Consider the following 56,638-nt stretch of genomic DNA (forward strand, 5'->3'; position numbering starts at 1 on the left):
TTCCCTTATCAAACGTAGATTCTGTGCAAGCTTATCCACATCAAAGGTTTCCGGCGCACCTTTGTATGCTCGCAGGTTATGAGCATCCAGCCAGGTGTTGTAGTGATGGAAGCCATCCATCGGCAGCGTCTGGATCTCCGGCAGGCCAGGATCCTGACGGGAGAGATATTCCCAGAAGGTGGTCAGCGTCGATTTACCCGTACCAGGCGGTGCGCTGAGAAAAACGATTGTTCGTCGCTGCGGGTGAGTGGCGTGTATTTTTGCCAGCTGTTGTAATAACGGTTTGTGGACGTTCTCTATCTCATCATCACGGTAATGTGCTTCAACCTGTAGCCCATTCACCGTTAGTTTGATTTTCACGGCGTTAATTCCTTTAAAATCGCCGTCACTGCCAGCGTCATTGCCGTCTTGACCATTGCGCTAAAGCGCACTTCGGACCACGCAGCAAAGTCGGCAAATTTCATCGACTCCAGCGCACCGTAGAGCGTTGCGTTACGGGTGATACTGTTCACGTTGCTGACAAAATCCCAGGTAATGTCATCGGCAAAACCGGGGATATTATCCTGCTCGTTCAGGTACTGATAAAACTGAGAGAAATGGGTGATGTCGGCATAAAGCCATTTATCCATTTTTCCCAACGCATAAATCAGACGTAACGCAACGTCGATATCGTCAAGCGGTCCACTTTGGGCGAGTAACGGCTTCACTGCATATTCCACGATCTCTTCATCGTTATTAACGAACAGCGACGGTAGAAAGCGCTTAATGCCCTGGAGCAAAATGTTATGTGCCGTCGTCATAAACGAGAGTAAATTATTTTGAGCATCCAGTTGCTCAAGCACATCGTCTTCTGTCAGCGTCGTCATTCGTTTCTCGATAAATCACCATGAATGCAGAGAGTCTATTATATTACACGTTCGATCCGCGCCGCCGATCAGTAAAGTTTGCGTGCGCACACCATTCGCAACCTGTTGGATCCCTTTCACAAGATCGCCGCCCGTGACCCCTGTCGCGCTGAAGAGGATCTTATTTCCCCCTACCAGTTCGTCCAGCGCGTAGATCCGGTTGATCGCAACGCCCATTTCCGCGCAGCGCTGATGTTCCTGTGCCGCAATCAGACGATTATCTGCGTTATTTCCTTTCGCTTCGCAAAAATCAATCAGTTCAGCCTGCATATCGCCCCCCAGCGCTTTAACCGCACAAGCTGAAATAACCCCTTCAGGCGCGCCGCCAATGGTATACATCAGATCATAAGGATTCTCCTGCATACAGGCCAGCACGCTGGCGGCCACGTCGCCGTCGGACAGAGCAAAGACCTTGACGCCAAGCCGTGTCGCCTCGGCAATCGCTGGTTGAAGGCGCGGCTTATCCAGCGTCACCATCCGCAGTCGCTCCAGCGGTTTACCCAACGCCTCTGCCACATTACGCAGATTATCTGCCAACGGCAGCGCCAGATTAATCGCCCCTTTCGCAAACCGATTAACAACCAGTTTTTTCATGTACATATCAGGAGCGTGTAACAAACTGCCGCGAGGGGCAAACGCCATGACGGCCAGCGCATTGCTTTGCCCCATAGCCACCATTCGGGTTCCTTCAATAGGATCAACGGCGATATCTACCTCAGGTCCGGTGCCGGTTCCCACTTCCTCACCAATCCACAGCATCGGGGCTTGATCAATCTCCCCTTCGCCAATAACGATGCGTCCGCGAATGGCAATACTGTTCAATGCTTCCCGCATTGCCGTCACAGCCAGACCATCAATCTTGTTTTTATCGCCGCACCCGGTTTGCGGCCAGGCTGCCAGTGCAGCCTGCTCCGTGATACGAAATAGCGGCCATGCCAGCGACATCATATCGCCGCCTCCCCGATATCAACGCCAAAGTGTGCCAAAAGGTATTTTTCTGCCTTTTCATTCCAGATACCGTGCGTCTCCTCCACCAGTAGCGCCAGTTCTTTGAATAATGGGTCAGTTTTCCCTTTCTCGGCAAAATCAGCAATGGCGGTTAGTGGCATGATAACGCCGTTATATATCAGCTTCTTACCGCCGGGGATCGCCGGTAAATTCAAAACAGTTTCCGGAACTGCATCAAGGCCGCCAATGTGCGTCACCATAAACGACGGTTGCAGTTGGCCAGTTGCACTGAGCGCAATGGCCTCTTTCATATCATCCGTTGAACCACCGGATGTCCCGACAACGTGAGTGCTGTTGTAGTGCACGTTATAAAAATTAAACGGCACTTTGAAGTTACTGTCCGTAGGACCGGCAAAAAAATTCAGGCAACCATCTTCCGCGAGTAAATCATCAGCCATCTCAACAACTGCAGGCACTGCCGCATACACAAAAACATCATCAAAACCTGCGTCATGAGTTAACGCTCGCAGCATCGCTGTCGGAGAATCCATGCCAGTAGTATTCACATAGATGAGCTCAATCCCCTTTTCTGCCGCCAGCTCAACGGGCAACAGTTTTTTAGCCTGAGCCAGTCGTGCTTCGTCAATGTCGACCACCACCACGCGCGACGGCTGAATATTCCCGTTAATGGCATAATCTATTGCACCAATACCCATCGGCCCGGCGCAGGCCAGAAGCGCAATGTTCCCCCCTGGCTTAATCCCCATGCGATGCTCATAAACGTAAGGCGTGGTGTGAAAATTCGCGTTATACGCGCCAATAATACAGCACATCGGTTCTGCCAATGAGGCGGCGGCAAAATAAGAGCCGTGGTAAGGCAAAACGCATCCCAGGTTAATCGCCACTTCCGGGATAATCATATATGTCGCATTGCCGCCAAAATATTCATAGCTGTATCCCGCTGAATATCCACTTGGCAATCCCATCGCGGGTTGCAACACAAAACGCTGACCTTTCTTATATTTATCCGTCAGGTTTTTTCCCACCTCAACAATAATACCTGCACATTCATGTCCGGTAATCACCGGATGGTTTTCCAGATCGTCCGGTACGCGTTTATGATCGCTCCCCAATGCTGCTGCTTTCCAGGTGGACAAACAAACGCTATCGGATATTACGCTTACTAACAATTCATTATCTGTAATTGCAGGCAGTTCAAACTCGCGGATACGAATATCCTGCTTGCCATATATGGCAGCAACTTTCGTTTTCATATTCACTCCAAAAATAGAAGAAGGCTAGTTCGCAGTAATGCGTTTAAATAAATCATCCAACAATGGGTCACCAATATAGTTCTTAATCAGCACTAATGGCTTTTCACTTACACGTTTAACACGACCTTCAAGACTGGCATGGGTGACAATAATATCGGCATCTTGCGGAACGTTTTCGATAGCATAATGCGTCACAGTAATATTCAATCCCGCTTTCTCCAGACGCTTACGAAACGTGGTTGCCCCCATAGCACTGGAACCCATTCCTGCATCACAGACAAAAGCGACGCGTTTAATGTTTTTATAAGAGAATTTCCCTTCCTGCTTCATCGCTTTGACGGTTCTGGCTGATTCAGCAAAGTCATCTTCACTTTCTGTTTCAACGTTCTTTTCCATTTTCAGGATGACAGAGGTAATAACAAAAGTAACAACGGTTCCCGCGGTAACTCCTGCAATGGTCGCGAGGAAAGAACCTTTCGGCGTTAATGCCAGATAGGCGAATATGGATCCTGGGCTTGGCCCCGCAACTAACCCACCGTCCAGCAGGTGGAATACCCACGTCCCGGTCATTCCCCCGGCAATCATCGCGATCAGGGTCAGAGGCTTCATCAGCACATACGGGAAATACAGTTCATGAATACCACCGAGGAAGTGGATAATCATGGCGCCTGGCGCAGACTTTTTACTCATCCCTTTGCCAAAGATAGCAAAGCCGAGTAACAAACCTAATCCCGGCCCTGGGTTAGATGCCACCATGAAGAAAATCGATTTTCCCGTTTCAGAAGCTTGCTGCATCCCCAGCGGATAATACACCCCCTGATCGATGGCATTGTTCAGAAAGAGGATTTTTGCCGGCTCATTGATTACGGATAGCAACGGCAGATAGCCCGCATGAACCAACGCTTCAATACACTCCTTCACGAAATTATTGGCAATGAGAACCGCCGGGCCGATAACTTCAAACCCCAGCAAGCATAAGAGCATTCCCGCAATACCAAGAGAGAAATTATTGATAACCATCTCGAAGCCTGCAGGAATGCGTTTTTCCAGCAGACGGTCGATATGCTTAATCACCCAACCGCCAAGCGGCCCCATTACCATCGCGCCAAGGAACATCGGGATATCCGCGCCCACAATAACGCCAATAGAACCAATGCCCCCCATTACCGCACCGCGTTTCCCGCCAACCAGATGTCCCCCTGTGGAGCCAATCATGACGGGCAGTAAATAGGTAATCATCGGACCGACAATTTTGGCGAAATGCTCATTCGGCATCCAACCAGTAGGAATAAATAATGCGGTAATAAAACCCCAGGCAATAAATGCGCCGATGTTAGGAATGACCATTGCAGTCAAAAACCCACCAAAAGCCTGGACTTTGGCACGAGCAGACTTGTTTTCCATAATAATATCCTGAAAGGAAACCGTTAATTATGCTTGAGCGATAATATCCGCCAATTGTTTTTCTGATTTAGCCGCTAACAAAGCGGTTAGTGCTTCCTCTTCACATAATAATTCGCTTAAGGCCTGAATAGCGCCAATGTGTGAATCAGCATTAGCCGCCGACAATCCGATTAATAATCTGATACCTTCATCATCTTCGGCAAATTTCACTTCCTGTTTGAGAAGCGTTAATGACATACCGGTTTTTAACGCGCCACACTCCGGTCGAGCGTGCGGCATGGCGACACCGGGTGCTAAAATATAATAAGGACCATTGTTAATCGTTGAGTCTTTAATGGCCTGAATATAATCTGAATTGACATAATGGTTGGCAAGTAAGGATGACATAGAAAAGTCAATTGCCTCCTGCCAGTTCTTTGCTGAATTTTTTATTGAGATAGATGATTCGGGAAAGTAATCAATCAGCCGCATACATTTTCCTTATTTTATTTTTAGGGTACGAGTTAGCGTTAAAAATAAAATACGCGCACGGCGAAATGAAATCAATCGAGGAGAAAACTACATACAGCGCAGAATGTTTTTTGGTGATGCCTTTAAAAACAATGAATTGAGAAAAGAAATATAAAAGTCAACAGAAATAATGTGATTCAAGTTGCAAATATAAAACATCGCTAAATATCATATTTGTGATGCAAATCTACATTTTCGGGTTGCACACGACCAAATAAATTTAATTACTTTAAAAAAACGGGCCGCATAAGCGACCCGTTTTCACCTGTAATCAAAATTACAGCAGTTCTTTTGCTTTCGCGACAACGTTGTCGACAGTGAAGCCAAACTCTTCAAACAGCAGCTCAGCCGGTGCAGACTCACCAAAGGTAGTCATACCAACGATAGCGCCGTTCAGGCCCACGTATTTGAACCAGTAGTCTGCGATACCCGCTTCCACTGCAACACGTGCGGAAACAGCTTTCGGCAGTACGGACTCGCGATAAGCGGCATCCTGTTTGTCGAACGCGTCGGTAGACGGCATGGAAACCACGCGCGCTTTAACGCCTTCAGCGGTCAGTTTGTCCCAGGCAGCCACAGCCAGCTCAACTTCAGAACCGGTAGCGATGAAGATCAGTTCCGGCTGACCGGCGCAATCTTTCAGCACGTAACCACCGCGCGCGATGTTCGCCAGCTGCTCTTCGGTACGTTCCTGCTGTGCCAGGTTCTGGCGGGAGAGGATCAGCGCGGTCGGACCGTCCTGACGCTCTACACCGTATTTCCATGCAACGGCAGATTCAACCTGGTCACACGGACGCCAGGTGCTCATGTTCGGGGTCACACGCAGCGAAGCTACCTGCTCTACCGGCTGGTGAGTCGGGCCATCTTCGCCCAGACCGATGGAGTCGTGGGTATAGACCATCACCTGACGCTGTTTCATCAGCGCAGCCATACGCACCGCGTTACGGGCATATTCCACAAACATCAGGAAGGTGGAGGTGTACGGTAGGAAACCACCGTGCAGAGAGATACCGTTAGCGATAGCGGTCATACCGAATTCACGTACACCGTAATGGATGTAGTTACCGGCAGTATCTTCGTTGATAGCTTTAGAACCAGACCACAGAGTCAGGTTACTTGGTGCCAGGTCAGCGGAGCCACCGAGGAATTCAGGCAGCAGAGGACCAAACGCTTCAATCGCGTTCTGAGACGCTTTACGGCTGGCGATTTTCGCCGGGTTAGCCTGCAGCTTAGCGATGAACTCGTTCGCTTTTGCGTCGAAGTCAGACGGCATTTCACCTTTCATACGACGGGTGAATTCAGCGGCTTCCTGCGGGAAGGCTTTCGCATAAGCAGCGAACTTCTCGTTCCATGCAGCTTCTTTTGCCTGGCCTGCTTCTTTCGCATCCCACTGCGCGTAGATTTCAGACGGAATTTCAAACGGCGCGTATTTCCAGCCCAGCTGTTCGCGGGTCAGTGCGATTTCTGCATCACCCAGCGGCGCACCGTGAGAGTCGTGGGTACCAGCTTTATTCGGGGAACCGAAACCGATGATGGTTTTGCACATCAGCAGGGACGGTTTGTCGGTCACAGCGCGAGCTTCTTCAACTGCGCGCTTAATCGCGTCAGCATCGTGACCATCAACGCCACGAACCACGTGCCAGCCGTAGGCTTCGAAACGCTTAGCGGTGTCATCGGTGAACCAGCCTTCAACGTGGCCATCGATAGAGATGCCGTTGTCATCGTAGAACGCTACCAGTTTACCCAGCTTCAGCGTACCGGCCAGGGAACATACCTCGTGAGAGATACCTTCCATCATGCAGCCGTCGCCCATGAAAGCATAGGTGAAGTGGTCAACGATGTCGTGACCAGGACGGTTAAACTGCGCCGCCAGCGTTTTTTCGGCGATAGCCATACCCACAGCATTCGCAATGCCCTGACCCAGAGGACCGGTAGTGGTTTCAACACCCGCGGTGTAACCCACTTCCGGATGACCCGGCGTTTTGGAATGCAGCTGACGGAAGTTCTGCAGCTCAGACATCGGCAGATCGTAGCCGGTGAGGTGCAGCAGGCTGTAAATCAGCATGGAGCCGTGGCCGTTGGACAGCACGAAGCGGTCACGGTCAGCCCAGGACGGGTTAGTCGGGTTGTGGTTCAGGAAATCACGCCACAGGACTTCGGCAATGTCAGCCATACCCATCGGGGCACCCGGGTGACCGGATTTGGCTTTCTGTACTGCGTCCATGCTCAGCGCACGAATAGCATTGGCAAGCTCTTTACGTGAGGACATTTTGACTCCAGATCGGATAATGAAGGCTGAGCCCTTAACGACTTGACGACAGCGCGTTTTGGGCTACGCCGGAAAAAAGTGCCAACAATGTAACCCAAGCCGCGTGTCATGTACATGGAGCATCCTTTTACCGCTTCAGAAATCTCTGGATTATGCGCGCAAGTTGCGCAATCTTCTCGCCCGCTGAATGTTCTTTTCTTTATACTAAGGCCGAGCGTCGGTTTACCTGCAAACGACGCATTTTTTAGAAAAATCCTGACTTTGTGCGGAAGAGAAAAAATGAAAATTCGCGCTTTACTGCTTGCTACGAGCATGGCGGCGGCATTGACCGGCTGCCAGAACATGGACTCAAACGGACTGCTTTCTTCTGGCGCAGAGGCTTTTCAGGCCTATAGTCTGAGCGATACTCAGGTAAAAGCGCTGAGCGATCAGGCCTGTAAAGATATGGACAGCAAGGCTACTATCGCCCCTGCCAGCAGCGAGTACACAACGCGTCTTGGCAAAATCGCCGCCGCGCTTGGCGACAACATTAACGGCCAGCCGGTGAACTACAAAGTCTATATGGCGAAAGATGTGAATGCCTTTGCCATGGCGAACGGTTGTATCCGCGTGTACAGCGGCCTGATGGACATGATGACCGATAACGAAGTCGAAGCGGTGATCGGCCACGAAATGGGCCACGTCGCGCTGGGTCACGTGAAAAAAGGCATGCAGGTCGCGCTGGGCACTAACGCCGTACGTGCAGCAGCGGCTTCCGCTGGCGGCATTGTCGGCAGCCTGTCACAGTCGCAATTGGGCGATCTTGGCGAGAAACTGGTGAACTCGCAGTTCTCCCAGCGTCAGGAATCCGAAGCAGATGATTACTCGTATGATTTGTTGCGCAAACGTGGGATCAATCCGGCAGGACTGGCCACCAGCTTTGAGAAACTGGCTAAACTGGAAGCAGGACGCCAAAGCTCAATGTTTGACGATCACCCGGCATCTGCAGAACGTGCGCAACACATTCGCGATCGCATGAGCGCAGACGGGATAAAATAATCCTCGAACAGTGCCGGATGGTGGCGTGAACGCCTTATCCGGCCTACAAATTCAGCAATAATGTAGGCCGGACTAGCGTCAGCGACATCCGGCAAAATAGTCCAAAACCCGTTATTCGCCTTTCTTCGCCGCCTGGATATACAGCATTTCCAGTGCCAGCGTAGCCGCCGCCAGCGCGGTGATCTCTGACTGATCGTAGGCCGGAGCTACTTCCACCACATCCATCCCGACGATATTCAGATCTTTCAGACCACGTACCAGCTTGATCGCGCGATCGGAAGTCAGACCGCCGATCACGGGCGTACCGGTTCCTGGAGCAAACGCCGGATCGAGGCAGTCGATATCAAAGGTCAGATACACCGGCATATCACCAACAATCTGCTTAACCTGGGCGATGATGTCATCTACGCCGCGATCGTTCACCTGGCAAGCATCCAGCACGGTAAAGCCGTTATCTTTGTCGAACTCGGTACGAATACCGATCTGCACAGAGTGATTCGGATCGATCAGACCTTCGTTCGGCGCAGTGTAGAACATGGTACCGTGGTCGAATTCACAGCCGTTAGCGTAGGTGTCGGTGTGGGCATCAAAGTGCACCAGCGCCATTTTACCAAAGTGTTTAGCGTGCGCGCGCAGGAGCGGCAGCGTGACGAAGTGGTCACCGCCGAAAGAGAGCATGCGCTTACCAGCAGAAAGCAACTTCTCAGCATGCGCCTGCAGTTTTTCACTCATTTCACGGGCATCACCGAACGCATAAACCAGATCGCCGCAGTCCACCACGTTCAGGCGCTCGCGCATATCGAAGTCCCACGGGAAGCGATTGTGTTCCCACGCCAGGTTAGTGGAAACCTGACGGATCGCAGCCGGACCATGACGACCGCCCGCGCGGCCAGACGTTGCCATATCAAACGGTACGCCGGTGATCACCCAATCGGCGTCGCTGTCGTACGGCATGAAGTTCATCGGCAGACGCAAAAAACCAAAGGCGTTAGAAACCAGGGAGTTGTCGTATTGATGACCTAAGGTGCTCATGTACTGACCTCTTTTAAAATCGGTGAAAAAAAATCCCCTCCGCGTCGTTAAGCCCGACGAGGAAGGGATTGATTTACGTGACTACTTGTATAGGCGAATTATCGCCGTTAATTTGCTCAGGTTCAAGCGAACCCCAACAGCATTACTCGTCTTCGAGATAGGTATATCCGTACAGACCTGCCTCAAACTCTTCGAGGAACTGCTGCTGCAACTCGGTATCCAGATCGGTGTTTTTCACCTGGTCACGGAACTGCGTTAGCAGGGTGTTCGGATCCAACTGCACGTATTGCAGCATATCCGCCACGGTATCCCCTTCGTCAGACAGCTCAACTTCCACGCTGCCGTCAGGGAAGACGAACACATCAACCGCTTCAGTATCACCGAACAGGTTGTGCATGTTGCCAAGGATCTCCTGGTACGCACCCACCATAAAGAAGCCCAGCATCGGCGGGTTCTCCGGGTCGTATTCCGGCATCGGCATGGTGGTCGCAATGCCGTCACCATCAACATAGTGGTCGATAGCGCCATCAGAGTCACAGGTGATATCCAGCAGCACCGCACGGCGCTCAGGAGCCTTGTTCAGCCCTTCCAGCGGCATCACCGGGAACAGCTGATCGATCCCCCACGCATCCGGCATCGACTGGAACAGCGAGAAGTTGACGTAAATCTTATCCGCCATACGCTCCTGCAACTCGTCGATAATCGGACGGTGCGCGCGGTTGCTCGGGTCGAGTTGTTTTTGCACATCGTGACACATGTTCAGATAGAGCTGTTCTGCCCACGCGCGTTCCTGCAGGCTAAAGGTGCCTGAAGAATACCCAACGTGAATATCGTGCAGATCCATCTGGCTGTCGTGCAGCCATTCACGCAGCGAACGACGGGTTCCCGGCTCATGCATCTCTTGCCAGGTTTCCCACATGCTTTGCAGGGCACGCGGCGCATCGTCAGCCGGAGGCGTTGCTTCGGTATGCTCGCTACGCTCAACGCCGATAATGTTAGACACCAGCACGGTATGATGCGCGGTAACAGCGCGACCGGATTCGGTAATTACCGTCGGGTGCGGCAGACCGTGCTCTTCACAGGCGTCGCCAATGGCCCAGATGATGTTGTTCGCGTATTCGTTCAGGCCGTAGTTTACGGAGCAGTCAGACTGCGAACGGGTACCTTCGTAGTCCACGCCCAGGCCACCGCCCACGTCGAAGCACTGGATATTTACGCCAAGCTTGTGCAGCTCAACGTAGAAACGCGCCGACTCACGTACGCCGGTGGCAATATCACGAATGTTCGCCATCTGTGAGCCGAGGTGGAAGTGCAGCAACTGAATACTGTCCAGACGACCGCGCTCGCGCAGCATTTCTACCAGTTGCAGCACCTGGTTTGCCGCCAGGCCGAATTTCGATTTCTCTCCGCCGGAGGACTGCCATTTGCCGGACCCTTGCGACGCCAGACGCGCACGCACGCCCAGACGCGGAACAACATTCAGTCGTTCAGCTTCATCCAGCACGATAGCGATTTCAGACATCTTCTCGATGACCAGATAGATCTTATGGCCCATCTTTTCGCCAATTAGCGCCAGGCGGATGTATTCGCGGTCTTTATAGCCGTTACACACGATCACGCTGCGGGTCATTCCGGCATGAGCCAGAACGGCCATCAGTTCAGCTTTAGAACCGGCTTCCAGCCCCAGCGGTTCGCCGGAGTGGATCAGCGATTCAATCACGCGACGGTGCTGGTTAACCTTGATCGGGTAAACGAGGAAATAGTCACCGTTGTAGCCGTAAGACTCACGGGCGCGCTTAAACGCGGCGTTAATCGAACGCAGACGGTGTTGCAGGATCTGCGGGAAGCAGAACAATGCAGGCAAACGCTGGCCCTGCGCTTCACGGGCTTTCACCAACTCAGCAAGGTCAACGCGCGCTTCTGGTACGTCGGGATCCGGGCACACGCTGATGTGGCCCAGTTCATTGACGTCATAGTAGTTATTACCCCACCAGGCAATATTGTAAGTACGCAGCATCTTGCTGGCTTCCTGGGAACTCATTGCAACCTCCTGCATGGAGCGTAGTACACCGTGTTCGCCTGCTGACGAAGGCGAACCCAAAGAAATGTCGTCAGACATAGCGAACCTCAAATTTTATTAACAAGTGTAAAACAGTTGACTACTATCGCAATCCGAAGACGCGATAACAACCCAAATACAGGCAGAATTTCCAGCAGATAGTGCTGACGCTCCGACTGTGCGACCGGTTTCTTTTTCATATCAATGTAAACACGTAACCGAACTTAATGCTGACGGTTCGGCGAAACCACGAGAAAACTCTTGTTTACCAAGAGCGCCCTTGTTCAGTTCTTAGTGACCGTTGCCGGCCCTGGAGTCCTGAGAAGCGCCGAGATGGGTATAACATCGGCAGGTATGCAAGATGCAGATTGCGGGGGACATATGTACACCAGAACGGTGCGACAGATTCAGCAGAATACAACGGTTCATTATCTCGTATCACCTCCACGGTTGCTCCTGACGGAACGAACCCACAAGCCAAAGCTAAAGTTTTAACCCGGCTGGAAGTGGCAACACGATGAAAACGTCGTGTGCTTTTTTGTCTATCCTCAATAAATCGAGTTGCGGGAAGGCGGCAACGCAGTGAATCCCCGGGCGCTTACAGGAGTAAGTGACTGGGCGAGTATTGCCAACGCACATGCAACTTGAAGTATGACGGATATGAGCCGCGCGCCGCGTTTTATACCGACAACAGTACGAAAAAGCAAAAGATAAATACGCGCATTGCCAGCACCGTCAGGAAAAATTTCCAGTTACATTTTCAGTACAATGCGAGCTCAATCAAAAAAAGCTGGAAATCAGGCGCAGAACCGCCTTAAAATAGCCGTCCAGATGTTAATCCATCTATACCGATTAACACTCAGACTGCCAGTGTCCGTCATCTGCAGACTCATGGTAGAATCTTCTACACATGGCTATTCCACTCGACAGTTTGAGCTAACTACATTCTCCTTAGGTGAAATTAAATATGGCAAAACACCTTTTTACGTCCGAGTCCGTATCAGAAGGGCATCCTGACAAAATCGCTGACCAAATCTCTGATGCCGTGCTGGATGCAATCCTGGAGCAGGATCCGAAAGCACGCGTTGCCTGCGAAACCTACGTCAAAACCGGTATGGTTTTAGTTGGCGGTGAGATCACCACCAGCGCATGGGTTGATATCGAAGAGATCACCCGTAACACGGTTCGCGAAATTGGCTATGTGCATTCCGACATGGGCTTTGATGCCAACTCTTGTGCGGTACTGAGCGCGATTGGTAAACAGTCTCCGGACATCAACCAGGGTGTTGACCGTGCGGATCCGCTGGAACAGGGCGCAGGCGACCAGGGTCTGATGTTTGGTTATGCAACCAACGAAACCGACGTGCTGATGCCAGCCCCGATTACCTATGCTCACCGTCTGGTGCAGCGTCAGGCTGAAGTGCGTAAAAACGGCACCTTATCCTGGCTGCGCCCGGATGCAAAAAGCCAGGTAACCTTCCAGTATGACGACGGTAAAATCGTCGGTATCGATGCGGTTGTTCTGTCGACTCAGCACTCTGAAGATATCGATCAGAAATCGCTGCAAGAAGCCGTTATGGAAGAGATCATCAAACCGGTACTGCCGACTGAATGGCTGACAGCTTCAACCAAGTTCTTCATCAACCCAACTGGTCGTTTCGTTATCGGCGGTCCAATGGGTGACTGCGGTCTGACGGGTCGTAAAATCATCGTTGATACCTACGGCGGCATGGCCCGTCACGGCGGCGGCGCATTCTCTGGTAAGGATCCGTCTAAAGTTGACCGTTCCGCAGCTTATGCAGCCCGCTACGTAGCGAAAAACATCGTTGCCGCTGGCCTGGCTGACCGTTGTGAGATTCAGGTTTCCTACGCAATCGGCGTGGCTGAACCGACCTCTATCATGGTGGAAACGTTCGGTACTGAAAAAGTGCCTTCAGAACAGCTGACCCTGCTGGTGCGTGAGTTCTTCGACCTGCGCCCGTATGGCCTGATTCAGATGCTGGATCTGCTGCACCCGATTTACAAAGAAACCGCCGCTTACGGTCACTTTGGTCGCGAACATTTCCCATGGGAAAAAACCGACAAAGCCGCCCTGCTGCGTGAAGCTGCCGGTCTGAAGTAATTCCCCGACGGCTCAACGCTTATGAAGACCAGCCTCGCGCTGGTCTTTTTTTATGTCATTTGCTCTCCCATCCCCCATCGCTATAACCACGCTAATTTCATTTGCTTCAATAACAAATGAAAGCGATTACATAGCACGGTATTTCTATCCACCTTGAATTCACATCTCTTCGTCACCAGCATTGCATCACTGTTACATCATATTTCAGCATTGTCTTAAAATCAGCCAATCAACTTTATTCTATAATAATAAATAATGTTAACTTTCAACCCATTAAACAATAATCCACATGAATGCCAGTGTAACCGATTACACTAATGTGATGTGATTCGCATTTTTTTACCCCGTACTCACCTACCCTTAACATCAACAAAACTAGCTACCCAACGGAGGGCATCATGCCTGACAATAAAAAAACGGGGCATTCCAACAAAGCCATGACATTTTTTGTCTGCTTCCTGGCAGCCCTGGCTGGATTACTTTTTGGCCTGGATATCGGTGTTATTGCCGGTGCTTTACCATTCATCACCGACGAGTTCCAAATTACCCCACACACTCAGGAATGGGTGGTGAGTTCCATGATGTTTGGTGCGGCAGTGGGCGCCGTCGGCAGCGGTTGGCTCTCCTTCAAGCTGGGGCGTAAAAAAAGCCTGATGATCGGCGCAATCCTGTTTGTTGCCGGTTCGCTGTTCTCCGCCGCAGCGCCAAACGTTGAAGTGCTGCTGGTTTCGCGCGTGCTGCTCGGCCTGGCAGTCGGCGTTGCGTCTTATACCGCACCGTTGTACTTGTCCGAAATCGCCCCGGAAAAAATTCGCGGCAGCATGATTTCTATGTATCAGTTAATGATCACCATCGGTATTTTAGGTGCGTATCTTTCCGATACGGCATTTAGCTACAGCGGCGCATGGCGCTGGATGCTGGGCGTGATCATCATCCCTGCCCTGTTACTGCTGGTTGGCGTCATCTTCCTGCCGGACAGCCCGCGTTGGTTTGCGGCTAAACGTCGTTTTGTCGATGCCGAACGCGTTCTGTTGCGTCTGCGTGACACCAGCGCTGAAGCCAAACGCGAGCTGGATGAAATTCGTGAAAGCCTGCAAGTGAAGCAGAGCGGCTGGGCGCTGTTTAAAGAAAACAGCAACTTCCGCCGCGCGGTATTCCTTGGCGTTCTGTTACAGGTGATGCAGCAGTTCACCGGGATGAACGTCATTATGTATTACGCGCCAAAAATCTTTGAGCTGGCGGGTTACACCAACACCACCGAACAGATGTGGGGGACCGTTATTGTCGGTCTGACCAACGTGCTGGCAACCTTTATCGCCATTGGCCTGGTTGACCGCTGGGGCCGAAAACCTACGCTAATCCTCGGCTTTATCGTCATGGCCGTCGGTATGGGCGTGCTGGGTACAATGATGCACGTGGGTATTCACTCGCCAGCCGCACAATACTTCGCTGTCCTGATGCTGCTAATGTTTATCGTTGGCTTTGCGATGAGCGCCGGTCCGCTGATTTGGGTACTGTGCTCTGAAATCCAGCCGCTGAAAGGTCGCGATTTCGGCATCACCTGCTCTACCGCAACTAACTGGATTGCCAACATGATTGTCGGCGCAACCTTCCTGACGATGCTGAACTCGCTGGGCAGCGCCAACACCTTCTGGGTCTACGGTGGCCTGAACGTACTGTTCATCTTCCTGACCCTGTGGCTGATCCCTGAAACTAAAAACGTCTCTCTGGAACACATTGAACGTAACCTGATGAAAGGTCGTAAACTGCGCGAAATTGGCGCACACGACTAATCTCGTTAGGCTTCCTCCCCCGTGGGAGGGAGCCTTCCTCTTGCAGTCCCTTCCCTGTCGCACTATCCTCTGGCGTTATGAAAACCTCCCGTCTCCCGATCGCCATCCAGCAAGCCGTTATGCGCAGCCTGCGGGAAAAACTCGCTCAGGCCAATCTCAAGCTCGAACGCCAATACCCGGAACCAAAGCTGGTTTACCAACAGCGCGGAACCGCCGCGGGTACCGCGTGGCTACAAACCTACGAAATTCGTCTTAATCCAGTTTTGCTGATGGAGAATGTTGACGCGTTCGTTAACGAAGTGGTGCCCCATGAACTGGCGCATCTACTGGTGTGGAAACACTTTGGCCGCGTACCGCCGCACGGGAAAGAGTGGAAATGGATGATGGAGAGCGTGCTGGGCGTACCGGCCCGGCGCACGCATCAGTTTGAGCTGCAATCCGTGCAGCGTAAGACCTTTACATACCGCTGTAAGTGTCAGGAACACCAACTGACCGTCCGCCGCCATAACCGCGTTGTACGCGGCGAAGCCACCTACCGCTGCGTCCACTGCGGTGAACCGTTGGTTGCAGAATAATCTTCAGAATTATCAGGAACTTTTCTGATCTAACTGATTGCATACAGGAATGACTTTCGCTACGTTGCGGGCTCGTTTTGACACGGAGTTCGTGATGTACCGTAATCTTTCTTTTGCTGCGGCCCTGTTAGCCGCTGCGTTTTCAGGCTCGGTTTTAGCCGAAGGCATCAACAGTTTTTCTCAGGCAAAAGCAGCGGGCGTTAAAGTTAACGCCGATGCGCCAGGCGATTTCTATTGCGGATGTAAAATTAACTGGCAAGGAAAAAAAGGGGTCGTTGACCTCGAATCCTGCGGCTATAAAGTGCGAAAAAATGAAAACCGCGCCAGTCGAATTGAATGGGAACACGTGGTCCCCGCCTGGCAATTTGGTCATCAGCGCCAGTGCTGGCAGGACGGAGGGCGTAAAAACTGCGCTAAAGATCCGGTCTATCGCAAAATGGAAAGCGATATGCATAACCTGCAGCCCGCGGTGGGGGAGGTCAATGGCGATCGCGCAAACTTTATGTACAGCCAGTGGAACGGTGGTGAAGGCCAATATGGACAATGCACCATGAAGGTTGACTTCAAAGAGAAAGTTGCCGAGCCGCCAGCCCGCGCCCGTGGCGCCATCGCGCGTACCTATTTTTACATGCGCGACCAATACAACCTGACGCTCTCCCGCCAGCAAACTCAGCTTTTTAATGCCTGGAATAAGCAGTATCCGGTCACCGATTGGGAGTGTGAGCGCGACGAACGCATTGCGAAGGTACAGGGGAACCATAACCCCTATGTGCAACGCGCTTGCCAGGCGCAAAAGAGCTAACCTACACTAGCAGCAATATTTTTTAACCATGCCCTGGCCTTTTGCAGCCCAGGGCCATGACGCGGATGTTTAACTATGCGCATTCCTCGCATTTATCACCCTGAGCCACTCACTTCCGGCAGCCAAATTTCACTGTGTGAAGATGCAGCCAACCATATCGGCCGCGTACTGCGTATGGGGCCAGGCCAGGCGCTACAGCTGTTTGATGGCAGCAATCAGGTATTCTACGCCGAAATCACCCACGCCAGTAAGAAAAGCGTGGACGTGAAGGTGCTTAACGCTGAACTCGACGATCGAGAATCGCCGCTGCACATCCACCTGGGCCAGGTGATGTCGCGGGGTGAAAAAATGGAATTTACTATCCAAAAATCGATTGAACTGGGTGTAAGCCTCATTACGCCACTTTTTTCTGAGCGCTGCGGCGTTAAACTGGACAGCGAACGCCTGAACAAGAAGCTCCAGCAGTGGCAGAAAATCGCCATTGCCGCCTGCGAACAGTGCGGTCGTAATCGGGTGCCTGAAATTCGCCCGGCGATGGATCTGGAAGCGTGGTGCGCCGAACAGGATGAAGGTCTGAAACTGAACCTGCATCCCCGCGCCAGCGCCAGCATCAATACGCTGCCGCTCCCGGTGGAACGCATCCGCTTGCTGATTGGCCCCGAAGGTGGGCTGTCGGCAGATGAAATTGCCATGACCGCACGGTATCAGTTTACTGATATTCTGTTAGGACCTCGCGTTCTGCGTACTGAGACAACTGCGCTCACCGCCATCACCGCGCTACAGGTGCGTTTTGGCGATCTGGGCTAACGGAGAAGAACAATGATCAAGCTCGGCATCGTGATGGATCCCATCGCAAGCATCAACATCAAGAAAGATTCCAGCTTCGCTATGCTGCTGGAAGCGCAACGTCGCGGTTACGAAATTCATTATATGGAAATGGCCGATCTCTATCTGATCAACGGTGAAGCCCGCGCCCGTACGCGTACCCTGAGCGTAGAGCAGAACTACGACAAATGGTATGAGTTCAAAAGCGAGCAGGATCTCCCGCTGGCAGATCTGGACGTCATTCTGATGCGTAAGGATCCGCCGTTTGATACCGAGTTCATCTACGCAACCTATATTCTGGAACGTGCAGAGGAGAAAGGGACGCTAATCGTTAACAAACCGCAGAGCCTGCGCGATTGTAACGAGAAGCTGTTCACCGCATGGTTTGCCGACCTGACGCCGGAAACGCTGGTCACGCGTAACAAAGCGCAGCTGAAAGCCTTCTGGCAAAAACACAGCGACATCATTCTCAAACCGCTGGACGGCATGGGCGGCGCATCTATTTTCCGCGTCAAGGAAGGCGATCCGAACCTTGGCGTTATTGCCGAAACACTGACCGAGCACGGTACCCGTTATTGCATGGCGCAGAACTATCTGCCGGCAATTAAAGACGGCGATAAACGCGTGCTGGTGGTCGATGGCGAACCCGTTCCGTACTGCCTGGCGCGTATTCCACAAGGCGGCGAAACCCGTGGCAACCTGGCAGCCGGCGGTCGTGGCGAGCCGCGTCCATTAACCGACAGCGACTGGGAAATTGCACGTCGCATTGGGCCAACGCTGAAAGCAAAAGGTTTGATTTTTGTCGGTCTGGATATTATTGGCGACCGTCTGACGGAAATTAACGTCACCAGCCCAACCTGTATTCGTGAAATTGAAGCGGAGTTCCCGGTTTCGATTACCGGTATGCTGATGGACGCCATCGAGGCACGTTTGCAGAAATAAATAAGTTGCCGGATGGCGATGCCTTCGCGTCTTATCCGGCCTACATTCGCACCCCGTAGGCTGGATAAGGCAAAGCCGCCATCCGGCAAAGCTATCTTCAGAGGGTGACATCTTCGCGCTTTGCCCACATACTGGGCTCTGTTGCTTTTTTGAACCAGGAAACAGAACCTCTGACAATGAATTTACAGCATCACTTTCTAATTGCCATGCCTGCTCTCCAGGATCCGATTTTCCGCCGTTCCGTGGTGTATATCTGTGAACACAATGAGAACGGAGCAATGGGGATTATCGTCAATAAGCCTCTGGAAAACTTACAAATTGAAGGGATTCTGGAAAAGCTGAAGATTACTCCAGAAGCACGCGATCCTGCCATTCGTCTGGACAAACCGGTGATGCTCGGCGGCCCGCTGGCGGAAGACCGTGGATTTATTCTACACACCCCGCCGTCACGCTTTGCCTCCAGTATTCGCATTTCAGATAACACTATCATCACCACCTCCCGCGATGTACTTGAAACCCTGGGTACACAGGAGCAACCATCTGAAGTGCTGGTTGCGCTGGGCTATTCATCATGGGAAAAAGGTCAACTGGAACAAGAGCTACTGGATAACGCCTGGCTCACTGCTCCCGCAGACCTCAACATCTTATTTAAAACGCCGATTGCCGACCGCTGGCGCGATGCGGCGAAGCTTATCGGGATTGATATTCAGACCATGCCTGGCGTGGCGGGACACGCCTGATGAGCGGAACATTACTCTCTTTTGATTTTGGTACGAAAAGTATCGGCGTCGCGGTTGGTCAACGCATTACCGGTACGGCGAGACCCTTGCCCGCCATCAAAGCACAGGACGGCACGCCAGACTGGAGTTTGATTGAACGCCTGCTAAAAGAGTGGCAGCCGGACGAAATCATTGTCGGCCTGCCGCTCAACATGGATGGCACTGAACAACCCCTTACTGCGCGCGCACGCAAATTCGCTAACCGCATTCACGGTCGCTTTGGCGTAACCGTAACGCTGCACGATGAACGTTTGAGCACCGTCGAAGCCCGCTCAGGCCTGTTTGAGCAAGGCGGATACCGGGCGTTGAATAAAGGCAAAGTAGATTCCGCTTCTGCCGTTATTATCCTTGAAAGCTATTTCGAGCAGGGCTACTAAAGTCGCCCCTGCGCCTGGCGCTGCTGCTGACTTTGTGCAAACGTCTGCATACCTGTCTGCTGCCCGGTTTGAATCACACCGGGTAGCTGATGCGTTTTCCCTTCGCGGATCAAATTGCCCACGGCGGGCGTGTTGACGAGCAGTTCGAATAGCGCCACGCGTCCTCCCTGCTTATCTTCCTCCAACTTTTGCGAAAGTACCGCCCGCAGGCTGTCTGCCAGCTGGTTACGCACCGGATCTTTCACCTGAGCGGGAAAGGTGTCCACCAGCCGCGCGATGGCCTGCGCCGCCCCTCGCGTATGTAAGGTTGCCAACACCAGATGCCCGGTCTCCGCTGCCGTTAAGGCCAAACGAATAGTTTCCACGTCGCGCAGCTCGCCCAGCAAAATGACGTCGGGATCTTCGCGTAACGCGCCGCGCAAACCGGCAGCAAAAGAAGCGCAGTGTACGCCCACCTCCCGCTGTTGAATAAGACAACGCTGGCTGGTGTAGCGATATTCAATCGGATCTTCCAGCGTTAGAATATGCCCCGCAATATGTTGATTAAGGTACTCCACCATCGCCGCCAGGGTGGTTGATTTACCGCTGCCGGTGGCTCCAGTGACCAGAACTAATCCATTTTCACCGTGCAGCAGTTCAGGTATGGCCTCCGGGGTCTGAAGATCGTCTAAACGAGGACATTCAAGCGGTAGCAATCTTAGCGCCAGCGAGGTTCCCTGTTGATGAGCAAATGCGCTGGCGCGTAGACGCCGGGAGTCCGCCAGCGTAAGGGCAAAATCAATCTGCCCCTGTTCCCGCCACTGTACCTGTTGTTGCTCACTGAGCCAGCACATCAGCAGATTCTCCACGTCAGGGGGAGTAAATGGTGCTATTTCGACTTTTCCACCTATGCGCCAGCGCGCAGGCCATGCATTGCACAGGTGTAGATCCGACACGTTATGCTTTACACTAAGGGCCACTATTTCTTCCATATTCATATGAACATCCTCGGAAAATGAACGATATCGCGCATAACCTGGCACATGTCCGGGACAAAATCTCAGCCGCCGCGACGCGTTGCGGGCGGTCTTCAGAAGAAGTTATGTTGCTTGCAGTCAGCAAAACCAAACCTGCGAGCGCCATCGAAGAAGCCATGACCGCAGGGCAGCGTGCCTTCGGTGAAAACTATGTCCAGGAAGGGGTGGATAAGATCCGCTACTTTCAGGAAAAAGGCGTTAACGATCTGCAGTGGCACTTTATCGGTCCGCTGCAGTCGAACAAAAGTCGTCTGGTCGCTGAACATTTTGACTGGTGCCATACGATTGATCGTCTGCGTATCGCTGCCCGTCTGAGCGAACAGCGCCCGGCGGAACTGCCGCCGCTCAATGTGTTGATTCAGATTAATATCAGCGATGAGAACAGTAAGTCAGGTATTCCGCTTGCAGAGCTTGACGCACTGGCCGCTGAGGTCGCCGCGCTGCCACGCATTACCCTGCGTGGTCTGATGGCGATTCCGGCGCCAGAGTCAGATTATGTAAGGCAGTTTGAAGTTGCACAGCAAATGGCGGTAGCATTTGCCGGGTTGAAAACACGTTACCCAAGTATCGACACGCTCTCACTGGGGATGTCTGATGATATGGATGCCGCCATTGCGGCGGGTAGCACGATGGTGCGCATCGGCACTGCCATTTTTGGTGCTCGTGATTACACTAAAAAATAAGGAAAACTAAGGAACACCATGAATACGTTGACCTTCCTGCTCTCAACGGTAATTGAGCTGTATACCATGGCGCTGCTGCTGCGCGTGTGGATGCAATGGTCTCGCTGCGATTTCTACAACCCGTTCTCGCAGTTTATTGTGAAAATCACTCAGCCCATTATTGGGCCGTTACGCCGTATCATTCCCCCGATGGGGCCAATTGACAGCGCATCGGCGTTAGTTGCGCTCGTTCTGAGCTTTATCAAGGCCATCGTGCTGTTTAAGGTGGTTACGTTCCAGCCGATCATCTGGATCGCCGCCGTGCTGATTGTCCTGAAGACTATCGGACTGCTGATTTTCTGGGTTCTGCTGGTGATGGCGATTATGAGCTGGGTCAGCCAGGGCCGCAGCCCTGTGGAGTACGTGCTGATTCAACTGGCGGATCCGCTGCTGCGTCCTATTCGTCGCTTACTTCCAGGCATGGGCGGGATCGATTTCTCGCCAATGATCCTGGTTCTGCTGCTGTATGTCATTAATATGGGCATCGCAGAAGTATTACAGGCGACAGGTAACATGCTGCTGCCGGGGCTGTGGATGGCGCTATGAGTGCCGTTACACCCTGCGATGACGGTCTGGTTTTACGGCTCTACATTCAGCCTAAAGCCAGCCGTGACAGTATTGTAGGTTTACATGGCGACGAGCTAAAAGTCGCCATTACCGCCCCACCGGTTGATGGGCAAGCCAATAGCCATCTGGTGAAGTTTCTCGGCAAACAGTTCCGCGTGGCAAAAAGCCAGGTCGTCATTGAGAAGGGCGAGCTTGGTCGTCACAAACAGGTTAAAATCATTCATCCGCAACAGATCCCGCCCGAAATTGCGGCGCTAACTGATTAGGTATCCCATGCAAAAAGTTGTCCTCGCGACCGGCAACGCCGGTAAAGTGCGTGAACTCGCCTCTCTTCTGAGTGATTTCGGTCTTGATGTTGTCGCTCAAACGGATCTGGGTGTTGATTCTGCAGAAGAGACCGGGCTGACGTTTATTGAGAACGCCATTCTGAAGGCACGTCATGCCGCGCAAATTACCGGTTTACCCGCCATTGCTGATGACTCCGGTCTGGCGGTAAATGCCCTTGGCGGCGCGCCGGGCATCTATTCAGCCCGCTATTCCGGCGAAGATGCAACCGATCAGCAGAACCTGGAAAAACTGCTCCACACCCTGCAGGATGTTCCTGATGACAAGCGCCAGGCACAATTCCACTGCGTGCTGGTGTATATGCGCCATGCAGACGATCCAACACCTGTGGTTTGCCACGGACGCTGGCCGGGCGTTATTGCCCGTGAACCTGCCGGAAACGGTGGTTTTGGCTACGACCCAATCTTCTTTGTGCCCTCTGAAGGGAAAACCGCCGCCGAACTGACCCGCGAAGAAAAGAGTGCGATTTCTCACCGCGGACAAGCACTGAAGCTGCTGCTGGATGCCCTGCGTAATGGTTAAGCTTCCGCCGTTAAGTCTTTACATACACATCCCGTGGTGCGTGCAGAAATGCCCGTACTGCGACTTCAACTCGCATGCGCTTAAAGGCGAAGTCCCTCATGACGACTATGTGCAGCATCTGCTGAGCGATCTGGATTCTGAGGTGGCCCATGCCCAGGGCCGCGAGGTAAAGACGATTTTTATCGGTGGTGGTACGCCGAGCCTGCTTTCTGGCCCGGCAATGCAAACGCTGCTCGACGGCGTGCGCGCACGGCTGAATCTCGCCGCAGATGCAGAAATCACGATGGAGGCGAATCCCGGTACGGTGGAAGCCGATCGCTTTGTGGACTATCAACGTGCTGGCGTAAACCGTATCTCCATTGGTGTACAGAGCTTTAGCTCCGCCAAACTCGAACGTCTGGGACGTATTCACGGACCGGAAGAAGCCAAACGTGCAGCGCACTTGGCGAGCGGTCTGGGACTACGCAGCTTTAACCTCGACCTGATGCACGGTTTACCGGATCAGACGCTGGAAGAGGCGCTGAGCGATTTACAGCAGGCCATCGCGCTCAACCCGCCGCATCTTTCCTGGTATCAGTTGACCATCGAGCCGAATACGCTGTTCGGGTCCCGACCACCGGTATTACCGGACGACGACGCGCTGTGGGATATTTTTGAGCAAGGCCACCAGTTGCTGACCGCCGCGGGGTATCAGCAGTACGAAACCTCTGCCTACGCCAGACCGGGTTATCAGTGTCAGCACAACCTAAATTACTGGCGTTTTGGCGACTACTTAGGCATTGGTTGCGGCGCGCACGGCAAAGTCACTTTCCCAGACGGTCGCATCCTGCGCACTACCAAAACGCGACATCCGCGCGGATACATGCAAGGACGTTATCTGGAAAGCCAGCGAGATGTCGCCGAGGCCGATAAGCCGTTTGAGTTCTTTATGAACCGTTTCCGGCTGCTGGAAGCCGCGCCTCGCGCGGAGTTCACGCAATATACCGGGCTTACCGAAGACGTTATTCGTCGACAGATCGATGAGGCCATTGCCCAGGGCTATCTGAGTGAATGCGATGAATACTGGCAGATTACCCAACACGGTAAGCTATTTTTGAATTCTCTGCTGGAGCTGTTTCTGGCGGAGTAATCTCTGTGCGCCTGTCGGCGCATTTTCTTCTACAAATTCCTCTAAATATTGTACTCGGAAAAACCGAGTACAATGCACGTCATTTATTGACAATAACCATATTAATTATTTTATTCATTTTAAATAGCCTCTTCACCAACATAAATATATTGAACACAGCGCACAAAATAAGATCAAACTGCTGCCATGCAAAAGGTATGTGATCTATATAGTGGATAGATGTCTGACAACTATATTAATTTATCATACAGAAAAAGGTGAACCATCATCAGATGTCAACCAATTACTGTACCTTAAAGCACGGAGCTTACTTATGAAAATCAAAACCTTTTCCCGCTCGCTAGTCTGTGCGTCCTTGTTGGCGCTACTTAGCACTGGCGCAAATGCTGCCGAAAAAGTGACTCTCAAACTGGCACACAACCTTGAACGTAGCCATGTGGTTCACCAGGCTTTCGAAGAAATGGCCAAAGAGGTAAAACAACTCTCCGACGGTAAAATGATTGTACGTATATATCCCAGTAGCCAAATGGGTAATGCCAGAGAAACGATGGAGTTGTTACAAAATGGCGCGTTGGATATGACAAAAGGTTCTGCCAGTGATTTAGAGTCATTTGATAATATTTATGCCATTTATAATTTACCTTTCTTATTTAAAGATCAAAACCATTTCAATAACGTTGTATTTGGTGAGGTAGGTAAAGACATTATGGAATCCACAAAAGAAAAGGGATTCTTTGCGTTATCTGCTTACGTTGCCGGCACGCGTAGTTTTTATGCCAAAAAACCTATTACCAAACCAGAGGATCTGAAAGGTCTGAAAGTCCGCGTTCAACCCAGCCCAACAACCATTAAAATGGTTGAACTGATGGGCGGATCGCCGACCCCTATTTCCTTCGGTGAGGTTTATACCGCTATGCAACAAGGTGTAGTGGATGGCGCAGAGAATAACGTTCCATCGTGGGTGCAAACACGTCATATCGAAATAGCTAAAGTCTTCTCCGAAGATGAGCACGCCTCTATTCCAGATTTTCTCGTTATCTCAACCAAAACATGGAATAAGCTGACCCCGGAGCAACAACAGATCCTTCGTCAAGCGGCTAAAAATTCCGAGGCTTATCAACAAAAGTTGTGGGATAAAATCGATGCTGATACCCGCGCTCAAGCAAAAGCTATGGGTGGCGAGATTATCAAAGTTGATAAAACCCCTTTCCGCGCCGCTGTTCAACCGCTGTTTGATGACTTCAAAAAAGACCCAAAACATGCAGCTCTGCTGGCGAAGTTTGAAGACGCAGTACAATAACCCTTTGGGCCATTGATTGGCCCTGTTTCACCAGGAAACTCACCATGATATTTAACCGCCTTAAGCTTGCGGTAGACCGCGTCATTGCCGCATTTTCGGTCATCGTAATGATTGCGCTGGTAGTGTGCGTAGTCTGGCAAGTTTTTAGCCGCTACGTGCTCAATCAGCCCAGCACCTTAACTGACGAACTGGCACGCTTCTTAATGATCTGGGTCGGATTATTAGGTGCAGCCTATACCGTAGGCGCCCAGCGCCACCTGTCTATCGATCTACTGTACATGTCGATTAATAAACGTAAACAGGCGTTATTGAGCTTATTCATTAATCTGCTGATTTTTGGCTTTGCAGGTTCAGTCATCGTTACCGGCGGTATCAAGCTGATTAATAAAACGCTGGCAACGGTGCAAGTTTCCGCGGCCATGCAAATTCCAATGGGTTACGTGTATATCATCCTGCCGCTCAGCGGCGCAGTCATGATGTTCTATGCCCTGTGGTTTATTCACCAAAATATTCAGCAACTGAAACAATCTTCGCAGGGAGTAATTTGATGGAAGGCTATATCGCACTAACCCTGTTTGGCTGCTTCTTTGTCCTGGTGTTCATTGGCGTACCTATTTCGTTCTCCATCGGTATCGCCACTGTAGCCTCAATGCTGCTGATGTTTCCTTGGGATGTTGCCGTTATCACTGTCTCTCAACGTCTGGCAAACGGATTAGATAATTTTGCCCTATTGGCGATCCCGTTTTTCATTTTCGCAGGTACGCTGATGAACAGCGGTGGGATCGCCATCCGACTAATTAACCTGGCGCAGGTGATGGTTGGGCGAGTTCCCGGCTCACTTGGTCATGTCAACGTGCTGGCAAACATGATGTTTGGTTCAATATCCGGCTCTGCCGTTGCCGCAGCTGCAGCCGTTGGCGGTACGCTTAATCCTATTCAGACAAAGCAAGGATACGACCCAACCTTCTCGACAGCCGTTAACGTTTCCTCCTGTATTACCGGGCTGTTAATTCCACCATCAAATGTGTTAATTGTGTTTTCTCTTACTGCTGGCGGTGTTTCAGTTGCTTCATTGTTTATGGCGGGTTATTTACCAGGGATCCTGATGGGGCTTTCGATCATGGTGGTATGCGCCATTATCGCCAAACGCCGTGGTTATCCCCTGTCGGAAAGGCCAACCTGCGCACAGGCAGTAAAAGCACTTCTGGATGCGCTACCGAGTCTGTTACTGGTCATCATTGTGATGGGGGGTATTTTAGGTGGGATCTTTACCGCAACAGAAGCCTCAGCGATTGCGGTCGTCTACACCTTCATTCTCTCGGTGCTGATTTACCGGGAAGTAAAATGGCGTGATTTACCAAAGCTGATCCTGGAATCAGTCGTGATGACCTCTATCGTACTGTTACTGATCGGCTTCTCTGTCGGCATGTCCTGGGCAATGACCAATGCCGATATTCCCTACATGATCAGTGACACATTAATGGGTATTTCCGATAATCCACTGATCATCCTACTGTTAATCAATATTGTACTACTGGTTGTTGGGATCTTTATGGATATGACACCGGCAGTCCTGATCTTTACCCCCATTTTCTTGCCAATCGCTCAAGAGTTAGGTATGGATCCGGTACATTTCGGCATCATGATGGTCGCCAACCTGTGCATTGGTCTGCTGACACCGCCGGTAGGAAGTGCATTGTTTGTAGGCTGTTCGATTTCTGGCGTGAAGATCCAGCAATTGATCAAACCCCTGCTGCCGTTTTACGCCGCATTGCTGGTCGCACTCATGATGATCGTATACATTCCACAGATCTCTCTGTTTATTCCACAGATGCTGGGGTTGATGTAAATACGAAGAGTAACTGCTTCTGGAGAATGCCCCAACGCTACGGTAGGGGCATTTTTTATGCCATTAATACTGATTAAACATTTCCTGGATCTGCTTAGGATTCTTGGTTTGGGTCAGAGCCAGTTGCAGCAGAACACGCGCTTTTTGCGGGTTCAGAGAGCCTGAAGCCACAAATCCGTATTTCGCATCATCAACTTCAGCATCCTGGGTGGTGGCGCCCGTTGGTACACGGGATGAACGCACCACAACGGTACCTTTATGCGCGGCAGTTGCTAGCGTATCGAAAATGGTTTTATACAGATTACCGTTACCTACACCCGCACTGACGATCCCGGCGTAACCCGCGTCTACCAATGCTTTAGCTGGCAGATCGGAGGCGTTAGCGTAGTTGTAAACAATCCCAACTTTCGGCAGCTCGGTCAGCTTAGATACATCGAACGGCGTGGATGTGGTGTGTTTTCGCGCAGGCGTACGCTGGTAGTCGATTTTACCGTTATGGATATAACCCAGCGGACCATAGTTAACGGATTTGAAAGTAGCGACATCCGTAGTGTTAGTTTTGGTCACGTCGCGACCATCCATAACGGTGTCGTTCATGACCACCAGCACACCACGGTTGGCAGAGGCTTTGTCTGCGGCGGTTACCACGGCGTTATACAGGTTGAACGGGCCATCAGCGCTCATACCCGTAGACGGACGCATTGCGCCGACCAGCACCACCGGCTTGTTGCACTTGACGGTGAGATCGAGGAAATAGGCGGTTTCTTCCATGGTATCCGTACCATGTGTTACCACGAAGCCGTCAGTTTTATCACACTCGGTATTAATCTTTTTCGCCAGCGTTAGCCAGACTTCGTCATTCATATCCTGGGAGCCGATGTTTACCACCTGCTCGCCTTTCACAACGGCGATATCTTTCAACTGAGGTACGGCATCAACCAAATTTTCTACGCCGACTTTGCCTGCCGTGTAGTTAGATTTTGTTGCGGAGTCACCACCGCCGGCAATCGTCCCGCCGGTAGCTAAAATAGTGATGTTTGGCAGTGCAAGCGCCGCGCCGCTGAAACCCATAACCAGTGCGGCAAGTGCCGTTCTCTTGAAAAACTCCATGTTATTTCTCCAGTTACTTGAATTTGCAGCATTATGTCTATCTTACAGATGAATAATGTGACGCCATCCAATTAACCAGATTTATATCTCCATCAAATTGTTATTCTTAGAGATGGATATCAAAAAAACAGAAAAATACAAAATAAAACGGCACAGAATGTTTCTGTGCCGTTAAAAAGAGGTGAAGATTATTTCAGATTGCTAACCAGCGTCTTACGATCGTTTTCCAGCGTCACGACGCGGGCGCAGACATCTTTGCCAAACTGCTGGAAGTCTTGTTCCTGATTCTTCCATTCGTTCTGAATTGAGGTTTGCAAACCTCCGAGGCTTCCGAGCACGCCCTGCAGCGGATTACCACCGCCTTTGAGCACGGCTTTCGCCCCCATCTCATTGATGCTGTCCTGCAAAATACCGCCCATCGCCTGATTGACCAGCTGTTGTCCATCCGCGCGGACCTGATCAATCGCCTTATAATGGAAGGTCAGGCCGTCAGTGCGATGCTCAATAATGCGGTTCATCTGCTCTTTCAATTGCGCATCCAGCTTAGTTAAGCGGCCACGCATGTTGCTGCTTTCGCCGACCTCTTTGGCGATGATTTTATCCAGCGCCACGCGACCTTTCTCCACGCGCGCTCTGGCACCTTCATCAATCCACGGCAGGCTGCTACGCAACGCCGCCTGATAATCTTTGGCCTGTTCACGCTGCGCGGCGTTCAGGTTGTACTGTTTACCGTTAAAGGTGACATCACCGGCCTGGGTTATGACCAGGTTGCCGTTCTCACCCTTCACCTGTACCGTTTGTGGACTCAAAATCACATCGTCACGCGGGGTGACGCTGCACTGATAATCAGCATGTGCGGCCATCGCCGTGAACGTTAGGACTGCCGCCAGCAGCGTTTTGCGCATCATATCTTTCCCTCAATACAAATTGGGCCGGCATTTGCCGACCCTTTGCTACTTAGTCCCACCAAATATCGAAAAGTTCGCTGGTGCGCACTTCTTCGAGTTTGCGCTCTTCCAGCCACTTACGCACGATAGCCTGATGTTCTTCGGTGCATTTGCCGATTTCCTGCAGACAGATCAGACCTTCCCAGGCCAGATAGCCGCTGCCGTCAAAGGCCAGCTTGTTCGGTTCGATAACTTCATTGATAAAATCATCAACGATTTGATCGACCTGCTCTCCAGATGTACCTTCCGGGAAACGCCATGCAACCGAAAATCCTACTTCCTGGAATTCGTCGATGTGCATTTTTTTACGCAGACGACGGCTACGGTTCTTTGCCATTATTTCATCCTCTCGAACATTAAGTCCCATACGCCGTGGCCAAGACGATGACCACGTTGTTCAAATTTGGTTACCGGGCGCGATTCCGGGCGCGGTACATAATCGTTACTCTCTGACTGGTTTTTATACCCTTCAATCGAGGACATCACTTCAAGCATGTGCTCCGCATAGGCTTCCCAGTCGGTTGCCATGTGGAACACGCCGCCCAGCTTCAGCTTGCTTAAGATATGCTCAGCAAACGGTACCTGAACGATACGGCGTTTATTATGACGTGCTTTATGCCACGGGTCAGGGAAAAACAGCTGAACCATAGATAAAGAATTGTCAGGAATCATTTTATGCAGGACTTCGACGGCATCATGGCACATGACACGCAGGTTCTCGACGCCCTCTTCATGAGCTGAAGCCAGACACGCGCCAACGCCCGGTGAGTGAACCTCAATGCCGAGGAAATTTTGCTCCGGACGCGCTTTCGCCATCGCCACCAGCGAAGCCCCCATACCAAAACCAATTTCAAGCGTGACTGGCGCATCGCGACCAAACAGCGCAGCGAAATCCACAGGTTCTTCGCTGAACTCAACGCCCATCACCGGCCAGTAGTTTTCCAGCGCGTGTTCCTGCCCTTTCGTCAGTCGCCCCTGGCGACGAACAAAACTACGAATCCGGCGCAGAGGGCGGCCGTTTTCATCAAATTCCGGTGAAATGACGTCGTTCTTCATAAAAGTTTAGTCTGCTGTGTTTGAGTTCTGAAACGGGCATTATCCAAAGTTAGTTGCCGGATGCAAGTAAAGGAAGAAAGTGAGCAGCGGAAAGTTCCGGTTTACACCCCGTTGCCGCTGTGCTGCAATCTTGCCCCCGGCAATAATGAAACGGTAATCATGCAAGCGTCTCAATTCTCGGCTCAGGTTTTGAGCTGGTACGACAAATACGGGCGGAAAACGCTGCCCTGGCAAATTGATAAGACGCCTTACAAAGTATGGCTCTCTGAGGTGATGCTGCAACAAACTCAGGTTGCGACCGTTATCCCCTACTTTGAGCGCTTTATGGCGCGCTTCCCAACGGTAACGGATTTAGCCCATGCGCCGCTGGATGAAGTCCTGCATTTATGGACCGGGCTGGGCTATTACGCCCGAGCGCGTAATCTGCATAAAGCCGCGCAACAGGTTGTGACGCTGCACGGCGGCTCATTCCCGCAAACCTTTGATGAAGTGGCCGCCCTGCCAGGCGTGGGACGTTCAACTGCAGGCGCGATCCTTTCGCTCTCCCTGGGTCAGCATTTTCCGATTCTTGACGGTAACGTCAAACGAGTGCTGGCTCGCTGTTATGCTGTAAGCGGCTGGCCGGGTAAAAAAGAGGTCGAAAAGAAACTGTGGGAATTGAGCGAGCAGGTTACGCCAGCCCATGGGGTGGAGCGGTTTAATCAGGCGATGATGGATTTAGGCGCCATGGTCTGTACGCGCTCAAAACCCAAATGTTCCCTGTGTCCGTTGGAAAATGGCTGTGTGGCGAGCGCCAATGCAAGCTGGGCGCTGTACCCGGGTAAAAAGCCCAAACAGACATTACCAGAACGGACGGGCTATTTTTTACTGATGCAGCATGAAAACGAGGTGTTGCTCGCGCAGCGACCACCCAGCGGCTTATGGGGTGGCTTATACTGTTTTCCGCAGTTTGATGATGAGGATGGGCTACGCGACTGGCTGGCGCAACGGCAAATTAACGCAGATAATCTGACCCAACTTAATGCGTTTCGCCATACCTTTAGCCATTTCCACTTAGATATTGTGCCTATGTGGCTTCCCGTGTCCTCATTCACCTCATGCATGGATGAAGGCAACGCGCTCTGGTATAACTTAGCGCAACCGCCGTCGGTCGGACTGGCGGCCCCCGTGGAGCGTTTGTTACAGCAATTACGTGCCGGCACACAGGTTTAACGTACCGGTCGATAAAGAGGATTTTTTATGAGCAGAACGATTTTTTGCACTTTCCTGCAACGCGAAGCAGAAGGACAGGATTTTCAGCTGTACCCGGGCGATCTGGGAAAACGCATCTATAACGAGATTTCTAAAGAAGCATGGGCGCAATGGCAGCATAAACAAACCATGCTGATTAACGAGAAGAAACTCAATATGATGAACGTTGAACACCGTAAGTTACTGGAACAGGAGATGATTAACTTCCTGTTTGAAGGTAAGGATGTGCATATTGAAGGCTATACGCCTGAAGAAAAAAAATAAGCATCGCTTGCTGGCAATCTCGTAGGCCGGATAGGGTGCTTGCACCGCCATCCGGCAAAACGATACAACAACAAACACAACACGCACTCCCGGAATGATGAAAAAATTTCTCGCGCTTGCCGTTATCGCGCCGTTGCTCATCTCCTGTTCCAGTTCGACCAAAAAAGGCGATTCCTATAACGAAGCCTGGGTCAAGGATACCAACGGTTTTGATATTCTGATGGGGCAATTTGCCCATAACATTGAGAATCTGTGGGGATTTAAGGAAGTGCTGATTGCGGGTCCGAAGGACTACGTAAAGTATACCGATCAGTATCAAACCCGCAGCCATATCAATTTTGATGACGGTACGATAACCGTCGAGACCATTGCCGGGACAGATCCCGCCGGACATCTGCGTCGAGCGATTATCAAGACGTTGCTGATGGGTGATGATCCGGGTTCTATCGACCTCTATTCCGATGTCGACGACATTAAGATTTCCAAAGAGCCGTTCCTGTACGGGCAGGTAGTCGATAATACCGGCCAGCCTATTCGTTGGGAGGGACGTGCAACCAACTTTGCCAACTACCTGCTACAAACGCGACTGAAAAAGCGCAGCAATGGCTTGCGTATCATCTATAGCGTGACGATCAATCTGGTCCCGAACCACCTTGATAAGCGCGCGCATAAATACGTCGGCATGGTACGTCAGGCTTCACGTAAGTATGGCGTCGACGAGTCACTGATTCTGGCCATCATGCAAACCGAATCCTCGTTTAACCCGTATGCGGTCAGCCATGCCGATGCGCTGGGACTCATGCAGGTGGTACAACACAGCGCCGGAAAAGATGTGTTCCGTTCGCAGGGGCGCTCAGGCACGCCAAGCCGTAGCTTCTTGTTTGACCCGGCCAGCAACATTGATACCGGTACTGCCTATCTGGCAATGCTGAATAATGTCTATTTGGGCGGCATTGATAATCCGACCTCGCGTCGCTATGCGGTGATCACCGCGTATAACGGCGGTGCGGGCAGCGTGCTGCGCGTGTTCTCGAACGATAAAATTCAGGCCGCAAACATCATTAACAGCATGTCCCCTGGGGACGTTTATCAAACGCTGACCACCCGACACCCATCTGCTGAATCACGCCGATATCTTTACAAGGTCAATTCCGCACAAAAATCATATCGTCGCCGCTAATGTATCCCTCTCTTGCCCCCTAAAACGGGGGCCTGAAGGGGGAAAAACGTTAACTCCATCACTCTTTTGCTTTGCAATCCGAAATTGTTTGCAAATATTTGTCACAGGTAACAAAAAAAGAGTGCCTCTCGTTGATAGAATCACATCATATAGCCACGGCAAATGTGCCTTTTAAAACATTCATCCGCATTACGGTGTGAGGAAATTAACATGAATCTTAAGCTGCAGCTGAAAGTTCTCTCGTTTCTGCAGTTCTGCTTATGGGGTAGTTGGCTCACTACCCTCGGCTCCTATATGTTTGTCACCCTTAAATTTGATGGTGCATCCATTGGCGCGGTGTACAGCTCGCTGGGGATCGCCGCCGTGTTTATGCCTACGCTGTTAGGGATCGTGGCTGACAAATGGATCAGTGCGAAATGGGTGTACACCATTTGTCACCTGGTCGGCGCAGCAACGCTGTTCGCCGCAGCCGAAGTCACCACGCCAGGTGCTATGTTCTTTGTGATCTTGCTTAACTCACTGGCCTATATGCCAACGTTGGGGTTAATCAACACCATCTCTTACTATCGCCTGCAATCAGCCGGGATGGATATTGTTACAGACTTCCCGCCAATCCGTATCTGGGGCACCATCGGCTTTATTCTGGCGATGTGGGCGGTAAGCTTCTCCGGCTTTGAACTGAGCCATATGCAGCTGTATATCGGCGCGACGCTGTCCGTCGTATTGGCGCTGTTTACCCTGACGCTGCCGCATATCCCGGTCGCCAATCAGCAGAAAAACCAGAGCTGGTCTTCCATGTTGGGCCTGGATGCCTTCGCGCTGTTTAAAAACAAGCGTATGGCGATTTTCTTCATCTTCTCTATGATGCTGGGCGCAGAGCTGCAAATTACCAATATGTTCGGTAATACCTTCCTGCACAGCTTCGATAACAATCCGCTGTTCTCCGGCAGCTTCATCGTTGAACACGCGTCGGTGATGATGTCGATTTCGCAGATCTCCGAGACGCTGTTTATCCTGACCATCCCGTTCTTCTTAAGCCGTTACGGTATTAAGAACGTGATGCTTATCAGTATTGTGGCGTGGATGCTGCGCTTTGGCCTGTTTGCCTACGGCGATCCAACACCGTTTGGTACCGTGCTGCTGGTTCTGTCGATGATTGTTTACGGCTGCGCCTTCGACTTCTTCAACATCTCTGGCTCCGTGTTTGTAGAGAAAGAAGTTCGCCCTGAAATCCGCGCCAGCGCACAAGGCATGTTCCTGATGATGACCAACGGATTCGGTTGTATTCTGGGCGGTCTGGTGAGCGGTAAAGTAGTTGAACACTATACGCTGAACGGTATTACCGATTGGCAGACCGTGTGGCTGATCTTCGCAGGTTACTCGCTGGTTCTGGCTTTTGCCTTCGTTGCGCTGTTTAAATACAAACACGTACGCGTTCCGGCAGGCGCCCAGACTATCGCGCACTAATCTTTATTGATTAAATAGGGTCACCTGATGGTGGCCCTATTTGGTCAGATGACGCTTACTTCAGAACATATCCATACAGACGTTTAATACCGTCTGCATCCGTTTCACCGTAAACCCCTTGCAGCTCCGGCGAGAAGCCCGGCAGCAGGTTTATGCCCTCTTCCAATGCCAGGAAGTAACGTTGCACCGCCCCGCCCCATACTTCGCCCGGTACCACGCACAGTACGCCCGGAGGATAAGGCAGCGCGCCTTCTGCCGCAATGCGACCAGCGGCATCACAAATACGCACCAGTTCAACATCACCGCGGATAAAGGCGCTGTTAGCATCCTGTGGGTTCATCGCCACGGTAGGTAAACTCTCCTGACGGAACATCGCTTTTTGCAGATCTTTCACATCAAAGCTGACGTACAGTGAGTGCATCTCCTGACACAGTTCACGCAGCGTGTAATCCCGGTAACGTACCGGATACTTGTTGAAGATGGTGGGCAGCACGTTTGCCAGCGGCGTATCGTCTTCAATATGTTGTTCAAACTGCGCCAGCATCGCGACCAGTTGCGCCAGTTTCTCAGCGCTTTCTGCCGGGGTCAGCAGGAACAGAATCGAGTTAAGGTCGCATTTCTCCGGCACGATACCGTTTTCACGCAGATAATGCGCCAAAATCGTCGCCGGAATACCAAACTCAGTATATTGCCCAGTTTGCGCATCAATGCCCGGAGTGGTTAACAGCAGTTTGCAGGGATCGACAAAATACTGGTCGCGTGCATATCCAGAAAAACCATGCCATTTAGCACCAGGTTCAAAGCTAAAGAAGCGACGCTCGCTGGCAATCACCTGTGTCGGATAGCTTTCCCACGGTTTGCCATCTACTACCGGAGGAATAAACGGTTGAAGCAGCTTACAGCGGGTAATAATCGCTTTGCGGGCCTCGATCCCCAGCGTCACACATTCCGCCCATAGCCGACGGCCGCTCTCGCCTTCATGGATTTTGGCGTTAACGTCCAGCGCCGCAAACAGCGGGTAAAACGGGCTGGTGGAAGCATGCAGCATAAACGCATTGTTCAGACGCTTATGCGGGCAGAAGCGCGCCTGGCCGCGAATATGGTTATCCTTTTTATGGATCTGCGAGGTTTGCGAGAATCCGGCCTGCTGTTTGTGTACCGACTGAGTGACAAAAATCCCCGGATCGTTAGCATTGAGCTCCAGCAGCAGCGGTGAACCATCGGCCATCATCGGAATAAATTGCTCGTAACCGACCCATGCGGAATCAAACAGGATGTAATCGCACAGGTGACCGATCTTGTCGATCACCTGCCGGGCGTTGTAGATCGTACCGTCATAGGTACCCAACTGAATGATCGCCAGACGGAACGGGCGCGGTTGATCAGCCTTTTGCGGCGCAACTTCTCGAAGTTGCTGGCGCAGATACTCCTCATCAAAGCAGTGCTCATCAATGCCGCCAATAAAGCCAAACGGATTACGCGCCGCTTCCAGATAAACCGGCGTAGCACCCGCCTGGATCAGCGCCCCGTGGTGGTTCGATTTATGATTATTGCGGTCAAACAGCACCAGATCGCCGCGCGTCAGCAGCGCATTGGTGACCACTTTATTGGCCGCAGAGGTCCCATTCAGCACAAAGTAGGTTTTATCCGCGTGGAAAACTTTCGCGGCAAATTTCTGCGCATGTTTCGCTGATCCTTCATGAATCAACAGATCGCCAAGCTTAACGTCAGCATTGCACATATCCGCGCGAAACAGATTCTCACCAAAGAACTCATAGAAATGTCGGCCCGCAGGATGCTTCTTAAAAAACTCACCGTGTTGGTGTCCCGGGCAGGCAAACGTGCTGTTCCCCATTTCGACATACTGGGTAAGCGTGTCATAGAACGGCGGCAGCAGCTCTTCCTCATACTGACAGGCAGCAGATTCCAGCTCCAGCCAGTCCTGAGCCTGACCGCGAATTACCGCATTAACGCCCGCAGGCACATCAACATCAGACTCTGCGAACAGAAACACAGGTAGATGAAAACCGGTGCGTTTCAGCAAAGCCAGGATCCCACTGCGGCTGTCCGCAACGGTAATGACGACTGCCGCAACGTCAGTAAAATCAGTACTGTCCAGCGACACCACCTGACGATGGCTGGACAGACGAGAAACCAGTTCACTACTGGCGGCAATTTTCATTGATTTCATAAGCGCAATAACCCGTTTCGGGAAAATCAAAAGTCCCGGACAACGCCGCATGGCTTTGCCCACGAAATGACAGGTCAAACTGGTTACCAGCCCCGACCGCCAGACATCAGTAAAAGCAGATAGCCTCTGATTTTACTGTTATCCTGCAGTGAGCGTGCGCTGCCCTCACCGCATGGTGGGAGCGTAAAGATAAGTCGCGGGAAGGGGCAAACGTCGCGCAAAAAGGCGATGTTGAAGGCGATGTAGGGGGAGTAATATCATCCCAGGCAGCCCCATTCAGACAGGAGAAAATTCGCGCAATCATGGCACCTTTCAATTACAGGCGCAAGATAAAATCTTGCGCGAAAACCTTACAGATCAGCAAGCATTTCGTCTGAAAGTTGCGGCATAATAATGCAATCTGAAACATAATTTCACCCAGCTAATTGCCTTTAGTATCAAGACGATGATGGGTATGCAGGAGCAAATGTGGTAATCGGACCCTTTATTAATGCCAGCGCCATTTTATTTGGTGGCATTCTCGGCGCGCTGCTCAGCCAGCATATACCAGAACGCATTCGGGTCTCCATGACCTCTATTTTCGGGCTGGCCTCGTTAGGGATTGGTATCTTGCTGGTTATCAAATGCGCCAACCTACCGGTGATGGTTCTGGCAACGCTCGTCGGCGCATTAATTGGCGAGTTCTGTCATCTGGAAAAAGGGATCAATGCTGCGGTAGCCAAAGCGCAGCAGGTTTTCACCCGCTCGGACGCCAACGTAACGCACGAATCCTTTATTCAAAGCTATGTGGCTATCATTGTGCTGTTTTGCGCCAGCGGTACCGGGATCTTCGGTGCGATACATGAAGGGATGACCGGCGACCCGAATATTTTAATCGCCAAGTCATTTTTGGATTTCTTCACGGCCATCATTTTTGCCTGTTCATTAGGAATCGCGGTATCCGCCATTTGCATGCCGATGCTGGCAATCCAGTTAACGCTTGCCACCTGTGCAGCACTGATTTTACCCCTGACGACGCCAGCTATGATGGCCGATTTCAGCGCCGTAGGCGGTCTATTGCTGCTAGCAACCGGTTTGCGTATTTGCGGCATTAAGATGTTTGCGGTTGTGAATATGCTTCCTGCCCTGCTGCTGGCAATGCCGCTTTCCGCCGCCTGGACGGCATTTTTTGCCTGAGAATGCGTGCATTAGCAGCAATGTGGTGATAGATTGTGCAGTCTGCATTGATTTGAAGAAATTTCGTTGACGAAGCGAAGCGAATCGGGTTTAATGCGCCTCGTTGCCCGGATAGCTCAGTCGGTAGAGCAGGGGATTGAAAATCCCCGTGTCGGCAGTTCGATCCTGTCTCCGGGCACCATCTCTTATCAAAGTACGTCGGTCAGGGCTTGAGATCCCTCACGGGCGTCAGATGGAACCCGGAATTGTAATCGGTGTAGCCTGTTCAGATATAACATCGATATGGATTTCAGGTTTCTCAAGTGAGGGAACCTGTTAGCGCAGGTTCCCTCTTCTCGATCGTCAAACATCGTTACAGATGGTAAATCTTTTGTCAACCATCCTCATCACAGTGATCAATAACCTTGTGTTTTTTCAGCACCGCAAACTGTTTCTCCAGTACCCTCCTTTCAGCATCAAGATCCCGTTCAACATATTCCAGCGTCGATTTCATGCTCGAATGCCCCAGCACATTCCGTGTTATATACAGGTTCTGCTCCGGGAGCTTCATCATCTCCGTCGCCAGCGTATGTCTGAACCGGTGTGATGTCATCGTAAAACCACATTCCCGCGATAAACGCCGGAAAAAGGAACGGACCGGGGGCGATCCCATATCTTCCGTGATATTTTCATCCTTACCCGTGAATACCGGAATATTAAACAGCAGATCATTTTTCTTCAGTCCCCTCTCAGCGGCTTTTTGCAGAATAAGCGCCAGACGGGGTTTCAGATAACTGACAACAGACAGAAAATGTTCCTGATGATTTTTACTACCTTTATTCCCCAGTCTGATAATATTCTCATCCAGAAATATGTCCCCGACCCGTAAATGTAAAAGCTGGTTCTGCCGCATTCCCGTATAATAAAGTGTGTCCATCATTGTCAGCCAGAACCAGGCCGGAAATAACGCATTCCGGGAAGCCAGGATCCCCAGACGACGTTCTTCCTCCTCATGAGCCTCCATCACCCGGTAGGCATGTGAGATCTGGGCCTGCCGCATTGTCTTCTTTTTCTTTTTACCGGCCTTTACCTTTGTTTCAGCAAAAGGGTTTTCATCAATTTCAAACAGTCTCCTCTTGATGGCATAATTAAATAACGCATTCATATGCGACGCTTTATTATTCCATGTTGTTTCCTGCCTCTTCTCCACTTTCAGCACCCGTCTGCGCCATAATAATGCATGCCTGCGGGTTACGTCCTCAGGAAAAACAAAAGGGCCAAGATGTTCAGCAAAGCAGGAACTGACTTTGCGATAACTCCATTCTGAAGCTGTGCGTAATTCCTTTTCCAGAATGTATTCTTCAACAAACTCAGTCCAGGTGATCTTTTCTTTCATATATATCCTGCATCAACGATTGATACCATATTTCATACGAAGCATTCTCGCTCAGGAATATTATTTCTGAATGCAGATGATCAGACACAAGCGCAAAAATGTTTCATAAAATGTAAAAGTGACGTATTTTATTACAATTTTAATTATCCCGTTGTAATTACTGCATTCCTCTGGAAAATCTCAGAAACATACTGTCTTCAGGATATTGTTCTCTGGGATAAATCAGCGACAACTGGATCAGGTATCCGGAGAATTTTTTATATCCGCCTCTTCCATCCGGTTTTTCATACAGGCTACACTGCCAGCAGCGCTGGTTATTAACACTTTTATGTACACCGAGACGTTCGAAGGCAGCCTGTATCTGTTCCCGGGTTTTCCCCTCCACGCAGGGCGCTGATTTAATGAACTGGTAAAAAATTGCAGGAACGCTGATAAAAACAAACCCGCAGATAATATGAACAGCGGAACCTGGAGTGTTCACTGATATTTCACCGTTCATCAGACCTTCGCGGAGCCACTGCCAGAACAGTCTGCCACTGTTGTCTTCCGGTTTCGGCAGATTATCCGGCTGACCAGAACTTACTGTTTCCATTAGTGCTTCGCCATGTTCAGTCCCCCCTTCAACGGACTCCCTGTTCAGGGATACATTCCCCGGAACCGTGCCAGTTTCCTCCTGTGTATTCGTAGTACTGAACCCCATCAGCGCCATCACGTTACCAATGGTCTGATCTGCTGGTTCTTCCGGCACGGATGCTGGTTGCGGAACTGCTGGTACGACAGTATTTCCGGCTCCGGCAACTGTGGCCCCGTCAAGGGCTGACCCCAGCACCATGCCGGTATCCGGCTCTGCAACAACAATCTGCTGCTGTTCCGTTGCCGGTACCAGTGCTCCCGGCTGTACGACTGACACGACCGGCCCCGGTGCCACGGGAGCAGAAACAACCGGCTCAGGTGCCCTCCGGGCTTCTGCCACCGGCTCACCCGCCAGTTCAGCCGCCTCGCTGATTATTTTTGACACCACACATCCGGGTCTGTCCTCCCCCCTGATAATACGCAACAGCGTGTCCAGCGCCGCCGGTGTCCTGCCCAGCCAGACAACCACGTCCTCCGGCAGCAGCCGCATCCCCAGCAATACCGCCAGCGCCTGCAACCTCTCTTCCCTGTCCTTACAAAAACGCAGCCGATAAGGCTGTGACGGCACAACCAGCCCCGGGAACCAGAGGGTCCCGTCGGCCAGTTCCCCTTCCAGCAAACCAAACACCGTCAGCGACCGGCACAGCGCAGCATAAAAAATCACCGCGTTCCAGGTTGCCGCCTGCGCTGACTGCTCCTCCGCCCCGGCCCCCTGCGGCAGCATATATCCCCGGGATAAACGCAGCGCGTAAGCCACCGTCGTCAGCGTGAAATCCACCAGGCCGCCCACCACCGCATGATGTTCCTTCTCCGTGACCGGCAACAATTGCATCAGATTCACGCAGTGGCGCAGCGGCTGCATGTAATACTGCTCTGTCCCTTCCTTTGTCATCAGGCTGTTATCGCGTATCTGTTTCAGCAGCCCCTGACGGTTTTCCGTGTCAAGTATCTCCTCTGCCGTCAGCGGCCGCAGATATCCGCGTGCTTCCGGCGTCCGCTCCTTTCCCTTACCGGTGGTACTGAACCCGAAAAGCTTACGCCACATCCTTTTCCTCCCCGTTTTCACTGACGTCATCACCGGTATCAGTATCACTGTCGTCCCCGGCACTCTGGCCGGACAGAATGTCTTCTGCCGGGGGCTGCGCCAGTACCTCCTGTATCACCGGGTCAGGAACCAGCGTCCGTCTGGCGCGCGTGGCGGCGACATACAACAGGTTGAGTTCATCGTCCCGTTTATCCGCCGGCATCTCCGGGTCCAGGATATCGGCAAAGTCGTCATACAGTTTCACCGTGTCCCATTCCAGCCCCTTGCTGCGGTGCGCCGTACACACCGTCACATCCGCTTCACGCTCGTCCTCCACCCGCTGCTGCCACAGCGTTTTCAGCCTGTCCGGCAGCGGGAAAAACTGGTCGAGAATATTCATCGACTGCTTCATTTCCGGGTCTCCCGTTTCTTCCGCCACTTCACAGTACTCCGCGTAGTCCCGGTAATTCTGCGTCAGGGTGTCCTTCTTCATCCGTTCCGGTAAGTCCACCGAGAGCCAGTACAGGTCCACCAGGTCATCCACCCTGTAGCTTTCCATTCCTCCCACCCAGTACACTTTCTTTCCGGCCAGCGAGTAATGCAGCGCCGTACCGATGACGCCACACACCGTCCGGTGCAGCACGGCACGATGTCCGCATGCCCGGGGGAGCGTTTCCAGAACCCGGTCAGGCCCGCCTTTCCCCGTCACCTTACGTGTCTCACCTTTCAGTGCCAGCAGCCGGTTGGCCACGTTTGCCACCTCCGTGCCAAAGCGGAAACTGTGTGTCAGCCACAGACGATCGGCATCACCAAGTGCCGGGGCGTTCATCGCGTTATCCGCGCCACGAAAACGATAAATCTGCTGATGTGGGTCACCGACCAGTACCACCCTGCAGGACTGGTTCAGAACAATGGCGCTGGTCACAGGGTTGGCGTCCTGGGCTTCGTCAAACAGAATGGTGGAATAACGGGATGACAGGTTCGGTCGGCTGAGCTGGTAAAGCTTGAGGTAGGTGTCATGCGTGACGGGGAAATCGCCCCGGCGGGCAGTCATCATCAGCCAGACTTTTTGTGCGGCTGCCAGCGTCTGTGCCAGCTCCGCCCCGGACAGCTCCTCTTCATCCGGCGTGTGCATCGCCATGATTTGTTCATCCGCGCTGCTCATAAAATGGTTCAGCGTGAACAGCACATTACCGGCCAGACGCCAGTTTTTGCTGTTCAGGGCACGGGCAATGTCGGTTACCTTCAGGTTGCCGGCAATCCGCGTGGTGAAATGTTTTCCCGTCACGGCAAACGCCAGCTGATGTGATGTCCTGCAGGTCACATTGTACGGGAACTTCTGCTGTGCCTCATCGCGTATGGCGCGGTTGTAGGCCACATACAGCATCCGTTCATCAGAGTTCTGCTCTGCAAAACGCCGCAGGGTGGTGGTCTTGCCTGTGCCGGCAAAGGCACCAACAACCAGGCGCGTTCCCTGCCAGTCAATGACGGCAGACTGTTCGGGTGTATCAGAATAAGTCATATCCGGGTCTCCACAGAAAGAGTAACCCGCCCATGGTGGAAACAATGCGTAACCGACGCCAGCCTAAAATCAGTACCCGGAAATGAAAATTAACCTTCCGGAAAACGGTCTGCGGAAGACAAACAGCACTGATACCCGTCGGCAACGGTGCGAAATCATGATCGGCAACGATGCGCGCACGCAACCATTTACCCGTCAGATAAAGCCTGCTTTACAGACATAATAACCATGCAGATTCATTCCGGCTCTGCAATGCCGGAATCTCCGCGGAAACTGCCGTGTAAAAAAACAAAAAAATATCAAATCGTCATGATAAACAAAAAACAATAATGTTATTTCAGAGCCACCATTACTTTAAAATTATTTGCTTTAAATCAGGAAATACTCTTGCCCTGTCAAAAACCCGGTGCAATATTATTATCATCGGGGAATAAAAGAGACGAAAGAAACAGAGCACATATATATTCCCACACCTCCGATAAAACAGCCAACAGAAACCAGAAGAGGTATCCACGATGAAAAAGTTAACCATACTGTTTTATTGCGCGCCTGTACTTTTATTTTCACACCTCACCTGTGCCATGACGCCGGATAATACTTCTGCAGTTATCCGAAAAAACGCACAGAATGCCACGCCTCACCCGTCCATATCTGTTGCGAAAAACGAGCCGCATATTATGACACCGGACAATAACAACCGAATTATCATTCCTGTCGGTAAGACACTGATAATGCCGGAAAATGATACCAGAAACATTATCACACAGGTGGTGAATTACAACGGTATTCAGGAATCACACAGAATAGCAAAAGTCAGCGACACGTTCATTCTGGAATGAATCCGGGAACCACCACTCTTTATACCGATAAAAAAGAAAGCATCAGAAAACATTAATCGAAAATCAAATAAAGAAATACTTCTGACGATTATTGCATCACCGGATACAAAAGTTTTGCCACGTATTTACTCGTGAATATTTTCCGGTGTTAATTTTTATTTCACGCGGCAGGAAAGGAGTTACCCGAATGAATACAGAACAAAGTCTGTATGAAATGAATTATACCTGGCTGAGTCTGGCGCAGAAAATGCTGCTGAAAGACAAAAGTATTGCCATGTTCAGGCTGGGACTGAGTGCCCCGGTAGCCGATCTCATCAGCAGCATGACAGAAACACAACTGCACCAGTTGTCCCTGCACCCACATTTTATCTTCACCCTGCGCATCAGGAATCCTGCCGCGCTGGAGGGGCTGTTGCAGGATTCCCGGATTGACCACCTCAGCCCCATGCATGCGGCCATCCTGTGCCTGTCTGATACCGGAGGTGGTCATGGCATCTGAAAGTCTGCTGCAGGAACTGCAGGATACGCAACTGGCCGTGGAGCTGATTTCTCTCGGCGCCCGGATGCAGTTACTGGAACACACCGTCAGACTCAGCCGGGGAAAAATGACCCGGCTGTACCGGGAGCTGACGGGCGTTTCACCCCCTAAAGGCATGCTCCCCTTTTCAGCCGACTGGTTTATTGTCTGGGAGCATAACGTTCACTCATCCCTGTTCTGTAATATATTTGACTGCATAAAATCGCAGTCGCCTGATGAGTCACCGGTCAAAATACTTATCCGGGCTTATCGTGCATATTTAAGATATGCCGGTAACTCAGAGACACTGTCCCTCACCCGGGCGTGGATACTGAGGCGGTTTGTTGATTCGGGGATGCTGGATTATACCCCCTGTTCTAAATGTGGCGGTAAGTTTATAACTCATGCGGGAGAGCCTGCACACGGTTACCAGTGTGTTATGTGTCACCCGCCATCACGGGCAGTAAAAAGAGCCACCGTGAAATAAACGGATACGCCACGAACATGACGCTCATTTCTCCGTCTGGCGCAGTCACAGCGCTGCGCCAACGGAAGAAAACCTTTTTATGCCGTCAGTTTTTGCCAGGACAGGAACTTAATTTCTGACGGCCATTTGAAAAGAATAAATAACCAAAAAAAACTCATTTTCAGGATTAATTAAAATAATTTCATATTTTTACAGAACCATTATAATCCGATGCAACTTTCTGTCGTCTTATATTTTCAGAGGAAACACCTCATGGGCGCTTTAAAAAACTTTCCGATCCGCGTCACCATAATGAACATCATGGTTATCATGTTACTGCTGGTCATCGCTGACAGCCTGATGCTCTTCACCGCTGAAGGCGTGACCGGATGGCGCCATATTACCGCAGCCATCATTATCGCCCTTTCCGCGGTCGTGTTGTTCCTGACAAATATCTATCTTGTCCGCTGTCTGATGGTACCGCTGGCCGAGCTGAAACGACACCTGTTGTCCATGGCTGACGGTAATCTGAATAACCGTATCACCCTGTTCGGCAATAACTGCGTCGGTCAGCTTTATCCCCTGGTGTCCACCCTGCAGAAAAACAATGCGGAAATTGTCAGCTCCATCCGTTCATGCACCAGTGACCTGCACAGCCAGATGCGTACGCTCTCTGATGAAAACGGCGCGCTTGCCGCCCGCACTGAACAGGGGGCCGCTGCCGTAGTGGAAACCGCCGCCAGCATGGAGCAGCTCAGTGCCACCGTGGGACTCAACGCCGACAATGCCGTGGTCGCCAGCGAAATGGCCCGCGAAGCCTCTGCATCTGCACAGGATTCCTGTAAAATGGTCGCCCGGGTGAAAAACACCATGGCAGAGACGGAGGCCGCTTCCGTTAAAATTAATGATATCACCGCCATCATTAATTCCATCGCGTTCCAGACCAACATCCTCGCGCTTAACGCTTCGGTGGAAGCCGCCCGGGCCGGAGAGCAGGGACGTGGATTTGCCGTGGTGGCCAGCGAAGTCAGGAACCTGGCCCAGCGCTGTGCGGAGTCCGCAAAAGATATCGCCGCGCTCATTACCTCTGCCACCACCCTGATACAGGAAGGGGTGACTCTGGCGGAAAATGCTGAAGCATCAATGAGCGCAATGAATGACTCCATCGGTAACGTCTCACGCGTTATCGGTGAAATTGCCATCAGTTCTGAAGAACAGAACAGGGGTATCCAGCAGGCCCGTATGGCCGTGAATGAAGTCGACCGGATAACCCAGCAGAATCATCAGATGGCAGAACAGTCCACCTCACTGGTGAGCGCCCTTCAGCAACTGACTGAACAGTTAAATCAGGACGTTGATTTATTCAGACTGCCTGATAACGCCGTGTTGCACTGATACTTCCGGCAGGGGAGCGGGCAGCCGCTCTCCCGCCAGACGCTATGGCTAAAAAGTCAGCGACTGACCCGCACAGGTACCGCGCTGTCATCTCCCGCGACTTCTGACGCTCCCGGCCGTTATCCGTTCAGTGAAATAAATATTCCTGGCGGCAAAATGCGTACCATCCAGCAGCCAGATATCCTGCGTCCCCGGCTCAGCGGTCAGCCTGTCAAGACAGGTACGGCGGGCGTCAATGAGCTCCATCTGAACGCCTGTTTTTGTACGCTCCCCTGTCTCAAATTCAACAAATCTCACCCGGTGGTACCGCGCCCCTGTTTTCCGGTTGGCAGCATACAAAATGTAACCAACAGTACTGTCCGGCAGCCCCGTCAGTCTGCTGATTTCCCGGATGGAAATATCTCCCTGTGACGCGTACAGTTCGCGAACCTTTTCCATCTGTTCGACAGTGTATCCCCGAACCCGAAGACTCAGTTTAAGCCTGACTGCCATGTTGCGTACCGCTGTAATATTTGCACCCAGAGCGTCAGCAATTTCCCGGGTATTCAGTTTCCCGGCGTTCTCACGCAGGTAATTAATCCGTTCTTCCGTCCAGGAAAAGGCCATTGGTGTTTCTCCTCAAATAAACATAATGATAATTAATGAATCATGATTAACACCTGCTGGCGGTAATATTCAACCGGGTGCATGGAATTAAATAAAGTAACAACACGTTAAATAATTATTTATTGATTGCTCACTCCATTTTGATTAAACAGAAGCTAAACAAAATAACAATCATGACACCGTCAGGACCGAATTTTAATTTTTTACGGAACTTTTAAGCTACTATCACTGACGGATGTCACCACAAATAATAACAGGCATCCCTTATGCAGAATCAGTCTTCTTTTTTCGTAATAAAAGAGCGAATTCATATCACTCATTATTATAAATGAAAGCATGTGAGTTTTCTTTTTACTTATTCAGGAAAGGACACTATGGAAAACACACCGCAGAATCACGTATCAGGACAGGCCTGTTACAGGAAAAAAACCAGCCAGAGCAACCATGAGCCTTTCGTTATTCCGGCTTCCCTGCATCAGTACACTGATGAGCCTCTTTATATTCTGGTTGCCCTGTGGGCTCAGCAGCAGAACGACTGGGTCAGCCGTGCAGAAATTTCAGAAGCTTTCGGTATCACCGACCGGCGGGCCTCATTCCAGGTTTCCTATATCTCCCGGAAGAACAGACGCATAACCTGCGAGACACGTGCTGTCCGCGATGAAGGCTCCTCGTGCCCCCATCATGAAATCAGGGTGACTGGCGTGGTACTGACCCGGGACACGGAAAAAGCTGTGTCAGTTGCACCAAAAAAAAGACCGCTGAAACGCAGTCATGTTGGCAATGTCTCACCGGAACTGCGCAGCCTGTTTCACTCTCTGATGGGTTCGCGAAGCGTCTGCGGGGAATGAGTGTTTCAGGGATATAAAAAAACAATTGATAATGATTATCATTTCGGTATAGTGATAACGACTGGCTCCCGGCAGTGAGCCAGTATGACTCTCCATTAATAATGTCAGATGATAACGTATGTTATCCCTCATGTGGCTCCGGTAACGGGGCCGCATGTCGTTATGGCTCCGTCACTTTACGGGTGAAGCTTTTTCCCGGCATCTGCCCCCGAACGCAGACTGTATATCTCATCAATCTGCAGCACAACCGCACACAACGGCTGCTGCATACCATTATTCTTCGCGAAATCCAGCGCATTCAGATAGGGTTCTCCATCTTCATAAATAACCGGTGTACAAATAAAGCGATATCCGTCCCGGTTCTCACGGTCAATCACCGCAACCGCCATTTTTGAGCCTGCCCGGATATTTTTCAGCGTCCGTCCTCCCGTGTTCTCGTTGTAAATCAGTGCCGTGTCACTGTACACACGCAGTGACCGCTTTGGCCCGATATCCGGCATACCATCTTCCCCGGTGGTGGCCTGAACGGGTAACTGTACCGCCAGCATAGCTTTCATTTTTTCATCAAGCTTCATAGTTTCCTCTTCCTGTTTTCAGCCTGCTATATGCCACTATTTCTTCCGGTCTTATTCCCCCGGGGAATAAGACCGGAGAATACGATGCATCTCATCCTTCAGATGTAATTTTTCCCGCTTCATTTTCATCAGCCGGATACTGTCAGGGGCCGGGCGGGCCTCTTCTCTGGATACTTCGTGATCCAGCTCATTATGTCGCTGAAACAGCACCGAAAAATGGGCGTCCTCATTCTTCAGCCGCGAAATCAGTTCTCTGTACTCCGGAAACATGTCAATCCTCCTGTCATCTGTCGCTCATGTTGTTTCAATACTGCGACATGCAGCCCCGGCCTGTGAAGGCCTTATTTTTGATTTTTCCTGATATTAATTAAGCATGGAAAAGCACGGGTCCATTTGCCACTATGCCAGTTTTAGTTTTATCTGGAAAAACAGGACAGTGGAAAAAAGTTATTTTCAGATTGATCCAAAGATCAAGAATCTGGTTGCCTGCATGAACACCTGCGGCATGAAGACTTACGCCTCCTGTCAGGGACATGGTTTCCCTGTTCGTAAACTTCTCCCCTACGTGGCATTCATGGCGCCTCTGCCTCTGGCACAGCGTCTGGCCAGACTGGTCAGGGAAGATGCCGAATCTTTATCACCCCGACTTTGCTGGGGCTGGGAAGTCACTGCCTGCTTTAACAGCCAGTTCCGGCTGTGCTGGCGTCTCGCCCCGGAGAGTCCCCGCCTTTACAGATACCGTTACTGGCGTAAAACACTGGATAAAGACTTTCAACAACTTTGTCTGTTAATCAAATACTCTGCCAAGTAAACTGAAAGGATCCAAGATATTGACCATAAATTTTATTTTCATGCCGAAAAGTCTCTGTCATATCATATTATCGGGATCATTAACCGCCACAGTCCGGTGCAAAATGGCACCATTACTGGTCCCGGACCAGAATTATAAGATGACGCCACCTGGCACCTCACTCCCGACGAATTTAACTGGCTTATCGCCGGGGTCGACTGGCAGCAGGTTGGATGTCTAAGTTACCAGCACTGGCTTAAAGTCTAAATACGGCGATCAGTTTACGCTTACCACCCAATAGAACAATAATGAAAATAATAAAAACGATTCATATAAAAGTTTGTATTAATACTACAATGGAAATTAATTAAATTTTGGTGCGGGAAAGCAGTTTCCACCAAGCTTCAATCGTTGGTTTTTTCACTAGCATGATAAAATCGATATCATCATGAATACACCTCCATCTCGCAGCAAGGTTCACCATTTGAATTGAATCCAGACCATAATCTATTAGATTTTCATCATCCAGAGGTTCATCAGGTGCGTCCAATAATTGCATAATTAGTGTCCGAAGGGCCTCTTTGGTGTCAGGGAATAACGCAGATAATAACTCTCTTGTCATCACCACACGTCCGGAGCGACCTGCTACATATTTCAATGCCATCAGATGTTCTTCTCGACTGAAATCTGCGAGAGCATCTGCTACCATAAATGGTTTAATATCACGCATAAAAGCATCAGTCGCAGTAGTCATGCAACCAATATGGGCATAAACACCAGTTATGACCAGTTGATTTCGTCCAGTGTCCTTTAGCATCTTTTCTAGCGGAGAACGGTGAAATGCACTATAACGCCATTTCACCAAAACTGTATCACTAACATCAGGTACTAGTTTATCCACTATTTTTTGCTGTCCGGGATAACTCGTCAGACCAGGTCCCCACATATCATTAAGTAAGGCGCGATCTTCTTCAGGCTGCTCTTCAGGTTGTGCTGTGTAATAAACCGGAATACCATGTTCATAACAGTACCGACGCAGGGAAGCAATATTAGCGATAACCTGTTCTATCATTGGACAATTCTCACCCCAAAAACGAACAAAATAATCCTGCATGTCATGTATCAAAAGAGCTGCTCTTTCAGGTTGAAAAAACCAATCCACTTTATTGACAGGGACATCCTGGACATTCGGCAGCATATAAGGCTGTAGTTTAGGTATTGCCATTTAATTATCTCCTGCAGATATTAATTAATAAAAAATTGAATATTTACTTTCAAAAACGCTAAATCTAAATTTACATCTCAACGTAACCAAATTAATTCTTAATCAACACATAAGCCCCCTGAGAAGTACAAAACGTAAGGAGTATTTTACCCGTGATAGGTTCCTAGACACCCGTTCGGGCACCCGACTCAATAGTCGATCGTTGATTTATTCACGCACCCAGTTTTCCCACCCCACTATATCAGTTTAGAGGTTACAAACTTGTATCTTTATCTTTACAGAATCGATAAAACCAGCCCCCGCGCTGACGCAGTTCCACAGGCGACCCCGTTTCGGTTAGCTTGCCGTCCTCAAGTACCCAAACGCTGTCTGCCACACAAGCCATAGCAGGGTCATGAGTGATTATTATTCGAGTGCCTGGATAGTTTCTTATCAACTCGATCACTCGATTAGCATTGTGGCGATCCAGGCTGGCGGTAGGTTCATCCAGCAACAACAGGGAAGGAGTGTGGAGTAGAAGACGAGCTAAACACAGACGCTGTTTTTGACCACCTGAAAAACGGTCACCTCCCGTACCAACCTCTTCCTCAAGAATATCTGGGGATAAACCCAGTGCAGTCAACAATGACCCAAGCTGCTCATGATCGATATCCTCTCTCCCCTGAGTCAGATTCCAGCTTACACTTCCACGTAGCAGACGATTAGCCTGAAACAGGACTCCTTGCGTCTTTGCCAGTTGCTGTATCGACAGACTGCGAATATCACATCCTCCGTATTCTATTCTCCCGACAAGGGGATCCTGCATTCGGGATATTAGTTGTATCAGGCTGCTCTTTCCGGCACCTGAAGGACCTACAATTACCAGCATTTGTCCTGCGGCGCAAAAGGCATCTAATCCTTCCAGCCCCCTGTCACTATTCTGTGCATACAGAGTAACGCCATGAATTCTGATACTATTATCTTGCGGAGTTGGTCCATCCAATGCGACAAAGGGAATTTCTTCAGCAGAGAGTACCTGCTCTACCTGTCTGAAAGCGTGCCTTAGCTGCCGCAAAGCCTGATCAAGATGAGAAAGTTGCAGTAAAGGTTCAAACAGACGAAGCAGTAATATAATAAGAGCCATCCAATGGGGAATATCCAATTGCTGGGTCATAACGGCATTCGCACCAAAGAGTATCGTTAAAAACAGCAACAGCTGTAGCGCAATGACGAAAGCCAGATGCCAGGGCAGGCTCCGACGCAACAGGAGCTGATGAGAACGATGATGTTCATCAAGTTGTTGCATTAACGCACTTGATGCACCGGACTGGTTGTCGCTGCTACGCAGTAGCGCCTGATGACGGGCGAAGTGTGCCATGGTTATATAGATATCCGAGGCTGCGGCCGCCAGCCGCAGTTCCTGCTTGTGCAGGTGTTTAGCTGAAATGCGCAGCAGCAAAGCAATCAATATAACAACACACAATAACAGTAGTGCCAGTCCGGGATACCAGATACCCACCCCGGCAATGATAGTCAGCGGAGTTATGCAGGCACTGACCAAAGGTGCCAACAAATGGGCAGGGGCTGACATCACCTGACCGATCGGTCCGGACAGAAGTCCGTCAGCCTGCTTATGCGGTGATACTGCTCGTGGCAGATGGACAATTAGCGCTTTTACCAACATATTAACTACAGCACCACCAGCAGAAAAACCGCGAGTTACAGCCATATACTGTACGAGGAGTGCTATCATAGTGGCAATTATCAGCATTAATAGCTCGTGTTCTGGAGTCTGCAATCGGGATACCAGAAAGGCCAGAAGCAGAGCACAGATACCCTCCATGACAGCAGAAAGTATCATCAAAACAAGCGCAGGCGTCAGCAGACGCAAAAGGTTACGCTTCATGGTCGTTCTCCCTGGTCTCCGCAAGAGCTGTTGTCAATGCAGGATGATCAGCTAACGATGTCGGCGTACCGATAGCCAAAATACGTCCTTCGTCAAGAAGAATGATCCTGTCAGCTCGCTGACACAATTGCGCATCATGCGTAACGACCAGCCGGGTAGCCGGACACTGCGCCAACATTGTGATGATACGTTCACGATTCGCGGGATCTTGCCCAGAGGTCGGTTCATCAGCCAGCAAAACGGGACGCCGTGCCAGCAGGGATCTTGCGATGGCAAGGCGCTGCTCTTCCCCCCCAGAAAGCCGGGGGGCGGCATCCAACTGCCCATCAAGCCGTTCTGACAGCCCCAATGCCGCCAGCATTTGCCACAACTCTTCATCGCTGGTGTTATTAGCAAACAGTGTCAGGTTATCACGAATCGATACGGACAGCATTTTACAGTCCTGTGGCACGCTACCAACCAGTGTATTGAATGCTGAAAGTGAAAACTGCTCACTGGGGATACCATTAAACAGTATCTGTCCACTATCGTATTCCATATAGCGGGCAATAAGATTCAGCAACGTACTTTTACCACTCCCGGAAGACCCGACTATAACCCACCATTCTCCCGCTTTTATGCTTACATCAATGCCCTGCAAAATCCGGCGTTCATCCTGACAGAAACCAAGATTTATCAGCTGTACATCAATTGCCTCGGGTAAAGGGGAAGGTAGATAGTGTGCTCCCCATCTTATTTCGGGGTAAGCCAGCAAGGTTCTGATTCGTCCAGCAGCCATTTTTGCAGCACGTAACGCATCACCGCCATGTCCCATAGCCATAACAGGTTGCGTCAGGTGGCGTAACAGAAAAATGAAGAGTATCAATTCGCTCAACCGAAGCTCCGGTACCAATATGCGGACACCCAGTAACAGCCAGCCTGTCATAAACGCTGAACTGAGTAACAACTGAGTTCCGGCCCCCATGCTGCCTATACGCCCGAGCCAACAATGAAAAGCCGTCATAAAATCCTTCAGCCTCTTTCGGGTTCTGGCTTCAATGCCTCGCTCCGGGAACTGACGAGCCAGGAAGGGATAAGCCACCAGTTGTTGATAATCATCGTTCAACTTTCTTAATGACTGATCCCGATGTTCAAACAGATAGCGGAATCGAGGTGAGCTGATAAAATGGAACAGTAGTGCCGTAAATAACAGCGGAATGAGCAGGAATAACAGCAAGGAAAACTTAACAGTTGCAAGAATAATCAGTGCACAGGTGGGTAATACCAAAACTTGAACCAGATCGGCAGGTGCGTGCGCGACGAGTTGATGCAATGCCTGAATATCCTGCGACAGTGCACGGGTAACCCCACTTTCTCCCTGCCGTACAAACCAGTTAAGTGGAAGTTGGGTGAGTTTAACCGACAGCCGTTGACGAAGATGATGGCTCAGGTGGGCATCAAGTAAATGGGTAAGGTGCAGCGCCAACGTTTGTGAGACTAACCACAGCCCCAAAGCTCCCGCAACAGCTGTGAGCCAGAATAGCCATGTTGAAGGTACCGCGTCGACCATACAGGCAATGGCGAGCCAAGGAACCAGTGAACTAATACCGCTGAATACCTGCAGCCCCAGCGCGGAATAGAGCATGATGCGAAATGGGTTCGTTAGTACCCGTAAATCATCCAACATATCTCCCTCCACTTCTGAATTATCGACTATAACGAAAATGAGGTACGACCTCATCAATAACGACTTTTGGAAACTGAACTTTTTCTTTCGATAGAGTCATGGTGACGTTTGGTCAGACCATCAATCAGGATTTGTGGTATCCCTCTTGAACAGAGCTCTATTCTGGTATTAACACCATAGACCTGAGCAAGATTCTGCGGCGTAATAACCTCCTCGGGTCCCCCATCAGCAACAAGATCACCTTGATGAAGCATTAATATATGATCACCATGTCTCAGTGAGACATTAATGTCATGGATAACGATAACGGTAACGATATCTCGCTTCAGGGTTTCGGCTTTGATTAAATCCATTACATGGAACTGGTAATTAAGATCCAGTGCGCTGAGTGGTTCATCCAGTAATAATAAAGAGGGGTGACGAATAAGCGATTGAGCTAATCCAACCATCTGTTTCTGCCCACCAGAAAGTTCATCAAGCAAGGTCAAAGCCAGATGGGCAATACCCAATTGTTCCAGCAAAGCCATTACTTCCGATTTGTTGACGGTACTGTCATGCTGACCCGCAGAGCGTTGGGCTACCAGTATTGATTCCAGTACACTAAGATGCACTCCTGCAGGTAAGGATTGCGGAAGATAAACAATTCGCCCTGCTCGTTGAGCGAAGGAGAGTGAAAGCAGGTCATCATTACCGTGCCAGATCTTACCGGTCGCCACATTTAATCCGGCCATCGCTCTAAGCAAAGTGGATTTGCCACTACCGTTAGGCCCCAGTAAAACAGTGAGCTTTCCTGCAGGAAGTGCAGAAACTGATAAATCGCGAATTATCGGCCGCTTACCGTAACCAGTTGAAAGATTGTCAATACGAACATCCTTACCCATTAAAGATATCTCCGGTTACGAAAAATAATACTTAAAAAGAAAGGGATTCCGACTAAAGATGTGACAATTCCCACTGGAATGATGACACCTGGGATAATATTTTTTGATACCACAGAAGCTATCGATAACATTAGCGCTCCCAGTAACGCACTGGCGGATAAATAGAACCGATGATCCTCACCGAACAGCATGCGGGCTATATGTGGTGCGACTAAACCGATAAATCCTACTGGGCCAATAAAAGCTACAACAAGAGAAGAAATAATACTGATACGTAATAAAGTCATCAATCTCAGACTACGAACATCAATTCCAAAACTAATAGCTCTATCTTCACCTAATCTCAGAGCCGTCAATTTCCATGAATCCTTGATGGATAAGGGTAATAAAATAATCACTGCGATCAGCAGAATTCCTAGTTTATCCCATGAAGCTCTCCCAAGATTCCCCATCGTCCAGAATATAAGTCCCTGAAGAGTATCCTGTGTAGCGATGAACTGCATTACAGATACCAGCGCGTTAAATGTAAAGACAAGAGAGATGCCAAACAGAACGACCCCCGATGTTGAGACTTTCATCCATCGGGAAACTGTATCCAATAATAGCGTGGCGAGAAGGGCAAAAATAAAGGCATTGAGTGAGATTATCCATTGTGAAGAAACGCCCGGAAGGGTAATGCCAGAGACTATTGCAAGGGAGGCACCAAATGCAGCGGCAGATGAGACTCCTAGAGTAAACGGACTGGCTAATGGATTATTCAGTATGGTTTGCATTTCAGCACCGGCAACACCCAGGGATAATCCAACCACCACAGCCATCAGCGCATATGGTAAGCGAATATCCCAGACGATAACGCGGGATGCGACATCCACGCTCTGGGGAGAAATAAGTGTATTCCATAGAGATGATAACGTCAGACCGGAAGGTCCGAGAGTAAAGTCCAGTAACAGCGTACAACTGATTGCAGCGAACAAAATTCCGAGATACAACAGACGTAAACGCAAAATGGCTCGATATCGGTTCATCATATGGATACGGTTTTTCTCATAACACTCTGTTTGTAATTCACAGCTCTCTTTCATCACTCAGTTTCCTGTCGGACCAGCGCATAAATCGAATGAGTAGTTGTATTCAGGTCAAGGTTTCACGGGAAGTGTTGTCCAGAATGTTCCTTCGAGTGGAACGGATAACCACCGGCTAGTTACGATGTGTAATGTTTCTTCGGGATCCAGGTCTTCGAACAGGTTGGGATGCAACATTTTTGCCATAGCCTCAACACCGATAAGATAGAGTGGACTATCGAAAAAGAAGAGCCAAACACCACCGACATGTCCCTTTTTTACGGCAGGCAGATTAGCTAGTTCCGGAGTTGACAATATGTGCTGTAGGCTGTCAGAGGCCTGTGAAGATGAGATACCAGTACCAATCTGTAGACCATCACGACTCACCGTTGAACCACCGCCAGCGAGATAAAAATCAGGATTACTCGCGATTATAAATTCCGGATTGAGTTTACCTGCTGGCGCGGTAATTTTATCAGCACCGATGTTGTAGCCCCCCGCAGCCGCAATAAAATCGTTCAAGCTGCCTGAACCGGAGGTCACACAACAGTCCCCTCTTCCGGGATTGATATGAAAAAATACTCTGGGAAGAGTATCCACTCCAGCCAGCCTCTGCTTTAGGATATCTGCACGTTGTTGCCAGAAAGCAATGATCTGTTCTGCCTGATTATCCCTGCCGAGTACCTTTCCGAGTAACCTCAGGCTTGGCACAGTATTGCTTAACGGCTTGCGGAAAAAATCAACAAATATGTAGGGTATATGTGCGGCATCCAGTGCTTCAAGACCTTGTGGCATAGGACCATACAGCGTAAAAATGACTAGGTCGGGCTTGGCGGCAATCGCCGCCTCCATAGAGAAGGTTCCTGTATTCATGGTTCCCAGTACTGGAATTTTACGCGCGGAGGGCCAGGTGGAAATAATTGCCTCCCATGTGGCAGGTGAGTAGCGCTGCAGATCATCCCCCCAACCAACAATATTGCTGATAGGATCTTTTTCCAGCATAGCCAGCGTAATAATGTGCCGACTCTCACTAAGAATAATCCGTTTGGCCGGTTCGGGGAGTGTGACTTTACGCTGTAACATATCAGTAACAGTAATTGTCGCTCCAATACTGGGGACGGCACATAACAGACCGAATAAAGTCAGTAGTGTAAGGGAAAAACACATTTTGAATTTTTTCATTATTGTTTCCTTAAATTACCAGTGCCATGAAAGAGTTGCAGCCAGTGAACGATCAAAACCATTACTACATGAGCTGCGTCTGGTGCTGGATGAACAACTGACCCAGTAATGCTTATTGAATAGGTTATTGGCATTGAGCCCGATATTCAGGCCCGTCATGTGATTACTTAACTCGCCGAGATCGTAATGTAACGCCGCATCGACCAACGCGTAGTCCGGAACTTTTACATCGTTAGCCGTATCCGCCCACGTTGAGCCAACATAGCGTATGCCTGCGCCCACGCTTAAAGAGGCAAATGGTCCACTTGGAATGGTGTAATTTGTCCATAGCGAAGCCATGTGTTCCGGCATGTTCGTCGGAGTTTTTCCTTTTGCTCCAGGTATGGTCGTTTTGGTTGTCTC

General features: G+C 50.7%; 58 protein-coding genes and 1 tRNA gene (2 of these 59 running past the window's edge). 29 read left to right on the plus strand and 30 right to left on the minus strand.

The window, feature by feature from the left end:
* The 7 genes from BZK42_RS11760 to tkt form a co-directional block, all read right to left on the minus strand.
* Positions 1-360: the 5' portion of a nucleoside/nucleotide kinase family protein gene (locus BZK42_RS11760; RefSeq protein WP_016157432.1), read on the minus strand. The gene continues 351 nt to the left of window position 1, outside the view; 360 of the gene's 711 nt are visible here — the first part of the coding sequence; it begins with the start codon at positions 358-360; the stop codon falls past the left edge of the window.
* The gene (locus BZK42_RS11765) at positions 357-866 is read right to left on the minus strand and encodes an MltR family transcriptional regulator (protein ID WP_016154381.1); all 510 of its coding nucleotides are present in this window, start codon (positions 864-866) and stop codon (positions 357-359) included. Before BZK42_RS11765 ends, BZK42_RS11760 begins: the two co-directional genes overlap by 4 nt.
* A 15-nt stretch (positions 867-881) precedes the next feature.
* A complete protein-coding gene (gene glpX, locus BZK42_RS11770; protein ID WP_019077647.1) occupies positions 882-1,853 on the minus strand; it encodes a class II fructose-bisphosphatase in 972 nt (323 codons plus the stop codon).
* Positions 1,850-3,127 carry a zinc-binding dehydrogenase gene (locus tag BZK42_RS11775; RefSeq protein ID WP_065554321.1) on the minus strand — a complete coding sequence of 426 codons (1,278 nt, stop codon included), beginning with the start codon at positions 3,125-3,127 and terminating at the stop codon, positions 1,850-1,852. The genes glpX and BZK42_RS11775 overlap by 4 nt, the downstream gene beginning before the upstream one ends.
* Before the next feature lie 24 nt (positions 3,128-3,151).
* Positions 3,152-4,531, minus strand: a complete 1,380-nt coding sequence (locus tag BZK42_RS11780; protein WP_016154384.1) for a PTS mannitol transporter subunit IIBC — start codon at positions 4,529-4,531, stop codon at positions 3,152-3,154.
* Between the two features lie 27 nt (positions 4,532-4,558).
* Entirely contained in the window at positions 4,559-5,002 is a 444-nt protein-coding gene (cmtB, locus tag BZK42_RS11785) for a PTS mannitol transporter subunit IIA (RefSeq protein ID WP_016157436.1), read from the minus strand.
* Between the two features lie 316 nt (positions 5,003-5,318).
* Entirely contained in the window at positions 5,319-7,310 is a 1,992-nt protein-coding gene (gene tkt, locus BZK42_RS11790) for a transketolase (protein ID WP_016154386.1), read from the minus strand.
* Between the two features lie 279 nt (positions 7,311-7,589).
* Between tkt and loiP the strand changes: the two genes are divergently transcribed.
* Positions 7,590-8,348 carry a metalloprotease LoiP gene (gene loiP, locus BZK42_RS11795; protein ID WP_016157437.1) on the plus strand — a complete coding sequence of 253 codons (759 nt, stop codon included), beginning with the start codon at positions 7,590-7,592 and terminating at the stop codon, positions 8,346-8,348.
* A 111-nt stretch (positions 8,349-8,459) separates the two neighbouring features.
* Here the strand turns inward: loiP and speB are convergent, their stop codons facing one another.
* From speB to BZK42_RS29485, 4 genes are all read right to left on the minus strand, one after another.
* The gene (gene speB / locus BZK42_RS11800) at positions 8,460-9,380 is read right to left on the minus strand and encodes an agmatinase (RefSeq protein WP_016154388.1); all 921 of its coding nucleotides are present in this window, start codon (positions 9,378-9,380) and stop codon (positions 8,460-8,462) included.
* Between the two features lie 142 nt (positions 9,381-9,522).
* Positions 9,523-11,499: a biosynthetic arginine decarboxylase gene (gene speA, locus BZK42_RS11805; protein ID WP_016154389.1), complete on the minus strand. Its 1,977-nt coding sequence runs from the start codon at positions 11,497-11,499 to the stop codon at positions 9,523-9,525.
* 8 nt (positions 11,500-11,507) lie between these two features.
* Positions 11,508-11,639, minus strand: a complete 132-nt coding sequence (gene yqgB / locus BZK42_RS11810) for an acid stress response protein YqgB (protein WP_049041971.1) — start codon at positions 11,637-11,639, stop codon at positions 11,508-11,510.
* A 91-nt stretch (positions 11,640-11,730) separates the two neighbouring features.
* Positions 11,731-11,868 (minus strand): hypothetical protein, encoded by a 138-nt coding sequence (locus tag BZK42_RS29485; RefSeq protein WP_269149342.1) that lies wholly within the window; start codon positions 11,866-11,868, stop codon positions 11,731-11,733.
* Between the two features lie 538 nt (positions 11,869-12,406).
* Here BZK42_RS29485 and metK point away from each other — a divergent pair.
* The 8 genes from metK to ruvX all read left to right on the plus strand — a co-directional run bounded on the left by metK (position 12,407) and on the right by ruvX (position 19,654).
* Positions 12,407-13,561, plus strand: coding sequence for a methionine adenosyltransferase (gene metK, locus BZK42_RS11820; RefSeq protein WP_003027071.1), 1,155 nt, complete (start codon positions 12,407-12,409; stop codon positions 13,559-13,561).
* A 398-nt stretch (positions 13,562-13,959) separates the two neighbouring features.
* Positions 13,960-15,354, plus strand: a complete 1,395-nt coding sequence (gene galP, locus BZK42_RS11825; protein ID WP_016154390.1) for a galactose/proton symporter — start codon at positions 13,960-13,962, stop codon at positions 15,352-15,354.
* A gap of 77 nt (positions 15,355-15,431) precedes the next feature.
* Positions 15,432-15,929: a SprT family zinc-dependent metalloprotease gene (locus tag BZK42_RS11830; protein ID WP_016157438.1), complete on the plus strand. Its 498-nt coding sequence runs from the start codon at positions 15,432-15,434 to the stop codon at positions 15,927-15,929.
* A gap of 94 nt (positions 15,930-16,023) precedes the next feature.
* A complete protein-coding gene (gene endA, locus BZK42_RS11835) occupies positions 16,024-16,731 on the plus strand; it encodes a deoxyribonuclease I (RefSeq protein WP_016154392.1) in 708 nt (235 codons plus the stop codon).
* Positions 16,732-16,806: 75 nt separating this feature from the next.
* On the plus strand, positions 16,807-17,538 hold the full coding sequence (rsmE, locus tag BZK42_RS11840) for a 16S rRNA (uracil(1498)-N(3))-methyltransferase (protein WP_080859198.1): 732 nt from the start codon (positions 16,807-16,809) through the stop codon (positions 17,536-17,538).
* Positions 17,539-17,550: 12 nt separating this feature from the next.
* Positions 17,551-18,498 (plus strand): glutathione synthase, encoded by a 948-nt coding sequence (gshB, locus tag BZK42_RS11845; RefSeq protein ID WP_047414456.1) that lies wholly within the window; start codon positions 17,551-17,553, stop codon positions 18,496-18,498.
* A gap of 176 nt (positions 18,499-18,674) precedes the next feature.
* Positions 18,675-19,238, plus strand: coding sequence for a YqgE/AlgH family protein (locus tag BZK42_RS11850; protein WP_016154395.1), 564 nt, complete (start codon positions 18,675-18,677; stop codon positions 19,236-19,238).
* On the plus strand, positions 19,238-19,654 hold the full coding sequence (gene ruvX / locus BZK42_RS11855; protein WP_003825428.1) for a Holliday junction resolvase RuvX: 417 nt from the start codon (positions 19,238-19,240) through the stop codon (positions 19,652-19,654). Before BZK42_RS11850 ends, ruvX begins: the two co-directional genes overlap by 1 nt.
* Here ruvX and BZK42_RS11860 read toward each other — a convergent pair.
* Positions 19,651-20,631, minus strand: coding sequence for a type IV pilus twitching motility protein PilT (locus BZK42_RS11860; RefSeq protein WP_080859199.1), 981 nt, complete (start codon positions 20,629-20,631; stop codon positions 19,651-19,653). The genes ruvX and BZK42_RS11860 overlap by 4 nt on opposite strands.
* 17 nt (positions 20,632-20,648) lie before the next feature.
* On the opposite strand from BZK42_RS11860, the gene BZK42_RS11865 reads away from it, so the two are divergent.
* The 8 genes from BZK42_RS11865 to BZK42_RS11900 all read left to right on the plus strand — a co-directional run bounded on the left by BZK42_RS11865 (position 20,649) and on the right by BZK42_RS11900 (position 27,104).
* Positions 20,649-21,353 (plus strand): YggS family pyridoxal phosphate-dependent enzyme, encoded by a 705-nt coding sequence (locus BZK42_RS11865; RefSeq protein WP_016154400.1) that lies wholly within the window; start codon positions 20,649-20,651, stop codon positions 21,351-21,353.
* A gap of 18 nt (positions 21,354-21,371) precedes the next feature.
* Positions 21,372-21,938, plus strand: a complete 567-nt coding sequence (locus tag BZK42_RS11870; RefSeq protein WP_016154401.1) for a YggT family protein — start codon at positions 21,372-21,374, stop codon at positions 21,936-21,938.
* Positions 21,935-22,225 carry a DUF167 family protein YggU gene (gene yggU, locus BZK42_RS11875; RefSeq protein ID WP_005123286.1) on the plus strand — a complete coding sequence of 97 codons (291 nt, stop codon included), beginning with the start codon at positions 21,935-21,937 and terminating at the stop codon, positions 22,223-22,225. The genes BZK42_RS11870 and yggU overlap by 4 nt, the downstream gene beginning before the upstream one ends.
* Before the next feature lie 7 nt (positions 22,226-22,232).
* Positions 22,233-22,826 carry an XTP/dITP diphosphatase gene (locus BZK42_RS11880; RefSeq protein WP_016154402.1) on the plus strand — a complete coding sequence of 198 codons (594 nt, stop codon included), beginning with the start codon at positions 22,233-22,235 and terminating at the stop codon, positions 22,824-22,826.
* Positions 22,819-23,955: a radical SAM family heme chaperone HemW gene (gene hemW / locus BZK42_RS11885; RefSeq protein WP_019077663.1), complete on the plus strand. Its 1,137-nt coding sequence runs from the start codon at positions 22,819-22,821 to the stop codon at positions 23,953-23,955. The genes BZK42_RS11880 and hemW overlap by 8 nt, the downstream gene beginning before the upstream one ends.
* Positions 23,956-24,268: 313 nt before the next feature.
* Positions 24,269-25,255, plus strand: a complete 987-nt coding sequence (locus tag BZK42_RS11890) for a TRAP transporter substrate-binding protein (protein ID WP_053389413.1) — start codon at positions 24,269-24,271, stop codon at positions 25,253-25,255.
* 44 nt (positions 25,256-25,299) lie between these two features.
* On the plus strand, positions 25,300-25,803 hold the full coding sequence (locus BZK42_RS11895; protein ID WP_053389414.1) for a TRAP transporter small permease: 504 nt from the start codon (positions 25,300-25,302) through the stop codon (positions 25,801-25,803).
* A complete protein-coding gene (locus tag BZK42_RS11900) occupies positions 25,803-27,104 on the plus strand; it encodes a TRAP transporter large permease (protein WP_016157446.1) in 1,302 nt (433 codons plus the stop codon). The genes BZK42_RS11895 and BZK42_RS11900 overlap by 1 nt, the downstream gene beginning before the upstream one ends.
* A 63-nt stretch (positions 27,105-27,167) precedes the next feature.
* Here BZK42_RS11900 and ansB read toward each other — a convergent pair whose 3' ends face one another.
* From ansB to trmB, 4 genes are all read right to left on the minus strand, one after another.
* A complete protein-coding gene (gene ansB / locus BZK42_RS11905; protein WP_080859200.1) occupies positions 27,168-28,214 on the minus strand; it encodes an L-asparaginase 2 in 1,047 nt (348 codons plus the stop codon).
* Positions 28,215-28,402: 188 nt separating this feature from the next.
* Positions 28,403-29,122, minus strand: a complete 720-nt coding sequence (locus BZK42_RS11910; RefSeq protein WP_016154405.1) for a YggN family protein — start codon at positions 29,120-29,122, stop codon at positions 28,403-28,405.
* 49 nt (positions 29,123-29,171) lie between these two features.
* Positions 29,172-29,498, minus strand: a complete 327-nt coding sequence (locus BZK42_RS11915; protein WP_019077661.1) for a YggL family protein — start codon at positions 29,496-29,498, stop codon at positions 29,172-29,174.
* Entirely contained in the window at positions 29,498-30,217 is a 720-nt protein-coding gene (gene trmB / locus BZK42_RS11920) for a tRNA (guanosine(46)-N7)-methyltransferase TrmB (RefSeq protein ID WP_080859201.1), read from the minus strand. The genes BZK42_RS11915 and trmB overlap by 1 nt, the downstream gene beginning before the upstream one ends.
* 159 nt (positions 30,218-30,376) lie before the next feature.
* Here trmB and mutY point away from each other — a divergent pair, with 159 nt between their 5' ends.
* The 4 genes from mutY to BZK42_RS11940 all read left to right on the plus strand — a co-directional run bounded on the left by mutY (position 30,377) and on the right by BZK42_RS11940 (position 34,379).
* Positions 30,377-31,429 (plus strand): A/G-specific adenine glycosylase, encoded by a 1,053-nt coding sequence (mutY, locus tag BZK42_RS11925; protein WP_049268553.1) that lies wholly within the window; start codon positions 30,377-30,379, stop codon positions 31,427-31,429.
* A 27-nt stretch (positions 31,430-31,456) separates the two neighbouring features.
* Complete coding sequence (locus tag BZK42_RS11930) at positions 31,457-31,732, plus strand: oxidative damage protection protein (protein ID WP_016154409.1); 276 nt, start codon at positions 31,457-31,459, stop codon at positions 31,730-31,732.
* 94 nt (positions 31,733-31,826) lie between these two features.
* Entirely contained in the window at positions 31,827-32,912 is a 1,086-nt protein-coding gene (gene mltC / locus BZK42_RS11935; protein ID WP_131346839.1) for a membrane-bound lytic murein transglycosylase MltC, read from the plus strand.
* 210 nt (positions 32,913-33,122) lie between these two features.
* The gene (locus BZK42_RS11940) at positions 33,123-34,379 is read left to right on the plus strand and encodes a nucleoside permease (protein ID WP_016157449.1); all 1,257 of its coding nucleotides are present in this window, start codon (positions 33,123-33,125) and stop codon (positions 34,377-34,379) included.
* Positions 34,380-34,434: 55 nt separating this feature from the next.
* On the opposite strand, the gene BZK42_RS11945 is transcribed toward BZK42_RS11940, so the two are convergent.
* Positions 34,435-36,570 (minus strand): ornithine decarboxylase, encoded by a 2,136-nt coding sequence (locus tag BZK42_RS11945; protein ID WP_080859238.1) that lies wholly within the window; start codon positions 36,568-36,570, stop codon positions 34,435-34,437.
* Between the two features lie 468 nt (positions 36,571-37,038).
* Here BZK42_RS11945 and BZK42_RS11950 point away from each other — a divergent pair, with 468 nt between their 5' ends.
* Positions 37,039-37,746 (plus strand): DUF554 domain-containing protein, encoded by a 708-nt coding sequence (locus BZK42_RS11950; protein WP_080859202.1) that lies wholly within the window; start codon positions 37,039-37,041, stop codon positions 37,744-37,746.
* A gap of 105 nt (positions 37,747-37,851) precedes the next feature.
* Positions 37,852-37,927, plus strand: a tRNA-Phe gene (locus tag BZK42_RS11955).
* A gap of 192 nt (positions 37,928-38,119) precedes the next feature.
* On the opposite strand, the gene BZK42_RS11960 is transcribed toward BZK42_RS11955, so the two are convergent.
* The 3 genes from BZK42_RS11960 to BZK42_RS11970 all read right to left on the minus strand — a co-directional run bounded on the left by BZK42_RS11960 (position 38,120) and on the right by BZK42_RS11970 (position 42,300).
* Positions 38,120-39,121, minus strand: coding sequence for a tyrosine-type recombinase/integrase (locus BZK42_RS11960; protein WP_080859203.1), 1,002 nt, complete (start codon positions 39,119-39,121; stop codon positions 38,120-38,122).
* A gap of 157 nt (positions 39,122-39,278) precedes the next feature.
* The gene (locus BZK42_RS11965) at positions 39,279-40,799 is read right to left on the minus strand and encodes a TraI domain-containing protein (RefSeq protein WP_158083354.1); all 1,521 of its coding nucleotides are present in this window, start codon (positions 40,797-40,799) and stop codon (positions 39,279-39,281) included.
* Positions 40,789-42,300 (minus strand): UvrD-helicase domain-containing protein, encoded by a 1,512-nt coding sequence (locus BZK42_RS11970; RefSeq protein ID WP_080859205.1) that lies wholly within the window; start codon positions 42,298-42,300, stop codon positions 40,789-40,791. Before BZK42_RS11970 ends, BZK42_RS11965 begins: the two co-directional genes overlap by 11 nt.
* A 515-nt stretch (positions 42,301-42,815) precedes the next feature.
* Here BZK42_RS11970 and BZK42_RS11975 point away from each other — a divergent pair.
* The 4 genes from BZK42_RS11975 (at position 42,816) to BZK42_RS29835 (ending at position 45,517) form a co-directional block, all read left to right on the plus strand.
* Positions 42,816-43,139: a hypothetical protein gene (locus tag BZK42_RS11975; RefSeq protein WP_080859206.1), complete on the plus strand. Its 324-nt coding sequence runs from the start codon at positions 42,816-42,818 to the stop codon at positions 43,137-43,139.
* A 187-nt stretch (positions 43,140-43,326) separates the two neighbouring features.
* Positions 43,327-43,638, plus strand: a complete 312-nt coding sequence (locus tag BZK42_RS11980; RefSeq protein ID WP_080859207.1) for a flagellar transcriptional regulator FlhD — start codon at positions 43,327-43,329, stop codon at positions 43,636-43,638.
* Positions 43,628-44,143 (plus strand): flagellar transcriptional regulator FlhC, encoded by a 516-nt coding sequence (gene flhC, locus BZK42_RS11985; RefSeq protein WP_080859208.1) that lies wholly within the window; start codon positions 43,628-43,630, stop codon positions 44,141-44,143. The genes BZK42_RS11980 and flhC overlap by 11 nt, the downstream gene beginning before the upstream one ends.
* Before the next feature lie 252 nt (positions 44,144-44,395).
* Positions 44,396-45,517 (plus strand): methyl-accepting chemotaxis protein, encoded by a 1,122-nt coding sequence (locus BZK42_RS29835; protein ID WP_158083355.1) that lies wholly within the window; start codon positions 44,396-44,398, stop codon positions 45,515-45,517.
* Between the two features lie 87 nt (positions 45,518-45,604).
* On the opposite strand, the gene BZK42_RS11995 is transcribed toward BZK42_RS29835, so the two are convergent.
* Positions 45,605-46,123, minus strand: coding sequence for a hypothetical protein (locus BZK42_RS11995; protein WP_080859210.1), 519 nt, complete (start codon positions 46,121-46,123; stop codon positions 45,605-45,607).
* Between the two features lie 374 nt (positions 46,124-46,497).
* Between BZK42_RS11995 and BZK42_RS12000 the strand changes: the two genes are divergently transcribed.
* Positions 46,498-46,971, plus strand: a complete 474-nt coding sequence (locus BZK42_RS12000; protein WP_080859211.1) for a CaiF/GrlA family transcriptional regulator — start codon at positions 46,498-46,500, stop codon at positions 46,969-46,971.
* Positions 46,972-47,147: 176 nt separating this feature from the next.
* Here BZK42_RS12000 and BZK42_RS12005 read toward each other — a convergent pair whose 3' ends face one another.
* Positions 47,148-47,546: a pyridoxamine 5'-phosphate oxidase family protein gene (locus BZK42_RS12005; protein WP_080859212.1), complete on the minus strand. Its 399-nt coding sequence runs from the start codon at positions 47,544-47,546 to the stop codon at positions 47,148-47,150.
* A 51-nt stretch (positions 47,547-47,597) separates the two neighbouring features.
* Positions 47,598-47,816: an HP1242/YdcH family protein gene (locus BZK42_RS12010; RefSeq protein WP_080859213.1), complete on the minus strand. Its 219-nt coding sequence runs from the start codon at positions 47,814-47,816 to the stop codon at positions 47,598-47,600.
* Between the two features lie 220 nt (positions 47,817-48,036).
* On the opposite strand from BZK42_RS12010, the gene BZK42_RS12015 reads away from it, so the two are divergent.
* On the plus strand, positions 48,037-48,357 hold the full coding sequence (locus tag BZK42_RS12015) for a hypothetical protein (RefSeq protein ID WP_080859239.1): 321 nt from the start codon (positions 48,037-48,039) through the stop codon (positions 48,355-48,357).
* A 346-nt stretch (positions 48,358-48,703) separates the two neighbouring features.
* Here BZK42_RS12015 and BZK42_RS12020 read toward each other — a convergent pair whose 3' ends face one another.
* The 7 genes from BZK42_RS12020 to BZK42_RS12050 form a co-directional block, all read right to left on the minus strand.
* Positions 48,704-49,561, minus strand: coding sequence for an isochorismatase (locus tag BZK42_RS12020; protein WP_080859214.1), 858 nt, complete (start codon positions 49,559-49,561; stop codon positions 48,704-48,706).
* Positions 49,562-49,814: 253 nt separating this feature from the next.
* Complete coding sequence (locus BZK42_RS12025) at positions 49,815-51,446, minus strand: ATP-binding cassette domain-containing protein (RefSeq protein WP_080859215.1); 1,632 nt, start codon at positions 51,444-51,446, stop codon at positions 49,815-49,817.
* Complete coding sequence (locus tag BZK42_RS12030; RefSeq protein ID WP_158083356.1) at positions 51,436-53,112, minus strand: ATP-binding cassette domain-containing protein; 1,677 nt, start codon at positions 53,110-53,112, stop codon at positions 51,436-51,438. Before BZK42_RS12030 ends, BZK42_RS12025 begins: the two co-directional genes overlap by 11 nt.
* 53 nt (positions 53,113-53,165) lie before the next feature.
* Positions 53,166-53,993: an ABC transporter ATP-binding protein gene (locus tag BZK42_RS12035; protein ID WP_080859217.1), complete on the minus strand. Its 828-nt coding sequence runs from the start codon at positions 53,991-53,993 to the stop codon at positions 53,166-53,168.
* Positions 53,993-55,075 carry a FecCD family ABC transporter permease gene (locus BZK42_RS12040; protein ID WP_080859218.1) on the minus strand — a complete coding sequence of 361 codons (1,083 nt, stop codon included), beginning with the start codon at positions 55,073-55,075 and terminating at the stop codon, positions 53,993-53,995. The genes BZK42_RS12035 and BZK42_RS12040 overlap by 1 nt, the downstream gene beginning before the upstream one ends.
* A gap of 54 nt (positions 55,076-55,129) precedes the next feature.
* Positions 55,130-56,236 carry an ABC transporter substrate-binding protein gene (locus tag BZK42_RS12045; RefSeq protein ID WP_080859219.1) on the minus strand — a complete coding sequence of 369 codons (1,107 nt, stop codon included), beginning with the start codon at positions 56,234-56,236 and terminating at the stop codon, positions 55,130-55,132.
* Between the two features lie 15 nt (positions 56,237-56,251).
* Positions 56,252-56,638: the 3' end of a TonB-dependent siderophore receptor gene (locus BZK42_RS12050; RefSeq protein WP_158083357.1), read on the minus strand. It continues 1,752 nt past the right edge of the window; 387 of the gene's 2,139 nt are visible here — the last part of the coding sequence; its start codon lies beyond the right edge, outside the window — the gene reads right to left on this strand; the stop codon is at positions 56,252-56,254.

It is taken from the genome of Citrobacter braakii, assembly GCF_002075345.1.
Lineage (GTDB): Bacteria > Pseudomonadota > Gammaproteobacteria > Enterobacterales > Enterobacteriaceae > Citrobacter > Citrobacter braakii.

What these genes read in the sequence shown, in the direction of transcription:
- BZK42_RS11765 (WP_016154381.1), bottom strand. Translation starts at nt 866, where the DNA reads ATGACGACGCTGACAGAAGACGATGTGCTTGAGCAACTGGATGCTCAA.
- glpX (WP_019077647.1), bottom strand. Translation starts at nt 1,853, where the DNA reads ATGATGTCGCTGGCATGGCCGCTATTTCGTATCACGGAGCAGGCTGCA.
- BZK42_RS11775 (WP_065554321.1), bottom strand. Translation starts at nt 3,127, where the DNA reads ATGAAAACGAAAGTTGCTGCCATATATGGCAAGCAGGATATTCGTATC.
- BZK42_RS11780 (WP_016154384.1), bottom strand. Translation starts at nt 4,531, where the DNA reads ATGGAAAACAAGTCTGCTCGTGCCAAAGTCCAGGCTTTTGGTGGGTTT.
- cmtB (WP_016157436.1), bottom strand. Translation starts at nt 5,002, where the DNA reads ATGCGGCTGATTGATTACTTTCCCGAATCATCTATCTCAATAAAAAAT.
- tkt (WP_016154386.1), bottom strand. Translation starts at nt 7,310, where the DNA reads ATGTCCTCACGTAAAGAGCTTGCCAATGCTATTCGTGCGCTGAGCATG.
- loiP (WP_016157437.1), top strand. Translation starts at nt 7,590, where the DNA reads ATGAAAATTCGCGCTTTACTGCTTGCTACGAGCATGGCGGCGGCATTG.
- speB (WP_016154388.1), bottom strand. Translation starts at nt 9,380, where the DNA reads ATGAGCACCTTAGGTCATCAATACGACAACTCCCTGGTTTCTAACGCC.
- speA (WP_016154389.1), bottom strand. Translation starts at nt 11,499, where the DNA reads ATGTCTGACGACATTTCTTTGGGTTCGCCTTCGTCAGCAGGCGAACAC.
- yqgB (WP_049041971.1), bottom strand. Translation starts at nt 11,639, where the DNA reads ATGAAAAAGAAACCGGTCGCACAGTCGGAGCGTCAGCACTATCTGCTG.
- BZK42_RS29485 (WP_269149342.1), bottom strand. Translation starts at nt 11,868, where the DNA reads ATGAACCGTTGTATTCTGCTGAATCTGTCGCACCGTTCTGGTGTACAT.
- metK (WP_003027071.1), top strand. Translation starts at nt 12,407, where the DNA reads ATGGCAAAACACCTTTTTACGTCCGAGTCCGTATCAGAAGGGCATCCT.
- galP (WP_016154390.1), top strand. Translation starts at nt 13,960, where the DNA reads ATGCCTGACAATAAAAAAACGGGGCATTCCAACAAAGCCATGACATTT.
- BZK42_RS11830 (WP_016157438.1), top strand. Translation starts at nt 15,432, where the DNA reads ATGAAAACCTCCCGTCTCCCGATCGCCATCCAGCAAGCCGTTATGCGC.
- endA (WP_016154392.1), top strand. Translation starts at nt 16,024, where the DNA reads ATGTACCGTAATCTTTCTTTTGCTGCGGCCCTGTTAGCCGCTGCGTTT.
- rsmE (WP_080859198.1), top strand. Translation starts at nt 16,807, where the DNA reads ATGCGCATTCCTCGCATTTATCACCCTGAGCCACTCACTTCCGGCAGC.
- gshB (WP_047414456.1), top strand. Translation starts at nt 17,551, where the DNA reads ATGATCAAGCTCGGCATCGTGATGGATCCCATCGCAAGCATCAACATC.
- BZK42_RS11850 (WP_016154395.1), top strand. Translation starts at nt 18,675, where the DNA reads ATGAATTTACAGCATCACTTTCTAATTGCCATGCCTGCTCTCCAGGAT.
- ruvX (WP_003825428.1), top strand. Translation starts at nt 19,238, where the DNA reads ATGAGCGGAACATTACTCTCTTTTGATTTTGGTACGAAAAGTATCGGC.
- BZK42_RS11860 (WP_080859199.1), bottom strand. Translation starts at nt 20,631, where the DNA reads ATGAATATGGAAGAAATAGTGGCCCTTAGTGTAAAGCATAACGTGTCG.
- BZK42_RS11865 (WP_016154400.1), top strand. Translation starts at nt 20,649, where the DNA reads ATGAACGATATCGCGCATAACCTGGCACATGTCCGGGACAAAATCTCA.
- BZK42_RS11870 (WP_016154401.1), top strand. Translation starts at nt 21,372, where the DNA reads ATGAATACGTTGACCTTCCTGCTCTCAACGGTAATTGAGCTGTATACC.
- yggU (WP_005123286.1), top strand. Translation starts at nt 21,935, where the DNA reads ATGAGTGCCGTTACACCCTGCGATGACGGTCTGGTTTTACGGCTCTAC.
- BZK42_RS11880 (WP_016154402.1), top strand. Translation starts at nt 22,233, where the DNA reads ATGCAAAAAGTTGTCCTCGCGACCGGCAACGCCGGTAAAGTGCGTGAA.
- hemW (WP_019077663.1), top strand. Translation starts at nt 22,819, where the DNA reads ATGGTTAAGCTTCCGCCGTTAAGTCTTTACATACACATCCCGTGGTGC.
- BZK42_RS11890 (WP_053389413.1), top strand. Translation starts at nt 24,269, where the DNA reads ATGAAAATCAAAACCTTTTCCCGCTCGCTAGTCTGTGCGTCCTTGTTG.
- BZK42_RS11895 (WP_053389414.1), top strand. Translation starts at nt 25,300, where the DNA reads ATGATATTTAACCGCCTTAAGCTTGCGGTAGACCGCGTCATTGCCGCA.
- BZK42_RS11900 (WP_016157446.1), top strand. Translation starts at nt 25,803, where the DNA reads ATGGAAGGCTATATCGCACTAACCCTGTTTGGCTGCTTCTTTGTCCTG.
- ansB (WP_080859200.1), bottom strand. Translation starts at nt 28,214, where the DNA reads ATGGAGTTTTTCAAGAGAACGGCACTTGCCGCACTGGTTATGGGTTTC.
- BZK42_RS11910 (WP_016154405.1), bottom strand. Translation starts at nt 29,122, where the DNA reads ATGATGCGCAAAACGCTGCTGGCGGCAGTCCTAACGTTCACGGCGATG.
- BZK42_RS11915 (WP_019077661.1), bottom strand. Translation starts at nt 29,498, where the DNA reads ATGGCAAAGAACCGTAGCCGTCGTCTGCGTAAAAAAATGCACATCGAC.
- trmB (WP_080859201.1), bottom strand. Translation starts at nt 30,217, where the DNA reads ATGAAGAACGACGTCATTTCACCGGAATTTGATGAAAACGGCCGCCCT.
- mutY (WP_049268553.1), top strand. Translation starts at nt 30,377, where the DNA reads ATGCAAGCGTCTCAATTCTCGGCTCAGGTTTTGAGCTGGTACGACAAA.
- BZK42_RS11930 (WP_016154409.1), top strand. Translation starts at nt 31,457, where the DNA reads ATGAGCAGAACGATTTTTTGCACTTTCCTGCAACGCGAAGCAGAAGGA.
- mltC (WP_131346839.1), top strand. Translation starts at nt 31,827, where the DNA reads ATGATGAAAAAATTTCTCGCGCTTGCCGTTATCGCGCCGTTGCTCATC.
- BZK42_RS11940 (WP_016157449.1), top strand. Translation starts at nt 33,123, where the DNA reads ATGAATCTTAAGCTGCAGCTGAAAGTTCTCTCGTTTCTGCAGTTCTGC.
- BZK42_RS11945 (WP_080859238.1), bottom strand. Translation starts at nt 36,570, where the DNA reads ATGAAATCAATGAAAATTGCCGCCAGTAGTGAACTGGTTTCTCGTCTG.
- BZK42_RS11960 (WP_080859203.1), bottom strand. Translation starts at nt 39,121, where the DNA reads ATGAAAGAAAAGATCACCTGGACTGAGTTTGTTGAAGAATACATTCTG.
- BZK42_RS11965 (WP_158083354.1), bottom strand. Translation starts at nt 40,799, where the DNA reads ATGTGGCGTAAGCTTTTCGGGTTCAGTACCACCGGTAAGGGAAAGGAG.
- BZK42_RS11970 (WP_080859205.1), bottom strand. Translation starts at nt 42,300, where the DNA reads ATGACTTATTCTGATACACCCGAACAGTCTGCCGTCATTGACTGGCAG.
- BZK42_RS11975 (WP_080859206.1), top strand. Translation starts at nt 42,816, where the DNA reads ATGAAAAAGTTAACCATACTGTTTTATTGCGCGCCTGTACTTTTATTT.
- BZK42_RS11980 (WP_080859207.1), top strand. Translation starts at nt 43,327, where the DNA reads ATGAATACAGAACAAAGTCTGTATGAAATGAATTATACCTGGCTGAGT.
- flhC (WP_080859208.1), top strand. Translation starts at nt 43,628, where the DNA reads ATGGCATCTGAAAGTCTGCTGCAGGAACTGCAGGATACGCAACTGGCC.
- BZK42_RS29835 (WP_158083355.1), top strand. Translation starts at nt 44,396, where the DNA reads ATGGGCGCTTTAAAAAACTTTCCGATCCGCGTCACCATAATGAACATC.
- BZK42_RS11995 (WP_080859210.1), bottom strand. Translation starts at nt 46,123, where the DNA reads ATGGCCTTTTCCTGGACGGAAGAACGGATTAATTACCTGCGTGAGAAC.
- BZK42_RS12000 (WP_080859211.1), top strand. Translation starts at nt 46,498, where the DNA reads ATGGAAAACACACCGCAGAATCACGTATCAGGACAGGCCTGTTACAGG.
- BZK42_RS12005 (WP_080859212.1), bottom strand. Translation starts at nt 47,546, where the DNA reads ATGAAGCTTGATGAAAAAATGAAAGCTATGCTGGCGGTACAGTTACCC.
- BZK42_RS12010 (WP_080859213.1), bottom strand. Translation starts at nt 47,816, where the DNA reads ATGTTTCCGGAGTACAGAGAACTGATTTCGCGGCTGAAGAATGAGGAC.
- BZK42_RS12015 (WP_080859239.1), top strand. Translation starts at nt 48,037, where the DNA reads ATGAACACCTGCGGCATGAAGACTTACGCCTCCTGTCAGGGACATGGT.
- BZK42_RS12020 (WP_080859214.1), bottom strand. Translation starts at nt 49,561, where the DNA reads ATGGCAATACCTAAACTACAGCCTTATATGCTGCCGAATGTCCAGGAT.
- BZK42_RS12025 (WP_080859215.1), bottom strand. Translation starts at nt 51,446, where the DNA reads ATGAAGCGTAACCTTTTGCGTCTGCTGACGCCTGCGCTTGTTTTGATG.
- BZK42_RS12030 (WP_158083356.1), bottom strand. Translation starts at nt 53,112, where the DNA reads ATGTTGGATGATTTACGGGTACTAACGAACCCATTTCGCATCATGCTC.
- BZK42_RS12035 (WP_080859217.1), bottom strand. Translation starts at nt 53,993, where the DNA reads ATGGGTAAGGATGTTCGTATTGACAATCTTTCAACTGGTTACGGTAAG.
- BZK42_RS12040 (WP_080859218.1), bottom strand. Translation starts at nt 55,075, where the DNA reads ATGAAAGAGAGCTGTGAATTACAAACAGAGTGTTATGAGAAAAACCGT.
- BZK42_RS12045 (WP_080859219.1), bottom strand. Translation starts at nt 56,236, where the DNA reads ATGAAAAAATTCAAAATGTGTTTTTCCCTTACACTACTGACTTTATTC.